We start from the raw sequence: 57,671 nt of genomic DNA, 5'->3' as shown, positions 1-57,671 counted from the left end.
TCGCACTCGACGATCGTGCGGTCGGCGGCCACCGGGTACATCCGGTGGAAGATGACGTGGTCGGGGATGAGGTTGATGAAGACCTGCGGCTTGACGGTGATCGCGTAGTAGCGGCGGTCCTGTTCCTCCGTCACCCCGGGGATGCGGTCGAGACCCTCGGAGCCGTCGACGGTGAAGCCCTGGATGTCCTCGCCGAACTCGGCGCCGTGGCCGACGTAGTACTGGGCCGCGTAGCCGTCCGCGAACTCGGGGAGCACCTCGGTGAGTTCGGGGTGGATCGTGGCGCAGTGGTAGCACTCCATGAAGTTCTCGATGATGAGCTTCCAGTTGGCCTTGACGTCGTAGACGATCCGCCTGCCGACCGAGAGGTTCTCGACGCCGTAGCGCTCGATCGACTCCACGTCGCCGAGGCGGGTGACGGCCGCGCCGATGACGTCCTCCTCGAAGGAGGGCGGGTTCTCCGCCAGACAGACCCAGACGTATCCGAGCCATTCACGGACGGCCACGCCCACCAGGCCGTACTCGGTGCGGCCGACGTCGGGCATCTTGGTGAGGTTGGGCGCGGCGACGAGCTTGCCGTTCAGGTCGTAGGTCCAGGCGTGGTACGGGCATTGGAAGGCCCGCTTGACCTCGCCGGTCTCCTCGGTGCAGAGCTTGGCTCCGCGATGCCGGCACACATTGAAGTAGGCGCGGATGGAGTTGTCCCTCGCGCGGGTGACGAGGATGCTCTCGCGGCCCACGTCGACGGTGCGGAAGGCGCCGGGCTTCGCCAGTTCCGAGGCGCGCGCGACGCAGAACCACATGGTCTCGAATATGCGCTCCTGCTCCTGGGCGAAGATCGCCGGATCCGTGTAGGAGGAGCCGGGGAGGGTGGCGATCAGGCTGTCCGGCAGACCGGTCGATGTCACGGTGCACTCCTCTGGATACGTCGTGGAGGGGTCATTCACGCGGTGAACTGCTTGCGCCAGCGGGTGAACAGCCGCGGCTGGTTCATCCCGAGCACGGCGACCGGCGTGCCGGCCCGCCGGTAGACGGCCAGGAAGCTGCGCTCGTCGGTGGCGCCTTCCTCGACCGTGACGCTGTCGGCCCCGGCGGCGTGGCCGACGAACTGGATCTTCACGCCGTACTGGTCGGACCAGAAGTACGGCGGCCGGGGCACGCCCGGTTCCGTCGCACCGTGCGCGAGCAGCGTGGCCACGGCGGCGGCGGGCCGTTCCAGCGCGCCGGTCCAGTGCTCGACCCTGCGGTGGCTTCCGGTGTGCGGGTCGTACCAGTTGGCGCAGTCGCCGACGGCGACCACCCCGGCCAGGCTGGTGCGGCCGTCGGCGCCGCACGTCACGCCGTTGTCGAGCGCGACGCCGGAACCTTCCAGCCATTCGACGCAGGGGCGGGCGCCCACGCCGACGACGACGGTGTCCGCGGGCACGCTGCGGCCGTCCTCCAGCAGGACGGCGTCCACCCGGCGCTCCCCGCTCAGCCCCTTGACGCCCACGCCGCACAGCAGCCGTACGCCGTGGTCGGCGTGCAGCGCGGAGACGATGCCGCCCATGGCCTCGCCGAGCGGACCGGCCAGCGGGGTGGGGGCCGCCTCGATCACGGTGACGTCGAGGCCGAGGGCGTACGCGGTGGAGGCGACCTCGGCGCCGATGAAGCCGCCGCCGATCACCACCAGCCGTCCGCCGCGGGCCAGTTCGTCCCGCAGGGCACGGGCGTCGTCCAGGGTGCGCAGGGTGTGGACCCCGGCGAGGCCCTCGCTCCCGGGCAGGGTGCGCGCCGCCGCTCCGGTGGCGATGACGATGCCGTCGGCCCGCAGGGTACGCCCGTCCGCGAGCCGCACCGACCGGTCGGCGCGGTCGAGCCCGGTGGCCCGGACGCCCAGCAGCCACTCGGCGCCGAGATCCTCTCCGTCCGCCTCGAGGGCGAGGTCGGCCTCGCCGACGCGGCCGGCGAGGAACTCCTTCGACAACGGCGGCCGGTCGTACGGGCGGTGCGGTTCGTCCCCGATGAGGACCAGCCGTCCGTCGTAGCCCTGCTTCCGCAGCGCTCGCGCGGCCGACAGTCCGGCCAGGGAGGCGCCCACGACGGCCACGGTCCTCACGCCGGGCCTCCGGCGCCGAGCCGGGCCGCGACACAGGGGGGCAGGTTGGGCGCGGCCTCGGAGGGCCGCACGTAGATCATGCCGTCGTCGACGACCACCTGATGGGTCCGGACGGGCAGTTTGGCCGGCGGAGCGTCGACCGCCCCGGTCCGCAGGTCGAACTTGGAGGCGTGCAGCGGACATTCGACCTCGCACCCTTCCAGCCAGCCGTCCGCGAGCGAGGCGTCCTGGTGGGTACAGGTGTCGTCGATGGCGAGGACCTCGCCATCCTCGGTGTGGAACACCGCGACAGGCGGCTCGATGTCGAGCCGATAGGCCTCGCCGCGCGGCAGATCCGCGAGTCGGCACACGGGAATCATCATGACACCTCGGTCGCGTGCGTAGCGTATAGCGAAACGGATTGCGTTTTACGCAACTCAGTCTGGAGGTGGCCCCATACCTTGTCAAGGAGTCGAACGCGGCGGCGGGGCAGGGGAAGAAGGCGGTCGCGAGCCTTGACGCGACAGGCCCGCCACCACTTCACTCTGGGGATCAAACAGTGCACTGCGTTGCGTATCGCACAACTCACCTCCCCCCGACTCCCGGAGCCGATGCCGCATGCGCGTACCTGCCCGTCCCCTCCTCGCCGTGACCGCGGCCGTCCTGTCGGTGGTCCTCACCGGCGCCACGGCCACGGCTGCCCGCACCACCGCGGTCCCACCCGTCACGGCCGCGGCCGACACCTCCGGCCGGCCCACCGTCGAGCTGGCCAACTGGCCCCAGGCCCAGGGAAAACAGCTCGGAAAGCTCATCGGCAGGTTCGAAGACCAGGGCCGCTACGCCGTCTTCGACGCCGACAACACCATCTGGCGGTACGACCTCGAGGAGTCGCTGCTGCCCTTCCTCGAAATGAAGGGCGTGCTCACACCGGACACCGTCGACCCCTCGCTGCGCCTCGTACCGTTCCGGGCGGGCGAGAGCCTCTACGGCTACTACAACCGGCTCTGCGAGATCGACGACAAGGTCTGCTACCCGTGGATCGCCCAGGTGTTCTCGGGCCTGACGCTCGGCGAGCTGAAGCGGTACGTCGACGAGCTGTACGCCTACGGCAAGCCGATCCCGGTCAGCTACGACGACGCCGGCAGGACGGTGCACAGCACCGTGAACCCGCCGCACATCTACGCGGGTCAGCGCGAGCTGATCCGCAGCCTTCGGGAACACGGCATCCGCGTCTACGTGATGACCGCCGCCCACGAGGAACTCGTGCGCATGGTCGTGTCGGACCCGAAGTACGGCCTCGGCGTCCCGCCGGAAAACGTCATCGGCGTCACGACGCTGCTCAAGGATCCCGAGACCGGCCGCCTCACCACCGCGCGCAAGCAGATCGAGCAGGGCACGTTCGGCGCGGAGTACGGCACCGAGCGCTACCGGCGGCAGGTCGTCACGCCCTATCTGTGGACCCCGGGAACCTGGTACGTCGGAAAGCTCGCCGGCATCCACGACTACATCGCGGAGTACGAACGGCCGGTCCTCGTCGCCGGCGACTCCCCCAGCGACTGGTGGATGCTCTTCTACTCCGACGCCAGGGCGGGCGGCGCCCGCCTGTGGGTCAACCGCAAGCAGGCGTACACCGACCGGCTGGAGGCGGAGAAGGAGAAGCGGTCCGCCGAGCAGAAGGCGGCGGGCGAGACCGTCGACGCGGGCCGGGAGTGGGTGACGGTCAAGCCGGCGGAGATCGGCGGCTGACGGGCGAGGCGGGTGGAGGGGGGTGGGGAGCCGCGGCTCCCCGCCCCCCTCCACCCGCGGGTTCCTAGTGGCCGCGCGCGATCCACTCGTCCAGGTGGGGCGCCTCGGCGCCGATCGTCGTCGGGTCGCCGTGTCCCGTACGCACCACCGTCGCCGCCGGCAGGCTCAGCAGCCGGTCCCGGATGGAGTCGATGATCGTCGGGAAGTGGGAGAACGACCGGCCGGTCGCGCCCGGTCCCCCGGCGAACAGCGTGTCCCCGGAGAAGAGCGTGTCAAGCCCCGGCGCGTACAGACAGACCGCTCCCGGTGCGTGTCCCGGTGTGTGCAGCACGGTGAGCTCGGTGCCCGCCACCGACAGCGCCTGGCCGTCAGCCAGTTCGCCGTCCGGCGACCGCTCGGGGTGGGTCTGCTTCCACAGCGGCAGATCGTCCGCGTGGAGCAGGATCGGCGCGCCGGTCCGGTCGGCGAGTTCGGGGGCGGCGTCGATGTGGTCGTTGTGGGCGTGGGTGCAGACGATGGCGCGCAGGGTGCGTCCGCCGAGGGCCCGGACGATCGCCTCGGCGTCGTGCGCCGCGTCGATGACGATCGCCTCGGTGTCGTCGCCGACGATCCACACGTTGTTGTCGACGTCCCAGGTGCCGCCGTCGAGGCTGAAGGTGCCGGAGGTGACGAGGCGTTCGATGCGGGCCGCCATCAGAGGACCACCACCGAGCGCAGCACGTCGCCGTGGTGCATCCGCTCGAAGGCCTTCTCGACCTCGTCCAGCGCGATGGTCTCGGTGACGAAGGCGTCCAGGTCGAGGCGGCCCTGGAGGTAGAGGTCGACGAGCATCGGGAAGTCGCGGGACGGCAGGCAGTCGCCGTACCAGGAGGACTTCAGCGAGCCGCCGCGGCCGAAGACGTCGATCAGCGGCAGCTCCAGCTTCATCTCCGGCGTGGGCACACCGACCAGGACGACCGTGCCGGCGAGGTCGCGGGCGTAGAAGGCCTGCTGGTACGTCTCGGGGCGGCCGACGGCCTCGATGACGACGTCGGCGCCGAAGCCTCCGGTGAGCTCGCGGATCGCCTCGACGGCGTCGGAGGTGCGGGAGTTGACGGTGTGGGTGGCGCCCAGCCGGCCGGCGGTCGCCAGCTTGCGGTCGTCGATGTCGACCGCGATGACCTTCGCGGCGCCCGCCAGCTTCGCCCCGGCGACCGCCGCGGCCCCGACCCCACCGCAGCCGATGACGGCGACCGAGTCGCCGCGGCCGACGTTCCCGGTGTTGATCGCGGCGCCGATGCCGGCCATCACCCCGCACCCGAGCAGGCCCACGGCGGCGGCCGACGCGGCCCGGTCGACCTTCGTGCACTGCCCGGCCGCCACCAGCGTCTTCTCCGCGAACGCGCCGATGCCCAGCGCCGGTGACAGCTCCTGCCCGGTCGAGGCGAGGGTCATCTTCTGCTTGGCGTTGTGGGTGGCGAAGCAGTACCAGGGCCGTCCCCGCAGACAGGCGCGGCACTGGCCGCACACCGCCCGCCAGTTGAGGACGACGAAGTCGCCGGGCGCGACATCGGTGACGCCCTCCCCCACCGACTCCACGACGCCCGCGGCTTCGTGACCCAGCAGGAAGGGGAAGTCGTCGTTGATGCCGCCCTCGCGATAGTGCAGGTCGGTGTGGCAGACCCCGCAGGCCTCGATCTTCACCAGCGCCTCGCCCGGGCCGGGATCCGGCACGATGATCGTCTCCAGGCTGACGGGGGCGCCCTTGCCCCGCGCGACGACAGCACGAACCTGGTGCGTCATGACCACTCCTCGGCTGATACGAGACCTGAGCAGACGTTGCTCATTACGACACGCATCTCACGTGCCGCAACAAAGCATGGTTGAGCGCCCACGGGAGGTCAAGGAGTCGACGCGCACCGCGCCATGTCGGGCGCAGAGGCACCGGCCACGCCGAACGGGTGGGGACGTACGGGACGCCTCGGCGTCGACAGGCCCTAGAGCGGCGGGGCGGGCAGCGGGGGAAGGGAGGGCTCGTGGAGCCAGGACCCGAGCAGGCCGTCCAGCGGCTCGGTCGCGTAGCGGGCCGCATGGGCGGCGAAGCTCGCGGTGGTCACGACGCCGTGGCGGTTCACGCCGGCCCAGTCGCGCAGCATGCGGAAGAACGCCCCGTCACCCAGCGCGCAGCGGATCGCGTGCACCGCGAGGCCCCCACGCTGGTACAGGCGGTCGTCGAACATCAGCTTGCGGCCGGGGTCGGCGAGGACCAGGTCCTGCGGCTGCGAGGCGAGCAACCGGTGTGCGGCGAGCGCCAGTTCCTGTGCGGTGCGGCCGCCGGAGCGCTCCGACCAGAGCCATTCGGCGTACTTCGCGAAGCCCTCGTTCAGCCAGATGTGCCGCCAGTCGGCGATGGTCACGCTGTTGCCGAACCACTGGTGAGCGAGCTCATGGGCGATGAGCCGCTCCGAACCCCGTACGCCGTCCACGTGGTTGGCGCCGAAGAGGGACAGCCCCTGGGCCTCCACCGGCACGTCCAGCTCCTCGTCGGCGACGACGACCGCGTACTCGCCCAGGGGGTAGGGGCCGAACAGTTCCTCGAAGAGCCGCATCATCGCGGGCTGCCGGGCGAAGTCCCGGGAGAAGTTCGGCAGCAGATGCGCCGGTACGTGGGCGCTCTGCGGAACACCGCCGAGTCCGGGGTCGCCGAGCAGCACGGTCTGGTACATGCCGATGGACAGGCCGACCAGGTAGCTGGAGGTCGGGGCGGTCTGCTCGTACACCCAGGTGGTCGTGGAGGCCTTGGTCGTCCGGGTGAGGAGGCGGCCGCCGGCCACCACCGCGTACGAGGAAGGGGTGTTGACCGAGAGCAGGTAGGAAGCCTTGTCGGCGGGCCGGTCGTTGCAGGGGTACCAGGAAGGCGCGCCGACCGGCTGGCTCGCGACGAGCGCGCCGTCGGTCAGTTCCTCCCAGCCGAGGCCGCCCCAGGGGCTGCGTACCGGCTTGGGGTTGCCCGACCAGTGCACCTCCACGGTGAAGGCGGCTCCCGCGGGGAGGGGCTTGGCCGGCCGGACGCGCAGTTTGCCGCCCCGGTGGCTGTAGTGGGGCGTCCGGCCGTCCACCTGGACCCGGCCGATCTTGAACTCGGCCAGGTCGAGGGCGAACTCGGTGAGCTGCGCCCGGCCGACGATCGCGCTGAGCCGGGCCGTCCCGGCCAGCCGGTTGGGGCCGGGGCGGTAGTCCAGGGTGATCTCGTACCGGTGCACGCGGTACCGGGAATCGCCGTTGGCCGGAAAGTACGGGTCCGACGCCGTTGTCCTCTGGCCGCTCACTGCCGCTTCCGCTCCCTGCCCTGTGCTCGTACGCCGCAGCCCTTCAGGCCCGCCACGCCTCGATCGGATTGCCCAGCCAGCGGGTGTCGGCGGGGACGGATTCCCCGGCCATCACGAGAGAGGCGGGTCCCAGTGTGCTGCGGGCCCCGACCGTGCTTCCGGGCAGGACGATTCCGTTCGGACCCAGGGTGGCGCCCTCGCGGAGGACCACAGTATCCGTCCTCAAGATCCGGTCGTGGAAGAGATGCGTCTGCAACACACAGCCGCGGTTCACGGTGACGGCGTCGCCAAGGGTCACCAGGTCCGTCTCGGGAAGCCAGTAGCTCTCGCACCACACGCCCCGGCCGATCCGGGCCCCCAGACCCCGCAGCCACAGCGTGTGGAGCGGGGTCCCCGGCACCGATCCGGCGAGCCAGGGCACGGCCAGGACCTCGACGAACGTGTCGGACAGTTCGTTGCGCCACACGAAGCCGCTCCACAGCGGGTGCTCCCCCGTCCGGTGCCGGCCCACAAGCAGCCATTTCGCGGCCACGGAGACCACCGCGGCGGTCGCCCCGGCGGCGAGCAGGACCGCTCCGGACAGCAGCGCGGCCCCCACGGACCCGATCCCGCTCGTCGCGATCAGGGCGCACAGCGCGGCCGCGGTCAGGACGGAGAGCGCGGCCGAGCAGAACACCGGGACGAGCCTGCACAGTTCCACCAGGCCCCGGGCCCACAACAGGTGCGCGGGCGGGTCGTAGGTACGGCTCCGGTCCGCGTCGGCCGCGGATCGCGGCAGCTTGACCGGCGGCAGGCCCAGGTAGGAGCTGCCCTTCTTGGCCTTCTTCGGAGTGGCCGACAGGACGCCGACGAGCCCGTCGTCGGGCACGCTGCGGCCCGGCGCGGTCATTCCGGAGTTGCCGAGGAACGCCCGGCGCCCGATCTCGGAGTGTCCGATGCGGACCCAGCCTCCGCCCAGTTCACAAGGAGCGGTCAGGGTGTCGTCGGCGAGGAACGCACCGTCGCCCACGGTCGTCAGGCTCGGGAGCGCGAGAACCGTGGACACCTCGGCGCCCCGGCCGATCTTCATACCGAGCAGCCGTAGCCACACGGGGGTGACCAGCCCGGCGTACAGCGGGAACAGGGTCTCCCGGGAGAGGTCCATCAACTGCGTGACGGTCCAGGCCTGCCAGCCGACCCGGCTGTGCGTCGGGTGGGTCCCGGTCCGCAGCCCGATGCTGAGCAGACGCACCGGGACGAGCAGCAGCAGCGCGTACGCGAACCCGAAGGCGAGCGCTCCCGGCACCACGGCCGTCAGCGCGCCGCGCAGGGCCTCGGCGAGCCCGGCGTCGGCGGGTACGAACCGGCTGACGACGAGCAGCGCCGGCAGGGCGGCGAGCACGGGGAGGAGGGTGAGACAGAAGCCGCTCGCTCCGTACAGGGCGCGCCAGTGGGCGGCGCGCGGCGGGCGCTCCTTGGGCCAGTTCCGCTTGGCCTTGCCGAGCTTGACGGCGGGTACTCCGGCCCAGCGCTGACCGGTCGGGATCTGCCCGGTCACGGCGGAACCGGGGGCCACCTCGGCCCGCTTGCCGACCCGCGCGCCCGGGAAGAGCACGCTGCGGGTGCCGACGACCGCGCCCGCACCGACCTTGACCGGGCCGATCTCCAGCCGGTCGCCGTCCAGCCAGTGCCCGGAGAGGTCCACCTCGGACTCCACGGCGCAGCCGCGTCCGAGCTTGAGCATGCCGGTCACGGGAGGCAGGGAGTGCAGGTCGACGTCGGGGCCGACCTTGGCTCCGAGGGCGCGTGCGTAGCTCTCCAGCCAGGAGCCGGTGAGGGAGGTCGCGCCGACGAGGTCGGCCAGTCGTTCGGCCGTCCACAGCCGCAGGTGCACGCTACCGCCGCGCGGGTGGCGTCCCGGCTCGACCCCACGCAGCAGGATGCGTGCGCCGCCGGCCGCGAGGGCCAGCCGGCCCGGCGGGCTGTGGAACAGGGCGGCGCCGGCGGCGACGAGCCACCACGAGGCGGTGGGCGCCCAGGGGTAGGCCCCGAACCGGTGCAGGACGTTGCCCAGGGCGAGGAGCGCCACCGTCCAGCGCAGTCCGACCAGGGTGAACAGCGGGAGCAGGAGCAGCGACTGCGTCACCTGGGACCGGAGCGGGACGGGAGCGACGGTCCGGGCCGCGCCGCCATCGTGTACGGACTGCTCCAGGTGGCGGGCGAGCTCGCGCAGGGTGGGTCGCTGGTAGATGTCGACCACGGCCGCGCTCGGGTAGCGGGCGCGCAGCCGGGTGGTGAGCCGGGCGGCGGCGAGGCTGTTGCCGCCGATCGCGAAGAAGTCGTCGGCGGCACCGGTGACGGCCACGCCCAGGGTCTCGCTCCACTGCTCGGCGAGCCAGGCCTCGGTGCCGTAGAGCTGCTCGACGAGGCCGGTGGATTCCAGTTCGGGCAGGGGCCAGGGCAGCGCGTCGCGGTCCACCTTCCCGGAGGTACGGGTCGGCAGCTCGTCGACCGGTGCGAGGAGCGGCACGAGGGCCGCGGGCAGTTCGGCGCGCAGCCGCTCGACCGCCGCGGGACGGTCCCATCCCTCCTGGGTGACGAGGTAGCCGACGAGGAGCTGGTTGCCGCTGCGCGCGGTGCGGACGGCGGCGGCCGCTCCGGCGACGCCGGGTAGGGCCTGGAGCGCGGCGTCCACCTCGCCCAGTTCGATGCGGCGGCCGCCGAGCTTGATCTGCTCGTCGCCGCGGCCGAGGAAGACGAGACCCTCCGGCTCCGCGCGGACGAGGTCGCCGCTGCGGTAGGCGCGCTGCCAGCCGAGGGAGGCGAGCGGGGCGTACTTCTCGGCGTCCTTCGCGGGGTCGAGGTAGCGGGCCAGGCCGACGCCGCCGATCACGAGCTGGCCGCTGCCGCCCATGGGCACCGGCTCGCCGGACTCGTCGACGACGGCCAGTTCCCATCCGTTCAGCGGGAGACCGATGCGGATCGGTTCCTCACCGGTCAGGAGCGAGGCGCAGGCGACGACGGTGGCCTCGGTGGGACCGTACGTGTTCCAGACCTCGCGGCCCTCGGTCACCAGGCGCTGGGTCAGTTCGGGCGGGCAGGCCTCCCCGCCGAAGATCAGCAACCGGACCTCGCCCAGGTCCGCGGGGTCCCAGAGCGCGGCCAGGGTCGGCACGGTGGAGACCACCGTGATCTCCTGTTCCACCAGCCAGGGACCGAGGTCGGCACCGCTGCGCACCTGGGAGCGCGGGACGGGCACGAGGCAGGCGCCGTGGCGCCAGGCCAGCCACATCTCCTCGCAGGAGGCGTCGAACGCGACCGACAGTCCGGCCATGACCCGGTCGCCGGGTCCGATCGGTTCCTCGGTGAGGAAGAGCGCGGCCTCGGCGTCCACGAAGGCGGCGGCGCTGCGGTGGCCGACGGCGACGCCCTTGGGCATGCCGGTGGAGCCGGAGGTGAAGATGATCCACGCGTCGTGCTCGGGCCCGGGGCGTGCCGCGGGGGCGTGGCCGGGCGCGGGATCCCCGGTGATCTCGACGGACCGTCCGGCGCCGAGCACCGCGCGCACCCCGGCTTCGCCGAAGACCAGCTCGGCCCGCTCGTCCGGGTCCTCGGCGTCGACCGGCACGTAGGCGGCGCCTGCGGCGAGCACGGCGAGGACGGCCACGTACAGGTCGTTGGTCCCGGAGGGCACGCGTACGCCGACCCGGTCGCCGAGCCCGACCCCGGCCGCGGCGAGGGTGCGCCGCAGCCGCTCGACCTCGGCTGCCAGCGCGCGATAGGTCAGCTGGGCGGAGCCGTCGTCGAGGGCGAGTTCGTCGGGGTACGCCAGGACGGTCGCATCGAGGATGTCGACGAGCGTACGGGGCGGGGCGGCGGGCCCGGCGGAGAACCGGGCCGCTTTGCCGGACTCTTCGTGCGTCCCCCCGTCGTCGAGCAGAGTGAGTTCACCGCGCTCAGATGTGGCTGACATCGGCCCTCGCGTCTCGCTCCCGGAACGTCCGGGTCGCCGGTGGAGCCCGGGTCTGCCCGGGTTGTTCCGATCCGGCCGCCAAACAGCCCGTCAGTCTAGTGCGCCGACCGGGATTTCCTCGTCGAATCCCTTGCGCGTTGCCGAGGAAATCCGGTAATGCGGCGGCGCGCGTCCGGTGGCCGCCGCCACAGCGTGGTGCTCCATCACGGCACGAGGGTCTTGGCACCAGCCGGCCAAGACCCTCTCGCCGATTCCCGGCACGGGCCTGCGTCAGTGCCGGGCGTCCGCGCGGGGGCGTTCCAGGGTGAAGGCGTCGACCGGGGTCAGCTCTCCGTAGGGGCCGTCGAAGGTGTAGTACGTGACGGACATCCGGGTGCGTCCGGTGCCGCGGGTGCCCGGGTCGACGTCGAAAGCGGCGAAGCCATGGGGGTGGACGCGGTCCTGGACGGCGCGCCAGGGAGCGTCTTCGGTGATGTAGACCGGCTTGCGGTGGCGGCCCTCGGGCTCCTTGCCCACGGCGACGACGACGCGGCCCTTGGGTTCCTCGAACAGGTCGTCCTGGGTGGTGGCGAAGTTGCCGCCGCCACCGATGACCATGTGCACGGTGCCCTTGGCGGTGTCGGCGACATCGGTGCTGGTGGAGACCGGGATCGGGGTGCGGGCCTCGTTCGGCAGGGTTCCGCGGAGCGGCAGCGAGCGCTCGTAGTAGTGCTCGTGGCCGCAGAGCACCAGGTCGACCCCGTACGCGTCGAAGAGCGGGCCCCACTCCTCGCGGACTCCGAGGTCGCTGCCGCCGCTGCGGTGGCTGGAGATCATCGGGTGGTGCATGAAGACGACGATCCAGTCGATGCCGGTGCTTGCTCGTGCCGCCTGCAACTCCCTTTCCAGCCAGCGGCGTTGCGCACCGCCGGAGTATCCGCGCAGATAGATTTCGCCGGTGTCCACGATCGCCACGTCGTCGTTGGCCAGACTGATGAAACGGACCGCGCCGACGGTGAAGGCGTACCACAGGCCACCGGTCTCGGGGTCGGTGGCAGTCGTCCCGCCCGGCAGATCGAAGTAGGTCTGGTAACCCGTGAGGCCCAGGGGGCCGTTGCCCTTCTCGGTCTCGCCGTTGCCGACACAGGGCATCCAGGGGCGCAGCCGCGCCGAGCGGCTGTTGCTGATGAACCAGTCGGCCCAGGTCGCGACACGGTCCTCACCGATGGCGCCGGCCACGCCCGCGTAACACAGGTCGCCGTTGATCAGGTTGAACAGCGGACCGACCCGTTCCACCGCGGCCACGATGTCGGCGGACGCCTCGGTGCCGCCCTGAGTGCTGGTGTAGAGCGGGAAAGGACCGAGGGGCGGCGGTGTCTCCTTCGTGGGCCACTTGAGGGTCCGGCGCAGATTGGGCGTGCCCTGGTCGCCGAAGCTGGTGAAGGTGAAGGCGGCACGACCGCGCGGTGCCGTGGTGAAGGACCCGGTCTCCTGCGCGGCGCCGTCGTGCCCGGCCGAGTACAGGTAGGTGGTGTCCGGCCGAAGCCCGGCGATGCGGGCGTGGTGGACGTACACCTCCTGCTGGGAGAACCCGTCACGGTAGGTACGGGTCTCGGCGTCGACCACCCGCCCGGCGCCACCGTCCGGTGACCCGAGGTGGACCCGCGGACGCCGGACGGACTGGGGGCTGATCCAGGAGACGGTCATCTCGGTGGCGGGATCGGCACCGAACTGCAGGTGCAGGCCGGCCACACCCGGAACCCCGATACGACTGGGTGTGCGTTGCAGCAACGGCGACGCCGTGGCCGCCGGCCGCCCGGCGGCTTCGGCGCTTCCCGCACTCCCTACGGCGGCGGCGGCCGCACCAGCCGTCGAACCAGCCAATAATGTTCTGCGCGGAATCGACATGAAAGGCCCTTTCTTCGAAGGAAGTCGATCGTGTGAACCCTAGGTTCGATCGACTGCCCTGACGCCTGCGAAGAACAGCCTTGAACGAAAATTTTCCGGCGGACGCCCCCCGACTGGTTGCGTTGCCCAGCGCAACTGGAGGCTGTACGGCCAGAACTTCCGCTGACCACCCCGCTCCCGGTCCTCGGTTCAGACACAGTTTTCGTGAAGCCGAATCGACGACCAGTCGTAGGGAACTACGCGCGGGCGCGCTCACGTAGTTTCCGCCCCTGGGCCATGGACTCCTCGGCACGCCGGTCCCATGTCTCCCGCTGCGCCGGGCGGAAGACGCCCACCTCTCGGCGCAGGTCCTTGAGCACGGTCTGTGCCTCGGGTTCGTCGCCGTCCCACACGAGCCAGCTCAGCCGGGCGATGCAGGCCTCGAACCAGCGGTCGGCGTACTCGGGCCGTCCGAGGTCCGTCGTGAGGCGCCTCAGGCACTCCGCCGCCCGGCGGAAGGCATGCCGTGCGACGCCGGCGCGTTCGCAGCTCGTCGCGCAGGTCGCCAGCAGGAGCAGCGTCTCGGCCCGGATCCGTTCCACGGGCTCTCCGGGATACGCCTCGGCCAGCCAACGGAGCATGCCGGCGGAGCGCTCGAGGAACAGGCTCGCCTCCCGGGGAGCGCCGTGCCGGAACAACTCCCGGCCCGCCTCGTAGTCCGCCCAGCGGCGGTCGAGCTCCTGCGCCAGCGTCTGGGGACGGACGCCCAGCGCCTCCCGCACCTCCGCCACCCAGAGCTCGATGGATTCGATCAGTGCCGTGCGCAGCAACCCGTCCGGGGAGGAACCGCGGCGCCCCGCCATGCTGCGGTCCAGATCCCGGTCGGAGATGTTCTCGTACGCCCTCAGGCCCGTCTCCAGCTCTTGTGCGGCGGAGTCGAGTTCACCGTCCGCGAGCAGGCACTGCCCGAGCAGCACCCGGGCTCTGGAGGCTGCGGCAACCAGGTCGACGCGCCCTTCGGTGATGAGCCGGTCGTAGACCTTCAGCGCCTCGCGCGCTGCGACGGCGGCGTGGTCGGCGATTCCGTAGTGGAAGCGGGCACGGGCGAGCCGGTCCATGGCGTCGGCGAGATCGGCGTCGCGCAGGAATCCGGCCCTGCCCTGACGGAAGGTCTCGGCCATGACGTCCTGAGCGATCAGCAGGGCCTGCCGGTAGCGGCCGGAGTCCGTGCAGATGCCCGACATCGTCTCCAGGACGAGGATGCGGTTCTTCGTCGCTTCCACGCCCTTCTCCGCCCTCAGCAGCTCGAGTGCTGTGGCGCATTCACGCCAGGCCTCGTCGAACCGGCCGCTGCGGCGATGCCCCACCCCCCGGGTACGGTGCAGCGCCGCTGCGATCAAACGCCCCGTGCCGTCGCGACGGAACGCGGGATCCTCGGTCACCGCGATCCCTTCCACGACCGCCTCCTCCGCCTCATCGGTGCGTCCCACGTCCTGCAGCGCGTCGGCGAGCTTGCGCAGCGCCTCGGCCAGGAAGCCCCCCGTGCGGTGAAGGCCGTCCAAGTCCGTGACCCGACGCCACATGTCCACCGCGCGCCGGGCGATGCCCACCGCACGCTCCGGGTCCTGGAGGTCTGCCACGAACCTCGATTCGTGGTCGTAAGCCCTGGCGAGGTGCCCGGTGAACTCGGCGAGTCCATCCCGCAGTACGGCTGTCTCCAGGCACTCGGACGCCAATCCGTAGGCCGCCAGGGCCCTCTGCGGCATCCCCCGCCGTTCCTCGCAGCGGCCGATGCGGAACAGCGCCCGGCCGAGGTCCCCGGAGTATTCGTGAACCCCGTGATCACGGACCAGTGGGGCGTACGCACCCACCGCCTTCCTCGCGCACGTCAGTTCGATGTCGCTTCCGGGTTCGGCCTCCGATGCCCGCTGCAGCCACATGGCGCCCCGAGCCGCCTGTACGTCGTGGTGCTCGGGAGTGGCGTGTCTCGCCAGCAGGCGGTCGGCCTCGTCCCAGAGCCGGTCGGCACGTTCCGGCGAGCCGTTGCGTGCCAGGCACCCTGCGAGGCTCGCGAGGGCCTTGGCCTCGCCCACCTCGTCCCCCGCCGAACGCATCGCGACCACGGCAGCCGCATACAGCTCCTCCGCGCCGTCCTTCCCGAACAAGGCGTTCGCCTTCGTCAGCAGCGCGTTTCCCACGGCGTTGCTGCCCGGGTACGCGTCGACCAGCTCCAGCGCCATCGCAATCGCGCGGTCCGCGACCCGTAGCGACTCTTCGACGGCCCCCTGCCTGCGCAGGAGAATGGCCAGGCTGTTCAGTGCCGGCGCCAGCCGGCCCCGGGACTCCTCCGTCGGCAGGGATTCGAGGAGACGCACACAGCCGCGATAGCGCTCGACCGCACCGCTCAAGTCACCGAGACCTGTCTGCACCTCCGCCATCGAGGCGGCACATCGGGCCCGCAGCAGCGGACTCGGAGCGGTGGTCGGACGCCACAAGACCCGCCATGCCTCGTTCAGCACATGCAGCTCCTCGAGGAGCTGAGTCCTACGGCCGCCGGTGAGCTGCGGCCGGAATCCCGTGGCCTCCGCTTCGTCGATTCCCGCCGCCGCGTAGGCAGCCCGGAGGAGTTCCCAGGGGTCCTCCCGTTCGAAGCCGATGGTCGACCGGCGGCCGTGCACCCGTTCCCGTGAGCCCCCGGTCGGCTCGCGAGGCGGTGTCTCCACCGCGAGCGGACCGCCCGTCTCGTCCTCGGCGATGTCCCGCAGGGCGGCCGCCAACTGTCGCAGGGAACTCGGCCTCGCCTCGGGATCTTCGTGGAAGCAGCGCGCCAGCAGCTCGGCCAGAGGGGGCGGTATCGCGAGCGAGCGGCCGGTCAGCCGCTGGTGCCGGGCTGATTCCAGGACCAGGGCGGCCACGGCGCCCGACGGCCAGGTCCGTTCGCCGACGAGCATCTCCAGGAGGGTCACGGCCCAGCTCCATACGTCGGCGGCCGGCCCGACCGGTCGGCCCTCGGCCTGTTCGGGTGACGCGTAGGCCTGTGTGTGCCCCGGTGCACGGGTGGTCGGCCATGGGTCGTTCTCCCCTTCCGTGAACGCGAGGGCGGTGCCGGCTCCGTTCGCCGACCGCTGTGCGACCGCCAGACCGAAGTCGGTGACCTTCGCGGCCCCCTCACCGTCGAAAAGGATGTTGCCGGGCTTGACGTCCAGGTGCAGGAGGCCGGCCGAGTGGGCGGCGTCGAGGCCGTACGCGACCTGTGCCGCAACACCGAGAGCCCGTCGGAGGGCTTCCGGGCCGCCTCCTTCGTACAGTTCTCCGGACCGGATGCGGTCCGCCAGAGAGCCGCCGGGCACGTACTCGCTGAAGACGACCAGCCGGTCCTGCACGGTCCGGGTGAAGCGGCATTCGGTGATGTAGGGGTGCGCGGGCAGCGCCATCCACCGGCGCGCCTCGCCGATCAGCAGCCCCTGCTGCAAGGGGCCGGTCTCGTGCAGTCGTTTGGCCGCGTACCGTTCACCGGAGCGGAGCGTACGGAGCAGAGCGACACTTCCGAAGCCGCCCGATCCCAGGATCCGTTCGACGGTGAACTCCTCGAGCACCGTGGTGCCGGGCTGCCATGCGTCGGTCATGACCACCTCGCTCAGGCGTCGGGCAGCGCTTCCCGCAGCGCGTCGCGGAGCCGGTCGGCGGTGTCGAAGCCCCGGGCGGGATCGTCGTCGAGTGCGTGGTCCACCACCGCGGCCAGACGCTCGGGAACGGTCGCCTCCCGTTCCGCGACGGGCACGACGGGCGCGTGCGCGACGGTCAGCCACGGGTCGCGACCGGGCGGAAAGTCGCGAGGCGTCCGGCCGGTGAGCGCGTAGTAGAGCGAAGCCGCGGCCGCCCACACGTCGACGTACGGCTTGGCGTACTTGAAGTCGACCAGCTGGGAGCGAGGTATGAACGCCGCGGTTCCCCCGAACCCTCCGGTCCGGGTGAGCCCGCTCAGGCCGGCCGTCTCGTAGGCCTTGGCCAGTCCGAAGTCGGCGATCTTGACCACCTCGGCGCCGTCCGGACCGGCCGTCAGGAGGAGGTTCTGGGGTTTGATGTCGCGGTGCACCGTACCGCCCTCGGTGTGCGCGTACGAGAGGCCGTCGAGCGCTCCCAGGAACAGCGGGACCGCCCTCGCGGCGGGCAGGGGGCCCTGCCGGCGGACCAGGTCCGCCAGGGAGCCGGCCGTGCACCGTTCCATGACCAGGTACCAGAGTCGCCCCTGCCGCCCGGAGGTTTCCATGCGCACGACGTGAGGATGGCGCAGCGCCGTGCCGATCTCGATCTCACGGTCGAATCGCGCCGCCTCCTCGGGCGAGGGATCGACCTCGCAGCGGATCACCTTCAGGGCCCGGCGCCGGCCGCTCTCCTCGTGCACGGCGGCATACACCACTCCCATGCCGCCCCGCCCCAGCTCCTGTCCCAGGATCCAGCCGCCGATCCTCCGGTGCCGTACGTCCGTGTGCAGGTCCATGGCTGTCGTCTCATCGTCCGGATTCTCCTTCCATGGTCCGTCGGGAACACCGCACGCGCAGCAGGGACGGCATGCCCGAACGCGCCGTGCAGCGCATACTGAAGTCAGGGTCGGCGTGCGGGTGGGCGTGGGGGGCCTACAGAGGGCTGGGCATGAGGGAGGGCCCATGTCAGACTTCCTCGACAGACTTCCCTTCGACTGGACCGAACCGGCCGCGCGGGAGCTGTGCGATCTCCTGAGCGAGACCTACTGGAAGATCGATTCCGTCGCCGCCCTCGCCCAGCAGGCGGGCATCCCCAGAGCGCGGATCAACTGGGGGCAGCCGGCGCATCTGGTCTGGCACGACCTCATCGAGAGCGCCCGGAACCAGAACCGGCTGCGGCAGTTGCTCGCCCGGATCGAGGCCGGCGCCGATGCGGCCGTCGCGGTCCGCCTGCGGGAACTGACGCACGGTCCGCCTGTGGTGGAGGCGCCCGAACCGCCCGCCGGGCCCGGGGAGTGGAAGGAGTTCTCCTCCCCGGACGCCCTGGAGAGGCAGATCTTCCGCGAGCACTCCCTGTTGGACGTGGCCTTCTTGCGTCGCGGCCTCGAGTTGGCCCCCGCCGTGGCACGGCTGCTGGTCACCCGCCCGACCGGACGATTCCACGGCACGGCCTTCCACATCGGCGACGATCTGCTCCTCACGAACCACCACGTGCTGTTCGACCCGGGGCCCGGGAACGCCCGGGCCACGAGGGTCGAAGCCTGGTTCGGTTACGAGAAGGACGTCCACGGACAGCACCTCGCCCACACCGTCGTCATGGGCCTGCCGGACACCATCGTGGGAGGGGAGGAGCACGACTGGGCGGTCGTCAGGGCCCGTCCCGGCCTCCCCGAGGGCACCCCGACCGTGGCACTGGACGGCGCGGCACCTGTCGCCGTCGGGGACCGGGTGTACATCATTCAGCACCCCAACGGCGGAGCCAAGAAGGTGGGTGTGCACCACAATCTGGTACGCCACGTGGACGACGAAGTGCTCCAGTACTGGACGGACACCGAGGCGGGGTCTTCCGGGTCGCCCGTCTTCGACGAGCGCTGGCGGTTGGTCGGGCTGCACCACCGCTGGGTGTGCCAGGGGGAGGGCGACACCCGCGAGTATCGGAACCAAGGCATCAGGATCGAGCGGGTGCGGGCGGACCTGACGGCGGCGGGGGTGCTGTGAGGGCGCCATGAGCATCTTGGACCTGCGACGCTTCCCCCGGGCCCACAAGGACGCCGAGGACCTCCTCGACGTCCTTGTCACCCTGTACTGGAAGGAGCCTCCGACCAGCAGCCTCGTCGAGAGGGCGGGGCTCCGACGGGCGGACTTCTCCTGGAACGCTCCGATGTCGGACGTCTGGCCCGAGATCCTCCGGCGGGCGGCCGCACAGGGGAAGCTGCGCGCCTTGGTCGAGGCGGTGGACCACGACCCCGAGAGCGCGGCCCAGGAGATCATCAAGGCGCTGCTCGCGGAGCGGGCCGACAGCGGTCGGGAATCGTTCGGCCTCAGTCTGATCGGGAAGAAGGCCCCCCAGGCCGTTTTCGACCGGGATGAGCTCCGCGGCCACCTCCGAGAGCTGTCCTCCGGGGATGCCCGCGTACTCGTCCTCACCGGCGACTCCGGGTGCGGAAAGAGCTACTCCCTGGAGTTCGTGATCTACGCGCTCGGCCGGATGGGCGTGTCGACCGGCCATGTCGACTTCCGGAAGTGGGCCGGTTCCCTGGCCACCCCGGCCGGCATCATGCGGGACCTCGCCCATCAGCTCGACTGGACGCTGCGGACCACCGTGGTCGGCGAGACCGAGGACACCCAGGCCCGCATGCTGCTGAGCTGGTTCCTCGAGAACGTGCGCGAGAGCCCGGAGGACGTATGGGTGTGCTTCGACGGCCCGCACGCGGACCGGCTCACTCCCCCGGCCCTGCGTATGGTCAAGGACATCGCCGTCGCAGCCGAACGGCGCACGGAGGTCACGGAGCTGCGCGTGGTCCTCGCGGACTTCGAGGACACGCTGCCCGATGTCGACCGCACCGTGCTCCGCGAGCGCATCAAGCCCATCGGGGTGCCTCAGCTGGAGGCCTTCTTCCGCGCGGTGGCGGCCGAGGCGGGAGAAGAGCCCGACCAGGACGCCATCGCCGTACTGATCGGCGAACTTCTGGGAAACGGCCCCCTGCCCACTCCCCTGCCGCTGCGCGAGCTGTCGCTGAGTGCCGCCGACATCGCCCTCGCGGCCTTCCCCTTGGACGTGTGACATGCCCGAGCGCAGGACCGTCACGTCCGCGGAGGTCAGGGCTCGCCTGCGAGCCCGCCGTACCGAGGACGAGCACACCCCTGCCCCTTCCTCGCCGCCGAACGCCGGATCCTCCACCGTCTACCGGGAGGCAGCCGTGCTCCTCGGCTTCTTCGACGCGGCCGACCTGGTCGGGCTCGGAGAGCCGCCGTACGACCAGGCGCTCCGCGACTTCGTGGTGCGGGACTGCGAACGCGTGAGCACACCGGTCGGCACCCGGTGGTGTCTGGCACCCCGTGTTCGGAGCGCCACTCTCGAGACGCTCCGCGGCCGCGACGAGTTGCTCGGAACCCTGGCGGCCACCCGCCCCCGAGCGGCCGACACCGGACGCGTCATGGCCGAGGCCTACCTTCGCGGTTCCGCCCGCGACGTCGAGGGGCAGAGCATGGACCAGCTGTCCGGAACCCTGCGCTTCGCCGAATGGCTCGCGGCGGCGCCCCGCACCACCGCGACACTGACGAAGCAGGGTGTCCACCTCCCCGACGTCGGCGCCGTCCGTCGCGCGATCGAGGTGACCGCGATCCTCCAGCCGCTTCGCCTCCTGGCGGACGACCATTTCGTGGGCCGACGGGCGGAGTTGGGCCTCCTCTCCGAGTACGTCGAGGACCGCACGTCCTTCCCCGGCCTGGCCGCCTGCCAACCGGTCGCCGTGTACGGCCCCGGAGGCGTCGGCAAGTCCGCCCTGGTCTCCCGCCTCCTCCTGGACCACGTGTGGACCGTGGACCACCGGAGCCTTCCGCTCTGCTACCTGACCTTCGACCGGGCCGACCTGCTCCCCCAACTGCCGCTCACGCTCCTCGCCGAGGCGGCGCACCAACTCGGTCTGCTGTCTCCGGAGGCCGCGGACGACGCACGCCGGCTGGAGAGAGCGGTGCACCGCACCCTGGCCAACGCACGCGGGGTCATCGACGAGGGGAACGCGGGCACGCTGCCCGACCACCTGCGTGACGACGAGGACGAGCTCATCCGGCGGTTCGGGCTGGTGGCCGACGCGGCCTCCGGCCGTCCGCCCGTCCCGCTGATCATGGTTCTGGACACCATGGAGCGCGCGCAGCGACACGGCCCCGACGCCATGGCGCGGCTGTGGGACTTCCTGGACCGGCTCCAGCGCGCCCACCCCCTGCTTCGCCTCGTGTTCGCCGGCCGGTCCCCGCTGGGGCCGCCCAGCCGCACGCTCGCCCTTCCCGGGCTCGAACCGGCACTCGCCGTGGAGTTCCTTCGGCACCAGCTCGGAGCGGCAGGGATCCGGGTGGACAAGGAGTTCCTGCGCAGCGTCACCGAGCGGATAGGAGAGAACCCGCTCAGCCTCCGGCTCGCCGCGGAAGTGATCCGGCGCGAGGGCGAGGAAGGGCTCCGCGCGGACGAGGACCTCCGCCGAATCCTGTCCACCCTCGAGGACGAGGAGGTCCAGGCCGTGCTGTACCGGCGGGTCCTGGACCACCTCGACGACCCGGACCTCAAAAGGATCGCCAGCCCTGGTCTCACCCTGCGCCTGATCACTCCGGACCTGATCCGGCAGGTGCTCGCCGTCCCCTGCCGGCTCGGGGAAGTGGACGACGCCCGTGCCCGGCAGCTCTTCCGGCTCTTGGCGGAGGAGGGGACGCTGATGGATCCGGTGCCCGGACGGGAGGCCCTCGTACACCGTGCCGATGTACGGCGGACGACTCTGCCCCTGCTCCGCCGGGACAGCCCCGAGGGCACGCGCGACATCCACCGCCGGGCCGTGGAATACTACGGCGCCCTCGACGGTGTGGAGGCGCGGGCGGAAGAGCTGTACCACCGGCTGGCCCTCGGGCAGGACGCCGGCATCCTCGACGCACGCTGGACGCCGGAGGCGGGTGTGCTGCTCGACGGCGCGCTCGACGAACTGCCGGCGTCCAGCCGCGTGTACCTCGCCGACCGGCTCCGCTTCGCGGTCGACCGGGACACGCTGGGGGCTGCGGACTCCACGGTCTGGGCCCGGCAGACGGTGCGCAGAGGCCGCGACCTCCTGGACGCGGGAAAGCCCGCGGAGGCCTTGTCGCTGCTCCGGGGCAGGCCGGAGGAAGGGGGACGCGCCGAGATCGCCGTCCTGGAGATCGAGGCCCTGGCCATGCTCGGACGGATGGATGAAGCGCGGCATCGTGAGGCGCTGGCCCGGAGGCAGGTTCTGCGGACGGGCGACGCGTCCGGATTCGTGGAGATAGCTCTCCTCGGGGCCAGGATCGCCGAGGATCTCGCGCAGTTCGCCGAAGCGCTCGGGATCCTGGACCTGGCACGCAGGGCGGCACGAGCACTGCCCACTCCCGTCCCGCTGCTGCGGGTCGATGTCGCACGGCTCCGGGCGTACCGCCGTTCCGGTGCGGGGCGGTCCCCGGAGGCCACCGCTCTGCGCAGGGCCGTCCTGGAGGCGGCGGACGGGCTGAGTCACCGCGAGCGCGTGTTCCACCCCACGCTCGTGCGGGATCTCGCGGCCGAGGTCGGCGAGGAGATGCCCGAGCTCGTGTCGGACACGGCCCGCCTCCTGGGCGTCGCGGTGGAAGGCTGGGCGGGAACGACCCTCGGCGATTCGCTGACCGAGGACGACGTCCAGGATTTCACCTCTGTGGCGGTGGGGCGGGAGGCCACGCTCCCGGCCGGCTGGGACGCCTTCACGAGCGGCGAACGGGGCGAGGAGATCGCCGCGTACCTGGACACGGCTCCGGAACACGGCGACGAATGGATCAGCGCGCTCGTCAAGTCCTACCGGGTCGAGACCGACAGGCCGACTTTTGAATCCCTGCGGGCCGAGGACGCCGAGCCCTCGTCCGAAGGCGATTCGCCCTGAGAGTCCGGTTTCGCATCGCCTGTACATCAGGCTCCGGGCCGCGTGAGCAGGGCATCCATGACTTGCTGGAACACCGGCCACCCCGACGGCGCTCGGCCCAGCCGGTACACGGGCCCCGTCCTGGTCCTGCGCGGGGCCGAAGACCCGTTCATCACCGAGGAACTGGTCGCCGGGGCCGTCACGCCGAGGTTCACGGCGGCCGAGTGCGTCGCGATCGCCGGCGCCGGTCACTGGGCCCACCTGGAACGGCCCGGTGCCGTGGCCGAACGCTTCGGCGCCTTCTTCACCCGGACGGTCGACCGGCACATCGGGACCGGGCCGAAGAGATGAAGACGACCGCGCGGGGTCCGGTGCCGCCCGCCCCAGGGCAGAGGCGGGGCAGGCGACACCGGCGGGAGGCCCACCTGGGACCGCACCCGGTGGATTCCCGGCTCAGTGCCCTTCTGTCTCCTTGAGCCAGTCGGGTGTGCGGAACGTACCGCCGTACATGGGCAGTTCGATGGCCGATCCGTAGCGGGCGAGCTGGCTCCAGGGGCGGTTGATGCCGGCTGAGCCGTACGTGCGGACGCGGGTGACGGCGTCCAGGTCGAGGACGTCGACGAGGACCTCCTCTCCCCCTCCCGCCTGCTGGCGGACGGTGCCCTCGGGGTCGACGATGACGCTGGTACCGACGCCGGCCGGGTCGGAGGCGTTGACGTTGACGACGTAGAGCTGGTTGGTCCAGGCGTTGGCGCGGGCGCAGACCAGCTCCATCTCCCGGTCGCGGGTGGTGGTCAGGGTGGGCTGGATGACGACCTCGGCGCCGAGCCAGGCCAGCTGGCGCATGGTCTCGGGGAAGGACCCGTCGTAACAGATGGCCAGGCCCACACGGCCGACCCCGGGAATCTCGAAGACGGTGAAGCGGTTCCCGGGCGTGGCCTGTTCGTACGGCTGCCAGGGGAAGACCTTCCGGTAGCCGGCGGCGATGTCCCCCTCGGGTGAGATCGCGAGCGCGGTGTTGTGGATCGTGCCGTCGGCCGTGCGCTCGAACACCGTGCCCGGTACGAGCCACAGTCCGGTCTCCATCGCCAATCCCGCGAGGCGGTCGGTGAGCGGCCCGGGGATGGAGACCGCGGCCTTCTCCATCCAGTTCTCGGGGTGTTCGCCGAGCAGCGGTCCCTCCGCGGCGAGGAACAGTTCGGGCACGACGACGAGTTGGACGTGCGGAAAGAGTTCGCGGACGGTCCTCACCTGGTGGGCGAACCGGGACCAGGTGGCTTCCAGGTCGTACGGCACGGGGGCGGTCTGGACGGCGGCGATGGCCAGGGTACGCATCGGCGGGATCAGCTTTCGTTCCGGGTGGATTCGGTGAGGGTCGGCGGGGCGACGGATTCTTTGCCCTCGCGGAAGAAGCGGGGGAATTCGGCACGGACGAGCAGGACGACGAGGCCCCCGAGGGCCACGGCGCCGATGCCGAGGAGGAAGACGCCGCCGATGCCGTGGAAGGAGGTGCTGCCGTAGTCGGGCGCGATCGTGTCGTAGGCGCTGCGGGCGAGCGCGGCGAGCATCATCAGGCCGCCGAGCGCCGGCAACACGCCCTTGAACAGCAGGTCGCGTACGGAGTCGCGCAGGCGGTGACGGAAGTGCCAGACGCAGGCGAAGGCGGTGGCACCGTAGTAGCAGGCGATCAGGAGACCGATGCACAGGATGGCATCGCCCAGGAAGCGCGGCGAGGCGAGCTTGAGAACCACCAGGGTCACGGCGGTGGCGATGCCGAAGGAGACGGTGCCGACGGTGGGTGTCCGGTAGCGGGGGTGGATGCGGGCGAACATCCTCGGCAGGGCCCCGTGGGTGGTCATCGACAGAAAACCGCGGCCGCTGCCGACCAGACTGGTGAGCATCGCGGACAGGGCGCTGACGCAGACGGCGAGCTGGACGACGGTCGCCAGCGCCTTTCCGAGCAGCGGCGGAGCGAGGGCCGCCAGGAAGTCCGTGGCGTTGTCGGGGTTGCCGAGGCCGATGCCGGTGGTTCCGGTTCCCGCATATCCGACGGCGGCGAACGCGGTGAACAGGTAGGTGACGAGGAGGACGAAGGTGGAGATCAGCACGGCGCGACCGGGGACGCGGTCGGCGTCGCTGCTCTCCTCGTTCACGGTGATCAGCGCGTCCCAGCCCCAGTAGATGAAGAGGCACAGCAGCACCGCCTCGGCGAACGGACCGGCGCCGTCGAAGGCGAAGGGGTTGAGCCAGGACAGCGAGGGCGTGGCGGCGCCGGGCCGGGTGAAGGCCGCGAAGCCGAGCCCGAACAGCGCCACGAGCTGCAGTCCGAGCAGCGCGTACTGGATGCCGGTGGCGATCTGCAGTCCCCGGCGGGCCAGTGCGGTCGCGCCGGCGAGCAGGAGCAGACCCGTGACGGTCACGGCGGCGTCGTTGCCGGCCAGGTCGTCGAGGCCGAGGACGGAGAGCAGGTAGGTGGCGCTGACCTGGGCGAGCGCGGTCATGGCGAAGAGGGTGGCCACGGTGGGCACCCAGCTTCCGACGAGCCAGCCCGTCCAGGGGCCGTAGGCCCGGGTGTTCCACACGAAGGTGGTGCCGCAGTCCGGCATGTCCCGGTTGAGCTCACGGAAGGCGAACGCCGTCAGCAGGATCGGCACGAAGCCGATCAGCAGCGCCGCGGGAGCGAGGTGCCCCACGGTCATCGTGACCAGACCGAGCGTGACGGCTATGGAGTAGGCCGGTGCGGTGGAGGAGAGCCCGAGGGCGACCACACCGAGCAGGCCCACGCTGCCGCTGCGCAGCCCCTTGTCGACGGGGCTGGGGGATGCGCCGGCTCTCGGTCCGGCAGCGGTGTCATTCGAGTCGAGCGTCACGGCGGAGGCTCCTCACGTGGGACGCGTTTTGTTAAAACGAGATTTAAGAACTGACCATCTCCCTCGTCAAGGCTTGGACCTCTGTAGTTAAATACAAATATGGAACGCGACCGAGTCACTGCACGAGCGCTGCACGGCTCCGATGCCACCCCTGCTCCCGGCAGACGGCGGACGCGATCCGACCGGACCACGACCGAGGGGTGAGACATGACGTCGGCGAAGCGGGGCAAGGCGAACCGGCGGGCCGAGCTCAACGCGGCCGTACAGCGGGCGCTGCTCGCACGCGGCCTGGACGGGCTGCGCCTGCGCGACGTCGCCGACGAGGCCGGGGTGACACCCGCGGCCGTGCTCTACTACGGCGACCTCGACGCCCTCGTCCACGAGACCTACCAGCAGGCGATCGAGCGCTACAGCCAGGAACGCGAACGCGCCGCGGAACAGTTCACCGACGCCCGGGACCAACTGCGCGCCTGCATCGACCGCGGCCCGGCCACCGGCCCGGACGACGCGCTGACCCGGCTGCTCTACGAGTACTGGCCCCGCTGCCTGCGCGACGCCAGGGCGGCCGCCCTCGACAGCGCGCTGACGGAACGCCAGATCTCCGTCTACCACGCCGTCCTGGTGCTGGGGCAGGCCCAGGGCCACTTCACCCTGACCGACCCGTCCCGGCTCCTCGCGGCGAACTTCGTCGCCATGGAGGACGGCTACCAGATGGAAATCCTGGCCGGCCGCCGCACACGCAACGAGGTCATCACCGCCCTGCGCTCCTACGCCCGTGCGGTGACCGGGCACGACCTGGGCTGATGCCGGCCGGCCGACGCGCGCCAAGCGGCTGATCGTGAAGGGATTCGTACGGCCGTGCTAGATGCGCGCCGGATCCATTGACCCCCACTCGCGACCGCCCCTACAGCACTTAGCACATAGGTGAAAGTGCAGGTCACCGACGAACACCTGCTGGTACGCGCCCAGCGCGCACAGGGGGACAAGGCACTGGAACCCTTGCCGCGCCCGGAGGAGTTCCCGGTCGGACGGCTGTCCCTGCACACCCCGATGCGGGCCCTGATGACCGACCCGGTACCGCAACTGACGGATACCGGGGTACCGCCCCCGTCGACGCCTTCGAGCCCAACGGCCACGGTCTCCACAACATGGCGGGCAACGTGGAGAGTGGTGCGCCGACTGGTGGACCACCGACCACGCCACCGCCCGCCCGCTCGTCGACCCCAGCGGGCCGGCCACCGGAACGGCCAAGGTCATGCGCGGCGGGTCCCACATGTGCCACCGCTCCTACTGCCACCGCTACCGCGTCGCCGCGCGCACCGCAGGCACCCCCGACGGCACCAGCGGCCACACCGGATTCCGCTGCGCGGCCGACGCCTGACCCGCAGGCGTGAGCCTGCGGGCCTGTCCGGTCCGGCCGGTCGGCCGGCATCGCTCAGTGGGCGGCCAGCACCAGTGCCAGACCGATGAGCGCCGGGACGGTCTGCACGAAGAGGATCTTCCGGCTGGCCGTGGCGGCGCCGTACGCACCGGCCACGGCCACGCACACCAGGAAGAACACCTTCGCCTGGAAGCCCACCGGGTCGGACGCCACCACGCCCCACACCAGCCCGGCGGCGAGAAAGCCGTTGTACAGCCCTTGATTGGCCGCGAGCGCCTTCGTCTCGGCGGCGAACCCGGCACTGGTCCCGAACGCGGCCCGGGCTCGCGGACCGGTCCACAGGAACATCTCCAGGACCAGGATGTACACGTGGAGAGCGGCGATGAGCAGCACCACGACGTTTGCGAAAATCGACATGGACGCCAGACTCCCACACGACACCCCGCACCAGACCGATCGGCCCCGACGGCGGGAAGGCCGGCTGGTGGGCGGGGCGGGACGCGGCCGTGGCGGGCCCGGTCGTCCGCCGGGCCCGCCACGTCGGCCCCGCCCGGAGCCGGACCGGTGTCACCTCGTCAGCGCTGCAGCGTCAGCAGACCCGGCCGGTAGGGCCACTGGCCGTAGTCGCCGCCGGAGTTGGGATCGCGTCCCTGGTAGAGGAACCGCAGGTTGCAGGGATCGACCGTGAAGGTCTGGTCGGCGCCGGTGCGGATCAGTTCGCCGTGGCTGATGTCGTTGGTCCAGGTGGCGCCGCTGTTGGCCTTTCCGGCGAAGGGGTTGCTCTCGGTCGCGGCCTGGGGCGTCCAGGAACCGTTCAGGCTGGTGGCCGTGAACGAGCGGAAGTACCGGCCCTGCGCACCGTCCGCCTCGACGATCATGAGGTAGCGGTCCTGGCCCTGGAGCTTGTAGACCTGCGGGGCTTCGAACAGGTTCTTCACCGTGTCGCTCATGACCGTCGTGTACGACGAGCCGAAACTGCCCGGGAAGTTCCCGATCGGCATGCTGGCCCGGTAGATCTTGCCGTTGTCGCCGGCGAAGAACAGGTACATGTTCGTGCCGTCGGCGATGAGCGTCTGGTCGATGGGTCCGGTTCCGGAGTCGGCGATGCTTCCGGAGAAGAGTTCCTGCTCCGCCGACCAGCCGTTCGGGTTGGTGGGGTCGGTCGACGTCCGGTAGGAGAAGGCGGTCCTGCCCCACTGGTAGGCGAGCACCCAGATGTTCTTCGGCGCGAAGTAGAAGAGCGTGGGCGCGACGGCGGAGTTCGCCATCGTGTTCTGGCCGGCCGAGGCCATCTCCGACCAGTCGGTGAACGGGGTGAAGTTCATCGAACCCCAGCCGGCTCCCGTTCCCGTGGTGCCGTGCGTCGTCGCGTAGACGAGCTGCTTGCCGTTGTAGGGGGCGACGGTGAAGTCCTTGAGCGAGGCCCATCCCGCCTTGGGCTGCGCCAGCGCGCCCGTCGACGACCAGCGGTACGTCGAGGGAAGGGCACAGGTGCCGGGGGTGCCGCCGGCGACCTTGACGAGCTGCCACTGCTGGTTGGCACCGCCCCAGTCGTCGTACTGGACGATGTTCGCGCCGTCGGCGGTGGAGGCGCCCTGTACTTCGAGGGCCTTGTCGCTGTGGCGGGCGATGAACCGCACGTAGCCGTCCGCGCTGTCGGCCAGCCGCCACTGCTGGTTGGTGCCGTTCAGGTCGGTCCACTGGACGACCGGGGCGCCGTTGGCGGTGGACCTGTTCTGGACGTCCAGGACCTTGCCGGAGTGGCGGGACTTGACGCGGTAGTAGCCGTCGCCGGAGGCGACGAACTGCCACTGCTGCTGGTTCTGGTCGTTCCTGGTCCACTGGGTGATGCGGGCGCCGTCACCGGTCGCCAGGTTGTAGACGTCCAGGGCCTTGCCGCTGCTGCGGTTGACCAGCACGTACCAGGCGTTGGTGTCGACGGTCGCCGCTGCGGCGGGCGGGGCACTGAGGAGAGTGGCTCCGAGCAGCAAGGAGGACAGGACCGCGAGGACGAGACTCAGGACCAGGGGTGGATGGCGAAATCTCATCAGGAGAGCTCCTTCGGGGGGACGGGGACGGGGACGGGATAGGGGTGGAGGAGGCCGCACATGCCGAAGAGCGGTTCCTCCGGGCGCTCCAGTCGCGACACTTCGCCGTGATCGAGGTGGGAGAGGTCCCCGCTCTTCAGCGCGTCCAGTTGGCAGCCGGTCGTGAGGGTCGCCGCCAGCGGGCCGTCGCGCCAGCGGATCCACCAGGCGTCGAGCAGCTCGCTCTTCAGGCGGTGGGCCGCGATGTGGAACTCCCGCAGCCCGCCTTCGCGCAGGGCCAGGAAGCCCTCGAGTGCCAGGTCGCGGCGGCGGCGCGCCGCCGCCGCGCGGTCGCCGGTCAGCTCGGCCACCGCCCGGTAGGCGTCAGGATCGGCCAGCACGGGGGCGGGAAAGGTGAAGACGGCGTCGCCTGCCTCGGGGAGTCCGCTGTTCTGCATGAGCACCACGAGGCGCAGGCCGCCGGCGTTGACGAGACGGTGGATCGTGCCGGGGGTGAACCACACGACGTCGCCGGGGCGCAGCGGGGTGTCGGCGAAGCCGGTGGTGGTGAGGGTCTGGACGCTGCCCTCGCCGTCGATGACGACGTACGCCTCGGAGCAGACGAGGTGCATGTGGGGCGTTCCCCCGCACAGCCCGTCGGCGGCCTCCCAGTCGTACACGGTCAGGCTGGAGACGCCCACGCTGCCGGGGAGCGGGGTCACCACGGGTGTTCCTCCACGTGGCGGGCCAGGCGCGCGGGGGTCCACGCGCCGTCGGCCACGACGATCCGGTAGCGGCGCGACAGGGTGTCGCCCGGGGGCAGCGGCAGTTCCTTGTCGAATGCCAGGGACGGGTTGACGGCGGGGATGGGCTCGCTGCGGACGAACCAGTGACAGGGGGCTTCCGGATCATCGAGGAACAGCAGCGTGGAGGAGCGGTCGACCTCGTCGTGCGTGCCGATGAAGGCCAGCCAGTCACCCTGCTCACCCATCGCGGGGCCGATCGCCTCGCCGCCGGTGAAGTCGCGCGGGCCGCGCCAGAAGAGGCCGGAGTATCCGGCGAGTTCCCTGCCCTGGGTGCCGGGGCTCCCGAACATCAGGGGGGTGTCGAGGACGTTGGTGAGCGCGGTGGTGACCTCCAGCGTCCAGGAGTCGGTCTCGACGTCGCGGGCGGTCAGCGTGCGGCGTTCGTCGATCCAGTGCTCCCCCGCCATCGTGTGCCAGGCGAGGTCCTCGGTGACGACGGCGCGGTCGTGGTCCGTTTCGGCGGACACGGCGAGGCTGCGCATCGTGCCGAGGTTCGGCAGGTCGACGTAGCCCCGGTCGCGCAGGTAGGTGCCGCCGCCCCAGAAGTTCTGGCCCGACACCCATGACGCCGTGAACTGGATGCCCTTGTGCCAGCGGTGGTCGTGCGGCCGGTATCCGGTGACCACGTCGCCGGCGAGCGTGCGCACCGGATGCAGGTAGGGCTTCGGTGCCTCGAAGGGGTTCATGACCGGCCGGTGCACATAGCGGAAGAGGTCGACGTCGCGGGCCCGGACGGTCAGCGAGTCCTCGTTCTCGTGGAGTTCGAACGTCATCGGAACACCTCCGGGCGTCCCCCGTGGAGTGAGCCGTAGAAGGGGTCGGCCGCGTCGATCTCTCCGCGCCGGACCGGCAGGCCGGTGATCGCGGCCTTGTACAAGGCGGTGACGAGTTCCATGGTGGTTCTGCCGAGGTCGGGCCGGACCCCCGTCTCGTAGTCGTCCAGGAAGGCCGCGAGCTGGGCGGTGTGCGAGCTGGGCAGGTCGTCCGGCGGCTCCCACTTCGCGTGGGGTGACCCGGCGGTGAACGTCCAGTCCGCGTTGGAGTAGCCGTACAGGTGCCGCAGCTCGACCGTGGCGTCGGTGAGGTCGAAGCGCAGGTAGCTCTCCTCGCGTGGGGAGAGGACGCTGTTGACGACCGTCGCGATGGCTCCGTTCTCGAACCGGACCAGGGCCGCGGACACGTCCTCGGTCTGGACGGCGCGGTCGAGGCGGCCGGCCATCGCGCGTACCTCGGCCCACGGGCCGAGCACGTCGAGCATGAGGTCCATCTGGTGGATGCCGTGGCCCAGCGTCGGGCCACCACCCTCGCTCCGCCAGGTGCCGCGCCAGGGCACTTCGTAGTAGGAGTCGTCGCGGTACCACGCCGTGACGCACTGCGCGACCAGCGGACGGCCCAGGGTCCCGGCCGCGATCCGGTCGCGCAGGTACCGGGCCCCCGAGCCGTACCTGTGCTGGAACACCGCGCCCGCGACGGCGGTCCCTTCGGCGGCCTGAATCCGGTCGAGCTCGGCCAGCGACAGGGCCACCGGCTTCTCGCACCACACCCACGCGCCCGACTCCAGGCAGGTCACGGCCTGTTCGGCGTGCAGGAACGGCGGCGTACACAGGTGCACGATGTCCGGGCGCTGTTCGTCGAGCATCGTGCGCAGATCGGTGTGGACCGCGGGGATGCCGTGCTCGGCCGCGAACGCCTCGGCGCGCGCGATGTCCACGTCGACGGCCGCCACGATCTCCGCCCGGTGCGCCTGTGCCCGGAGGGCGGGGACGTGGCAGATGCCCGCGATCCCGCCCGTCCCGACGATCGCCGTCCTGATCATCCGCCGAGCACCTTCCTGATCGCGTGGTAGGCGGGCTTGGGCCGGAGGTTCTCGTCGTAGGGCAGTGCGGCGCCCTCCTCGGGGAAGACTCCGGGGATCCACGAGTACTTGTCCGTGTAGTCCCAGATGGTGACGCCGACGCACTTCTCGACCGCCAGGCAGGCCTTGACGTAGTCGGCGTACCAGGTGGCCTGGGTGGCGAGCTTCTCGGGAGTCGCCGGGAGCTGCATCCGGATGTCGAGCTCGGTGACCGCGACGTCGACCCCGAGGTCGGCGAAGCGCTGGATGTTCTCCTGGACGCCGGCGGGGAAGCCGTACTGGAGTGCCAGGTGGCCCTGGAGGCCGAAGCCCTCCACCGGGACGCCGTCGGCCTTCAGCTGCTTGATGAGCTTGTAGTAGGCGTCGCTCTTGGCGTTGATGCCGTCGACGTTGTAGTCGTTCAGGTACAGCTTGGCGTGCGGGTCGATCTCGTGGGCCCAGCGCAGGGCGTCGGCGATGTAGCCGGGGCCGAGCGTCTTGTAGAAGAGCGACTCGCGGTAGGTGCCGTCCTCGTTGAAGGCCTCGTTGACGACGTCCCAGTGGATCACCCGGCCCTTGAAGTGCCGGACCTCCGTCTGGATGTGGTTCTTGAGGACGGCGCGCAGTTCGTCGGCGGTCCAGCTGCGCCCGGTGAGCCAGGCGGGGAGCTGGTTGTGCCAGACGAGGGTGTGGCCGCGGACCTTCTGGTGGTGGTCCTTGGCGAAGGCCATGACCTCTTCGGCGGCGGTGAAGTCGAAGACGCCGCGCCTGGGTTCCGTGGTCTCCCACTTCATGGCGTTGCCGGGGGTGGTCTGCCCGAACTCGCTGCCGAGGAGCTTCAGGTAGGCGGCGTCGGTGAACTCGGGGTTGTCGGTGGCCGAGCCGAGGTACTTGTGGTGCTTCTTGGCCAGTTCGGCGAGCGTCCTGGGGCGGGGCTCGGCGGTCGCGGGCGCGGCGGCGAGGCCGGCCGCCAGGCAGACGGCGGCGGACAGGGCGATGAGATGCCGGGACACGGGCATGGGTGACTCCTCGGGTGCTTGACGGTTCAGTCGAGGACGATCGTGGTCAGCGCGCGCGGGGCGAGCGTGGCCGTGAGGGTCGTGCCGTGCGTGGAGACGACATCGGCCGGGGTGATCGAGCGGGTCTCGTCGGTGACGTAGGCGTCGGGGTGCCGGTCGTGTCCGCCGCGGAGGGCGAACTCGGCGGACTTCTGGGTGGTCGCGGTGTTGAGGATCTCGATGACGCGACGGCCGTCGGTGTTGCGGAAGGCCGTGACGCGCAGGGCCGGGTCGGCGTCGGTGACCGGCACGCGGACGGCGCCGGGGCGGATGAACCGGCTGAAGGCGGCCAGTGCCCAGTACCGCTTGGACACCCGGTAGCCGTCGCCGGGGTTGGCGAGCTGGATGAGCCCCCGGGTCGCGCCGAGGGACGCGCCGGTCCAGTAGACGTAGGCGTTGGCGTTGCCGACGGTCAGGGTGTTCTGGATGTCGGCGGCGACGGTGAGACCGTCGTAGCCGCTGCCGTCGTCCCAGTGCTCGTTCCAGGTGGTGCCGTCCGGCGACCACTCGGACATCCACACGTGTTTGTCGGTCGGCTGCGGGACCGTGGTCGGACCGCTGTAGCGGTGGCCGGTGACGGTCCGGACGGCCTTGTCGGCCTCCGGGTCCGCCTCGATGGCCTCGGTGAAGGCGACCTGGCGGTCCCAGCCCGCGGCGTCGCAGCAGACGACGCCGGTCTTCAGTCCCGAGGCGCGGACGGTCGGTCCGAGCACCTTGAGGAAGTCGACGGCCTGTCGGGGCGTGAAGCGCATCGAGGCGTAGGTCGCCGTCCAGTCGGGTTCGTTGGTGAACCCGAGGTCGGTGATGTCGATGCCTTCCCGCTCGTAGAACTTGGCGTACTGGACGAGGTAGTTCGCGTACGACTGGCGCCAGGCGGGAAGCAGCTCGCCGCCGTTGTTCTCGTCGCCGTTGGTCTTCATGAAGGCCGGCGCGCTCCAGGCGTCGGCGTAGAACCTCTTGACGCCGTACGCCTTGGCCTCCTTCGCGAGCCAGACCTGGCCGCCGTCCCAGCCGTCCCAGACGTACTTCGGTGTGGCGTCCGGCCCGCCGGGATCGGCTGGCAGGATCGTCGGCATGTGGTCGTAGACCCGGTCGGTCGACGATCCGATGCCCAGGCGCAGGATCGACAGGCCGGCGCCCTTCTCCTTGCTGAGCAGCAGGTCGAGCACCTCGCGCCGCTTGGCGGGGCTGAGGCCGCGCGCGCCGTGCAGCAGGTCGGCCCGCTGGAAGGCCATGGAGAAGCCGAATCCGTCGATGGGCTGGAGGTCGGCCCGGAAGTCGATGGCGGGGCTGGCGGGGGCCGCGGCCTGCGGCACGGGGTCGGCTGCGGCAACCTGAGTTGTTAGCGCTAACAATATGGCGGCCGCCATGACGGTCAAGCGTTTCACGGAGTCTCCTCGGGGAGGCAGGGAGAGCGAGCGGTACGGATCAGCCCTTGGTGGCGCCGGCGGTGAGGCCGCCGATCAGCTGGCGCTCGGCGACGGCGTAGAAGGCGAGGGCGGGGACCATGGCGAGCACGATGTAGGCGAGGACGAGCGCGTAGTCGGTCGAGTACTGGCCCTGGAACTGTTGGACGCCGACCGGGATCGTCTGCCATTTCGGGTCGTTGAACACCAGCAGCGGCAGGAAGAAGTTGTTCCAGCTCGCGACGACCGCGAGGACGGAGACCGTGCCGAGCGCCGGACGCGCCATCGGCAGCAGGATCTGCCAGAAGAAGCGGAACTTGCCGCAGCCGTCCATGGTCGCGGCCTCCTCGATCTCCGCCGGGACGGTCCGGAAGAAACCGCGCAGGATCACGATCGTCATGGGGAGCCCGAAAGCCGCCTGCGGGAGGATCACTCCGAGCGGATTGTCGAGCAGGCCGAAGGTGCGCAGCATCAGGAAGAGCGGCAGGACGGCCACGGCGAACGGGAACATCAGCCCGATGGTGAAGAGCGTATAGAACAACTCCCTTCCCCGGAAGGCATAGCGCGCGAGAACGAAGGCCGCCATGGCCGAGGCCACGACCGTCACGACCGTCGTGCCGATGGCGATGCCCGCGCTGTTGGCGATCTGCCGCCAGAACATGCCGTCGCCGAGAATTCCGAGGTAATTGCCGATCTTCCAATGCTCCGGAAGTCCGAACGGGTTGTTCGTCAGTTCCGCCGTGCTCTTGAAACCGGAGATCACGGCGTAGAGCAGAGGCACGGCGACGAACGCGGCGATCAGCCAGACCACGGCGTGCAGCGAGAGGCCGCGTACGGTCCTGCGGGCGTTCATCGGTCACCTCCCGAGGTGACGGCGCCGCTCAGGTCACGGCGGAGCACGTACCGCTGGTAGAAGAGGGAGAAGACGAGGCTGATCATGAACAGCACGACGCTGATCGCGCTGGCGTAGCCGACCTGGTACCGCTTGAACCCGAACTGGAACATCGCGATGGCCATCGTCTCGGAGGAGTGGTTGGGCCCGCCGGCGGTCATGACCCAGACGAGGTCGAAGAGCTGGATGGACCCGATGATCGACAGGAAGACGCTGATCCGGATCGTCGGTCCGAGCAGCGGCAGCGTGATGTACCGGAAGCGCTGCCAGGCGCCGGCGCCGTCGATGGAGGCGGCTTCGAGGATCTCGGACGGGATGCTCTGCAGCCCGGCGAGGAACAGCATCATGTGGAAGCCGAAGTACTTCCAGATCATCACGAGGAACAGGGTCGGCAGGACCGTCGAGGGGTCGGCGAGCCACTTGCCCTGCAGGTCCTCGAGCCCGAAGAAGCCGGCCATGTGATCGGCCATGCCCGCGCCGGGCAGGAAGATCATCGTGAACAGAACCGCCGTGACGACCTCGGAGAGGATGTACGGCGCGAAGAACAGCATCCGGTAGACGGCCCGGCCGCGGAGCTTCTGGTTCAGTAGAACCGCGGTGAACAGGGCGAACGGCAGCTGCACCAGGACCGACATGAGGATCAGGTACAGCCCGCGCCACAGGTCCCCGATGAAGACCTCGTCGTCGAACAGCTTGGTGTAGTTCGCGAGTCCGACGAAATTGTCCATGGGGCCGATGCCGCCCCACTTGAAGAAGCCTGTCCAGACGGCGACGACCATCGGGGCGACGACGAAGACGAGGAAGAGCACCAGGGCCGGGACGAGGAACCAGGCGACCGAGGCCCAGGAGCCCCACCGGCTCAGGAGCGAACGGGCCGGAGGCGGCGTGGGCGTCGCCACGGACTCCTCCGTCCGTTCCTTGGTCAGGGTGGACACGGAGCTAGGCACTCTTCGCAGCCTCGGTGATCGACTCGGTGACCTGCTCGGGGGTCTTCTTGCCCGCTATGAGGTCGGCGACGCTGTCGTTGACCTCCTGGCCGACCGCCGGCGGGTAGGCCTGGTCCAGGAAGAGCTGGAAGCCGGTGGCCTTGACCAGACTCTCGGCCACGACCTTCTTGTTGGCGTCCTTGAGCTGGCTCTCCGCACCCTTGACCACCGGCAGGTAGCCGTTGGAGGCGAGGAGCTTGGGCTCGTTGTCCACGGCGAAGAACTTCAGGAAGTCCAGGGCCTCCTTCGGGGCGCCCTTGCGGAGCGCGAAGCCGCTGCCGCCGCCGAACACCTCGGTGGCCTGCCCCACTCCGCCCTCGACGGTCGGGAAGGCGAAGAAGCCCAGGTCCGCTCCGAGGTCGGCACCCGCATCCTTCTCCACGGACGGTGCCCACTGGCCCATGAGCTCCATGGCGGCCTTGCCGTTGCCCATGGTCGCGGCCTGGCCGCCGGGGGTGGAGTAGCCGGCACCGAGGAAGCCCGGCTGGAACGGCTGGAGGTCGACGAGCTCCTTGAGAAGGGCGCCCGCCTTGACGAAGCCGGGGTCGGTGAAGTCCTTGGTGGCCGCGACCTTCTGCAGGGCGGGGAGGCCGGCGACGCGCATCGCGAGGTAGGCCCAGTAGTAGTGGCCGGGCCACTTCTCCTTGCCGGCAAGGGCGATCGGGGTGATGCCCGCGGCCTTGAGCTTCTTCACGGAGGCGAGGTACTCGGCCCAGGTGGCCGGCGGCGTGGTGATCCCGGCCTTCGCGAAGAGCTTCTTGTTGTACCAGAAGCCGACCATGCCGATGTCGTACGGGATGGCGTAGAGGCGGCCCTCGATCTGGTAGGCCGAGAGCGAGACCGGGGTGAACTGCGACGACCAGTCCGCGAGGTCGGTGATGTCCTCGACGAGGCCCGCGTCGACCTGCTGCTGGAGCACGCCGCCGCCCCAGGTCTGGTAGACGTCGGGGAGCTTGCCCGAGGAGGTGGTGGCGGTCAGCTTGGACTTGAACGCCTCGTTCTCCAGCGAGGTCGTGTTGATCGCGATCTTCGGGTGCGCCTTCGTGAACGCCGTGGAGATCTCCGGGAAGAGGGACTTGCCCGGCTCCGTGGTGGCGATGTTCCACCAGTCGAACGTCACCTTGCCGTCGGTCGCCGCCCCGCCGCCCGATCCGCCGGACCCGCAGGCCGCCGTCAGGGGGACGGACAGTGCGGTCAAGCCCGCGAGCGCCAGGAAGCTGCGTCGGCTCGGGGTGGTGCTGGCCATGGGACCTCCGTGAGGGGGATACGCTCGAAAACTTTTCGAAACTCTCTCGAATTACGTGGTGCCACAACCTAGGAACGACAGACACCACGGTCAAGACTTCTCACCGATTTATCTCGGAAACCTGGCCGCAATACAGGTCTTGACAAGTCGTCACGCCGCCCAGAAACTCTTCGAAAGTTTGCGAAACATGTCGTCGACCGACGGCGTCGAAAAGGAGAGAAGTTGAGCGAGCAGCGTGCGACTCTGGCCGTCATCGCCGCGGAGGCGGGGGTCTCCCAGGCCACCGTCTCCAAGGTGATCAACGGCCGCTCCGACGTCGCGCCCTCGACCCGCGAGCGGATCGAGGGCCTGCTTCGGTCGCACAACTACCTCCAGCCCGGCCGGCAGAACCGGGCCCGCAGATCGGGCCTCGTCGACCTGATCATCGGCGGCCTGGACAGCGCCTGGGCGGTCGAGATCCTGCGCGGCGTCGAGGCCGAGTGCGCCCAGCGGGGCGTCGGCACCGTCGTGTCGCTCGTCCCGCCCGGCGAGGCCACCCCGTCGAGCTGGTCCGCGCTGCCGGTCCAGCACCACAGCGACGGCGTCATCCTCGTCACCGCCTCGGTCACCGAGGCGCAGCGCGCCCAGGTCGAGCGGGGCGGGGTGGCGCTGGTCGTCATCGACCCGATCGACCTGCCGGACAACGGTGTCCCGAGCATCGGCGCGACCAACTGGGCCGGCGGCCTCGCCGCCACCGAACACCTGCTGGAGCTGGGGCATCGCCGTATCGCCGCGATCGGCGGGCGCAAGGAGATGCTCTGCAGCCAGGCCCGCATCGACGGCTACCGGGCCGCCCTGGAGCGGGCCGGGATCGAGGTCGACCGCGACCTCATCCGCTTCGGCGACTTCCAGCACGAGGGCGGATTCCGGTGCGCGCAGGAGCTCCTCGCCCTGCCCGAGCCGCCGACCGCCATCTTCGCGGGCAGCGACCAACAGGCGATGGGTGTCTACGAGGCCGCCCGGCAGAGCGGACTGAGCATCCCGCGGGACCTCAGCGTGGTCGGCTTCGACGACCTGCCGATGTGCGATTGGCTGTCACCGCCGCTGACGACGGTGCGTCAGCCGCTGGAGGAGATGGGCCGGCTCGCCGCCCGCGCCCTGTTCCAGCTTCTGGAGGACCAGCCCCTGGTCAGCCCCCGGATGGAGCTCTCGACCGAACTGAAGGTCCGCGTCTCCACCGCCCCGCCCCGTCTCTAGGAGAAGAAGAACCCCGTGAGTGAGCCCTGGCGTGACCCCCTCCTGCCCGCTTCCGTGCGCGTCGCCGATCTGCTGAGTCGGATGACGCTGGAGGAGAAGGCGGGACAACTCGCCGGCTTCTGGGCCCTGCCCTCCGATCCCGGTGCGCCCGTGGCGCCCATGGAGGACGACTCCGGCGAGCCGGCGCCGGGTCTCGACGACATCGTCGGGCACGGTCTCGGCCAGCTCACCCGGGTGTACGGCACCGCGCCGATCGCCGCGGAGGCCGGGATGGAGCGGCTCGCCGCGCTCCAGCGGCAGGTGACGGAGGCCGGCCGGTTCGGCATCCCGGCGCTGGCCCACGAGGAGTGCCTGACCGGGTTCATGACGCTCGGCGCCACCGTCTTCCCCGGGCCGCTCGCCTGGGGCGCGTCCTTCGACCCCGAACTCGTACGGCGGATGGCCGCGGCCATCGGCGACGGGATGCGGCGGGTCGGCGTCCACCAGGGCCTCGCTCCGGTGCTCGACGTGGTCCGCGACCACCGGTGGGGCAGGACCGAGGAGTGCATGGGCGAGGACCCCTACCTCGTCGGCGCGATGGGGACCGCTTACGTCCAGGGCCTGGAAGGCGCGGGCGTCGTGGCGACGCTCAAGCACTTCGCCGGGTACTCGTCCTCGCGCGGCGGCCGGAACATGGCTCCGGTCGCCGTGGGGCCGCGCGAGTTCGCCGACGTGCTGGTCGAGCCCTTCGTCCGGGCGCTGCGCGAGGGCGGCGCCCGGTCGGTGATGAACAGTTACACCGACGTGGACGGCGTCCCCGTCGCCGCCGACGAACGCCTCCTCACCGGACTGCTCAGGGACGAGCTCGGCTTCGACGGCACCGTCGTCGCCGACTACTACTCGGTCTCCTTCCTGGAGTCCCGGCACGGCGTCGCCGGATCGCGTGGCGCGGCCGGCGCGCTGGCGCTGACCGCCGGAATCGACGTCGAACTGCCCACGGCCCGCTGCTACGGCGAGCCGCTGACCGCACTCGTACGGTCGGGAGACGTGTCCGAGGAACTCGTCGACCGGGCGGCGGAACGGGTGCTCCTGCAGAAGGCCGAACTCGGCCTGCTCGACCCCGGATGGGAACCCCTCAAGCCCGGGCCGATCGACCTCGATCCGCCGGAGAACCGGGACCTCGCCCGACTCATCGCCGAACGGTCCACCGTCCTGCTCGCCAACGACGGCATCCTGCCGCTGCGGCCGTGCCGGGTCTCGGTCACCGGGCCGTACGTGGACGACCCCCACTCCTTCCTCGGCTGCTACTCCTTCCCCAACCACATCGCGCTGCCCGGCGATCCCGGCGTGGAGATCCCGACGCTCGGCGAGGCGCTCACCGCCGCCGGGTTCACGGTCACCGACGACGCACCGGACGTGAACGTGCTCGTCCTCGGCGACCGGGCCGGCATGTTCGGCCGGGGCACCTCGGGAGAGGGCTGCGACGCCGCGACCCTCGACCTGCCCGGCGACCAGGCCGCGATCGCCGCCGCGGCCCTCGACTCCGGGGTGCCGACCGTCCTGGTCCTCGTCTCCGGACGGCCGTACGCCCTCGGCTCGCTCGCCGAGCGCGCGGCGGCCGTCGTCCAGGCCTTCTTCCCCGGCGAGGAGGGCGGGACGGCGCTGGCCCGGATCATCAGCGGGGCCGCGGAGCCGGGCGGCCGGCTCCCCGTCTCCCTCCCCCGCCAGGTCGGCGGACAGCCCGGCACCTACCTGCACTCCACGCTGGGCGGCCGCACCGACTGGAGCTCGGTGGACCCGACGCCGCTGTTCCCGTTCGGACACGGGCTGACCTGGACCAGCTTCGCGTACACGGATCTGACCGTGGACCCCTCCGCCCCGACGGACGGATCCGTGTCCGTCGGGGTGACCGTGCGCAACGTCGGCGAGGTGGCCGGGACCGAGGTGGTGCAGCTGTACCTCTCCGACCCCGAGGCGTCCGTCGTCCGGCCGCTGCGGTGGCTCGCCGGATTCGGCAGGGTCGAGCTGCAGCCGGGCGCGGCCGCCCGGGTCACCTTCTCCGTCCATGCCGACCGGACCTCGTTCACCGGGCTCGACCTGCGCAGAAGAGTGGAACCCGGGGAGATCGGCGTGGCCGTCGGACGGTCCAGCGGCGATCTTCCGCTCCAGGGCTCCTTCACCCTGCACGGCCCCGTACGCCACCCGGCGGCCGACCGGGTGCTGTCCGTGCCGGTCGAGATCGGCCCGGTGATCTCATGAGCACGCCGTTCGGTGATCCCGTACTGCCCGGGTTCCGGCCCGACCCGTCCGTCTGCCGGGTGGGGGCGGACTACTACCTGGTGACGTCCAGCTTCGAGTGGTTCCCGGGCCTTCCGGTGTTCCACAGCCGCGATCTCGTGAACTGGCGGCGCCTCGGCTCCGCGCTCGACCGGCCGTCCCAGCTCGACCTCGACGGGTGCGAGCCCTCACGCGGCCTGTTCGCACCGACGATCCGGCACCATGACGGGGTCTTCCACCTCGTCTGCACGCTGATGGACGGCCCCGGCCACTTCGTCGTCACGGCGACCGACCCGGCGGGACCGTGGTCGGAGCCGCACTGGCTGGAGGGCGAGGGCTTCGACCCGTCGCTCTTCTTCGACGACGGGCCGGACGGCGACGGCCGGGCCTGGTTCACCGCCTCCCGTGTGGTGGACGAGGCCGCCGGCCACACCGAGATCTGGATGCGCGCATACCTTCCCCACGAGCTACGGCTCACAGGACCCGAGTACGTCCTGTGGTCGGGAAGCCGGCCGGGCGCCCGCTGGTCCGAGGCCCCGCACCTCTACAAGATCGACGGTACCTATCTCCTGCTCACCGCCGAGGGCGGCACCGCCGAGGACCACAGCGTGGTCGCCGCCCGCGCCGACCGTGTGACCGGCCCCTACGAGGGCGTCCCCGGCAACCCGGCTCTGCCTCCCGCCCCGAAGGGCCCGGTCACCTGCACCGGACACGCCGACCTCGTGCAGACGCCGTACGGAGACTGGCGGGCCGTCCTCCTGGGCGTCCGACCAGGTTCCGCCCTGGGCCGTGAGACCTTCCTCAGCCGAGTCACCTGGCACGACGACCTGCCGGCCTTCTCCCCCATCGCCCACGCCGGTCTCTCCCGCCCCCTCCACGACGACTTCGCCACCCTCTCCGCCGACTGGAGCACCCTGCGCACCCCACGCGCACCGTTCTGGACCACCGGCGACGGGCTCCGCCTCCAGCTCCGCCCCGAACGCCTCGGCGAGCGCGCCACCCCGTCCCTCCTGGTCCGCCCCCAGGAACAGCCCGACTGCGACGTCTCCACCGAACTGCACTTCGTCCCCGCCGCACCGGACGAACAGGCCGGCCTCGCCGTCGTCATCGACGACGACACCCATGTCCTCCTCCTTCGCACCACGGACGGCCTCAGCCTCCGCCGCGGGCCTGACGTCCTGGCCCGCGTTTCCGTCCCCCCGGGCCCCGTTCGCCTGGGGGTCCGCATCCGCGGCTTCAGCCACACGTTCTCCTACGCGGCACCCGACGGCGCCTGGCAGGACCTGAGCACCGTCGAAGCCACCTTCCTCACCCCGCTGTTCACCAGCGTCCAGCTCGGCCTCTACGCCACCTCCCACGGCCGCGCGTCCACGAACCAGGCCCATTTCCCGTGGTTCGCCCTCACGTATCCGCACCAGCCCTCCGGGGCGAACGAAATCGACGATCCGGAAAGGTGACCCGAGGCATTTATTCGTTGACGAGGTGAGCGGTCCCTGTCGAAACACTTTCGACAGGGACCGCTTTTCCGTCACGTCGGCGGAATTCCGTGGTTCCGAAACATCTTCGAAACCATTGACATGGTCACGCCCTTTTTCCAGACTGATGGACGAGGCGCCACCGCCCCTTTACCTGTGTGCCGCGGAACCTGCCTCGCATCATTTTCACCCTGCTGATCCGCATCCCTTTTCCATGGACGCGGACATCGTCGTCGCGGTTTCCCTCCGCCACGCTCTCACCCATCCGTGATTTCCGTCCTGGAGGTCCATTCATGCGTTCACACGCCATTCCCCCGCCCACCGTCCGCCGGAAAATCGGCGGCCTCTGGGCGGCGCTGATCGTCGGCGTCCTCGGCTCCGCCACCGTGCTGGTGGCGCCGTCGGCCTCGCACGCCGCCGAGAGCACGCTCGGCAGCGCGGCGGCGCAGAGCGGTCGGTACTTCGGCACCGCCATCGCCTCGGGGAGGCTGGGCGACTCGGCGTACACGACGATCGCGGCCCGCGAGTTCAACTCGGTGACGCCCGAGAACGAGATGAAGATCGACGCCACCGAACCCCAGCAGGGCCAGTTCAACTTCACCGCCGGCGACCGCGTCTACAACTGGGCGGTGCAGAACGGCAAGCAGGTACGCGGGCACACCCTGGCCTGGCACTCCCAGCAGCCCGGCTGGATGCAGAGCCTCAGCGGCAGCACGCTGCGCCAGGCGATGATCAGCCACATCAACGGCGTGATGGCCCACTACAAGGGCAAGATCGCCCAGTGGGACGTCGTGAACGAGGCCTTCGCCGACGGCACCTCGGGCGCCCGGCGCGACTCGAACCTGCAGCGCACCGGCAACGACTGGATCGAGGTCGCCTTCCGCACCGCGCGGGCCGCCGACCCCGCCGCCAAGCTCTGCTACAACGACTACAACGTCGAGAACTGGACCTGGGCCAAGACCCAGGCCGTGTACGCCATGGTCAAGGACTTCAAGCAGCGCGGCGTGCCGATCGACTGCGTCGGCTTCCAGTCGCACTTCAACAGCGACAGCCCGTACAACAGCAACTTCCGCACCACCCTGCAGAGCTTCGCCGCCCTCGGCGTCGACGTGGCCGTCACCGAACTCGACATCCAGGGCGCCTCGGCCACGACCTACGCCAACGTGACGAACGACTGCCTGGCCGTCCCGCGCTGCCTCGGCATCACCGTGTGGGGCGTGCGCGACACCGACTCCTGGCGATCCGGGGACACGCCGCTGCTGTTCAACGGCGACGGCAGCAAGAAGCCCGCCTACACCTCCGTCCTGGGCGCCCTCAACGGCGCCTCCCCCACCCCCACTCCGACCCCCTCCCCCGGCTCCGGACAGATCAAGGGCGTCGCTTCGGGCCGCTGCCTGGACGTGCCCGGCGCCGTCACGACCGACGGCACCCAGGTCCAGCTGTGGGACTGCAACAACCGCACCAACCAGCAGTGGACCTACACCGCCGCAGGTGAGCTCAGGGTCTACGGCGACAAGTGCCTGGACGCCGCCGGCACCGGCAACGGCGCCAAGGTGCAGATCTACAGCTGCTGGGGCGGCGACAACCAGAAGTGGCGCCTCGACTCCGACGGATCCATCGTCGGCGTCCAGTCCGGCCTCTGCCTCGACGCCGCCGCCAACGGCACCGCGAACGGCACGCTGATCCAGCTCTACTCGTGCTGGAACGGCAGCAACCAGCACTGGACCCGGACCTGACCTGCCTGCAGTGACACCCGCACCACGGAGGGGAGCCAGGACGATCCTGGCTCCCCTCCTCGGCTCCTCGGCGCGGTCAGGCAGAGGGAGGGTTGCCGTAGTAGGCGTCGGGGCCGTGCTTGCGTGTGAAGTGGCGGTCCAGGACGTGCTGCGGGGGTTCGACCGTGCCCAGGGCGATGGTGTGCAGGGCCATCTCGGCCACCGCCTCGCAGATGATGGCGTGCTCCAGGGACGCGGTGGCGTCGACGCCCCAGGTGAAGGGGCCGTGGTGGGCGACCAGGGCGCCGGGGACCTCCCGGGCCCGGGTGTCGTCACGGTCGAGGAGGTCCACGATGACCTGACCGGTGTTGTACTCGTAGTCCGTGGCGCACTGCTGGGGGGTGAGGGCCGCGGTGACGGGTACGGGACCGTTGAACGTGTCCGCGTGGGTCGTGCCGAGCACCGGTATGGGACGACGGGCCTGGGCGAAGGCGACGGCGTGGGTGGAGTGCGTGTGGGTCACGCCGCCGATGGAGGGGAAGGCCAGATAGAGACTGCGGTGCGTCTCCGTGTCGGTGGACGGGCGCAGGTGGCCGTCCACGACGCTCCCGTCGGCCAGGGAGACGACAACCAGGTCCTCCTCGCTCAGCACGTCGTAGGCCACGCCCGAAGGCTTGATGACGAAGACGCCGGCTTCTCGGTCCACACCGCTCACGTTGCCCCAGGTGAGGGTGGCGAGGCCGGCTCGGGGGATGCGGAGGTTGGCCTCCAGCACCTCTCGGCGCAGCTCCTTGGAAACGGTCGTGCTCACGGAGGACTCCGTCCTGGTGGAGGCGGTGGCGGCGGGGGTGTTCACAGGCTCTGGGCCAGACGGTGGTAGGCCTGGTTCCAGCGCAGCTCGCGCGTGAAGCGCCGGATGGTGGTGTCCTCGTCGATGACGGCGAGTTCGGTCCGGAGCATCTCGGCGAGGTCTTCGAGCTCCTCGCCGCCGAGAGCGGTGGTCAGGACGGTGTGGTGCGGTGCTCCGGCCGTCAGCCAGGCCTCGGTCGAGGTACGGAGGTCGGGGCGGGGGCGCCAGACGGCGCGGGCGACGGGGAGCCGGGGAAGCGGCTCGGGCGGGGCGACGACGTCGATGTGGTTGGCGACGAGGCGGAACCGGTCTCCCATGTCGGCGAGACCGACGACGACGGCCGGACCGGGGTCCGCGTCGAAGACGAGGCGGACCGGGTCTTCGCGTCCGCCGATGCCGAGCGGGTGGATCTCGCAGGCGGGCGTCGCCGTCGTGAGCGAGGGGCAGACCTCGAGCATGTGGGCGCCGAGGATGAGTTCCTGACCGGGCGTGAGGTCGTAGGTGTAGTCCTCCATGAAGGAGGTGCCGCCGGGCAGGCCGTGGGCCATCGCCTTCAGTGTGCGCAGCAGGGTGGAGGTCTTCCAGTCTCCTTCGCCGCCGAAGCCGTAACCGTCCGCCATCAGGCGCTGCACGGCGAGGCCGGGCAGCTGGCGCAGGCCGCCGAGGTCCTCGAAGTTGGTGGTGAAGGCGCGGAACCCGCCTTCGGTGAGGAAGGTGCGCAGGCCGGCTTCGATGCGGGCGGCGTAGCGCAGGGATTCGTGGCGCTCGCCGCCGGGCCGCAGCTCGGGCGCGAGGGCGTAGAGGTCCTGGTACTCCTTGACGAGGGCGTTGACGGTGTCGTCGGGGGTGGCGTCGACCGCGGCGACGAGGTCGTTGACGCCGTACGTGTTGACCGAGACCCCGAACCGCAGCTGTGCCTCGACCTTGTCGCCTTCGGTGACGGCGACGTCGCGCATGTTGTCGCCGAACCGGGCGAGTTTGAGGGTGGTGAGTTCGGATCGGCCGACGGCCGCGCGGGCCCATCCGGCGATGCGGTCGACGACGTCGGGGGTGGAGACGTGGCCGGCCACGGTCTTGCGCGGGACGCCGAGGCGGGTCTGGACGAAGCCGAACTCGCGGTCGCCGTGGGCGGCCTGGTTCAGGTTCATGAAGTCCATGTCGATGGTGGACCAGGGCAGTTGGCGGTTGGCCTGGGTGTGCAGGTGCAGCAAGGGCTTGCTCAGGGCGTCGAGGCCGGCGATCCACATCTTGGCCGGCGAGAAGGTGTGCATCCAGGCGATCAGGCCGATGCAGCGGTCGTCGGCGTTGGCCTCCAGGCAGACCGCGCGGATGGCGGCCGCGTCGGTGAGGACCGGCTTCCACACCAGGCGGACGGTCATCTGGGGCTGGCCGGCGAGGGTGTCGCAGATGGCGCGGGACTGGTCGGCGACCTGGGCCAGGGTGTCGTCGCCGTAGAGGGACTGACTGCCGGTGAGAAACCAGATCTCGCGGTCGGGCTGGGCGAGCGTCATGTCGGGTGTGCTCCTCGGAGGTGCTCGGGCGGAGAGGTCGGGCCGATGGGGAGGCTGGGGGCGGGGAGGCGCCCTGGTCAGTCGGTGGCGGCAACCCGCGCGGTGTTGCGGATCCGTCGCAGGCGGTGCAGGAGGAGGTCCGCGCCGGTGCCGAAGTGCTCGTGCAGGGCGCGGTACTCGCCGAACAGCGCGTCGTAGGCGTCCGCCCGTGCCGGGTCGGGCACGTACGCCTGGCGCTGGACGCTTCCCATGACGGAGGCGGCGGATCGGACGTCGGGGTAGGCGCCCGCGGCGACGGCGGCGTGAATGGCCGAGCCGAGCGCCGGCCCCTGTTCGGAGGTGCCGAGGGAGACGGGGCGGCGGAGCACGTCGGCGTAGATCTGCATGAGCAGCGCGTTCTTCTTCAGGCCTCCGGTGACGATGAACTCCTCGACGGGGATCCCGCCCTCCTCGAAGGCCTCGACGATCAGCCGGGTGCCGTAGGCGGTGGATTCGAGCAGGGCCCGGTAGACGTCTTCGGGCCGGGTGTCGAGGGTGAGGCCGGCGATGACTCCGGAGAGGTGGTGGTCGACCAGGGGGGAACGGTTGCCGTTCATCCAGTCCAGGGCGACCAGGCCGTGCGCGCCGACCGGCTGGTCGGCGGCCTTGCGGGTCAGGAGCTGGTGGAGGTCCTCGCCCGAGACCCGCGCCTCGGTGCGATAGCCCTCCGGTACGCCCTGCCGGAGCCACCAGGCGAAGATGTCACCGACCGCGCTCTGGCCGGCTTCGTAGCCGTAGGCGCCCTCGACGATGCCTCCGTCCACGACCCCGCAGATGCCGGGGACTTCGGCGAGGGCGGCGCCGTTGAGGACGTGGCAGGTGGAGGTGCCCATGATGGCGAGCATCCGCCCGTTCTCGACGGCGCCCGCCGCGGGCGCGGCCACGTGGGCGTCGACGTTGCCGACGGCGACGGCGATGCCCTCGGGGAGGCCGGTCCAGTGAGCGGCCTGGGAGCTCAGCCCACCGGCCCGGGAGCCCAGGGGGGAAAGCGGGTGTTCCAGGCGCGTGGCGGGGAAGTCGGCGAAGTCCGGGTGGAGCCCCGCCAGAAAGTCGGGCGAGGGGTAGGCACCGTCCTGGTGGATGCCCTTGTAGCCGGCGGTGCAGGTGTTGCGGGACTCGGTGCCGGTCAGCTGCCAGACGATCCAGTCGGCGGCCTCGATCCAGCGGGCGCAGGCGTCGTAGACGGCGGGGTCCTCCTCCAGGACCTGCAGGGCCTTCGCGTACTGCCACTCGGCGGAGATCTTGCCGCCGTACCGTGCGATCCACTTCTCGCCGCGGGCGTGGGCGAGGGCGTTGATGCGGTCGGCCTGCTCCTGGGCCGCGTGGTGCTTCCACAGTTTGGGCCAGGCGTGCGGGCGGTCGGCCCACTCGGGCATCAGGGCGAGCGGGGTGCCGTCCGGGGTCGTCGGCAGGACCGTGCAGGCGGTGAAGTCGGTGGCGATGCCGATGACGCGGGCGGGGTCGACCCCGGCGTCGGCGACCGCCGCCGGAACGGCGGTACGCAGGACGTCGCGCCAGTCCTCGGGGTGCTGCAGGGCCCAGTCGGGGCGCAGGGGGGCGCCGGTGGAGGGGAGGCGGTCCTCGATGACGGCGTGGCGGTACTCGTGGACCGCCGAACCGAGTTCGGCGCCGTCCCGGACCCTGACCACGACGGCGCGCCCGGAGAGGGTGCCGAAGTCGACTCCGATGGTGCAGGCCTCGGGATGGTGACGGGCTGCGGGGTCGGAAAGGGCGTGTGTGGTCACTATGCGGTCTCTCTCGTCATGAGCAGGGCCAGAGGAGCACCCTGATTGTTAACGCTCACAATTGGGTTGGACAAGAGTGGCGGGTAGTTCTGTCGAACATTCGGCAAGAAATCAAGCTCCTGAAGTGAGCGCTCACCTACACGCCGCGCAGCCCCCGGAGCCGCGACCGGTCCGGCATGAGGTGGGACGGTCGCGGAGAGGGGCATGGCGACCGGCGGGGTGGAGCGGTCGGCCGGCCGGTGTCCGGCGCGGCGCACCGACACGCGTGCGCCGCCGGACACCAGACACCAGACACCAGACACCAGCCGGCTACCGGCTACCGGCTACCGGCCACCGGCCACCGGCCACCGGCCACCGGCCGACACCAGCCCACCGACGGCCGACAGGGGGCCCGCCACCGGCGGTCGGAAGGCGGGGGCGAGAGCCGCCCCGCCCGTCAGGCTTCGCTCGGAGGGCGCGTGCTCGCCCGCATGATGAGCTGCGGCTCCACCAGGAGGTGCTCGGCCTTCCGGGCGCGACCCTCGATGTGGTCCACCAGGAGCCCGATGCTCCGGCGCCCGATGGCGGCGAAGTCCTGGCGGACCGTCGTCAGCGGCGGAGGGAAGAACTCGGCCTCCGGGATGTCGTCGAAGCCGGCGACGGCCACCTGCGCGGGGGTGCGGATCCCGCCCTCGCGCAGCGCCCGCAGGACGCCGAGCGCCATCTGGTCGTTGGCGACGAAGACCGCCGTGACCGGTGTCGCCCCGCGGCGGGCCAGGGCGAGCCCCGCGAGTTCCTGTCCCGCCCGGTACCCGGACAGCGGGCTCCAGTCCCCCGTCAGTACGCGCGGGGGCCGGATGCCGCTCTCCTCCAGGACGGCGCGCCATCCCGCCGTGCGGGCCTCGCTCTCCAGCCAGTCGTCGGGACCCGCCACGTGCCAGACGTTGCTGTGCCCGGCGGCGAGCAGGTGCTCGGTGACCATGCGGGCGCCGAGTTCCTGGTCGAGGGAGACGCCGGGCAGGTCGAGCTGATGACCGCCCTCCACGGTGACCACGGGGAAGGGTGCGTCCAGTTCGGCGAGCGCCTGCACGTGCGAGCGCTGCGGGGTGATGGCGACGACGCCCTCCACGCCCCAGGCCGCGAGGTGGTCGATGGCGTCCTTGAGGCCCTGGCCCGATCCGGTGCGCAGGCTGACGGTCGAGACGAGGTAGCCCTCCTCCCGGGCCGCCTCCTCCAGGCCGGTCAGGGTGCTGGCAGGGCCGTACAGGGCGGTGTTGACGGCGATGACGCCCAGCGTCCTCGTACGGCGCGTCACCAGGGCGCGTGCGGCGGAGTTGCGGCGGTAGCCGAGCCGCTCGATGGCCAGGGTGACCTGCTCGCGGGTGGCCGCGCGCACGTTGGGGTGACCGCTCAGCACCCGGGAGACGGTCTGATGGGAGACCCCCGCCTCTCGTGCGACGTCGGCCATCGTCGGCGGGCGGACGTCTTCCGCGGGATGCGCCACGTTCGCCTCCCTTCTCCCTGCTTACGGCTGTGTATCGATACGAGAAAAACCTTAGCGCCTCTTGTATCACGCCGTTGTGAGCGCTAACAATCTAGCTCGACCGGGGCGCCGACGCCCTGGTCACCCAGCCGGAACGGTGCCGTCCCGGTGGTGCGAGGACACGCGCCGCCGTCGAGCCCGTCCCCGGTCGGAGCCGCCCTCGATGACGGGATTGCCAGGTAACGCCCATGAAGAAGTTCCGATCCGTATCCGCCCTCCTGGCCGTGACCACCGGCTGCGCCCTGCTCCTGACCGCCTGCGGGCAGAACAGCGAGGGCGGCAGCCAGGAGTCGAAGGACAAGAAGGACCTCACCATCGGCATCGCCATGCCCACCAAGTCCTCCGAGAGGTGGATCGCCGACGGCCGGAACATGACCGCGAGCCTGAAGAAGGCCGGCTTCTCCACGACCCTGCAGTACGGGGAGGACAACGCCGACCAGCAGGTCGCCCAGATCGAGAACATGATCACCCAAGGTGTCGACGCCCTGGTCGTGGCCCCGATCAACGGCGAGGCGCTGTCCAACGTCCTCCAGCAGGCGGCGGACGCCCACATCCCGGTGATCTCCTACGACCGGCTCATCCTGGGCGCCCCGCACGTCGACTACTACGCCTCCTTCGACAACGAGAAGGTCGGCGAGCTCCAGGCCACGTACATCGTCGAGAAGCTGGGACTCAAGGCCGGCTCGAAGAAGGGCCCCTTCAACATCGAGCTGTTCGCCGGGTCGAACGACGACAACAACACCAAGTACTTCTTCGACGGCGCCATGAAGGTGCTGAAGCCCTACCTCGACAAGAAGCAGCTGGTCGTGCGCTCCGGTCAGACCCGGCTCAACCAGGTCACCACGCTGCGCTGGGACGGCGGAACGGCGCAGAAGCGCATGGACGACCTGCTGACCTCCTCGTACTCCACCGCCCGGGTCGACGCCGTGCTGTCCCCCTACGACGGCATCTCCATCGGCATCCTCTCCGCCCTGAAGTCCGACGACTACGGCAGCGCCGCCAAGCCGCTGCCGGTCGTCACCGGCCAGGACGCGGAGGTCGCCTCCGTGAAGTCGATCATCGCGGGCCAGCAGACGCAGACCGTCTACAAGGACACCCGCGCACTCGCGCAGGTCGCCGCCGACATGGTGACCGCCGTCCTCGCCGGCAAGAAGCCCGAGATCAACGACGACACCACCTACGACAACGGCAAGAAGGTCGTCCCGGCCTTCCTGCTCGACCCGGTGAGCGTCGACAAGTCCAACTACAAGAAGGTCCTGGTCGACTCCGGCTACATCGACGCCGGGGAACTGCGATGACGCCCATCCTCCAGATGCGGTCCATCGTCAAGACCTTCCCCGGAGTCAGGGCGCTGTCCGAGGTGACCCTGTCCGTGGAGCGCGGCGAGGTGCACGCCCTGTGCGGGGAGAACGGTGCCGGCAAGTCGACGCTCATGAAGGTCCTGTCCGGCGTCCACCCGCACGGGACCTACGAGGGCGAGATCCTCTTCGACGGCGAGCCGTGCCGGTTCAAGGACATCAGGGCCAGTGAGCAGCGCGGCATCGTCATCATCCACCAGGAGCTCGCGCTCGTTCCCTACCTGTCGATCGCCGAGAACATCTTCCTCGGCAACGAGCCCTCCCGGCGGGGGATCATCGACTGGCACGAGGCGCTGCGCCGTGCTTCCGAACTGCTCAGGCGGGTCGGGCTCGACGAGCACCCCGAGACCCGGGTCGCCGACATCGGTGTCGGCAAGCAGCAGCTCGTGGAGATCGCGAAGGCGCTGGCGAAGGACGTCCGCCTGCTGATCCTCGACGAGCCCACCGCGGCGCTCAACGACGAGGACAGCGCGAAGCTGCTGCGGCTGATGCGGGAGCTGAAGAGCCAGGGCATCACCTCGATCATCATCTCGCACAAGCTGAACGAGATCGCCGGGATCGCCGACTCCGTCACCATCCTGCGCGACGGGCGCTCCATCGAGACCCTCGACGTCAGGGACCCCGCCACCACCGAGGAACGCATCATCCGCGGCATGGTGGGCCGGGACCTCGACAGCCGTTTCCCCGACCGCACGCCGTACGAGGGCCCGGTCGGCGCCGAACCCGTCCTGGAGGTCCGGGACTGGACCGTACGTCACCCGCTGGACCGCGGCCGCAAGGTCGTCGACGGCGTCTCGCTCCGGGTCCGCCGCGGGGAGATCGTCGGCGTGGCGGGACTCATGGGGGCCGGCCGGACCGAACTCGCCATGAGCGTCTTCGGCCGTTCCTACGGCCACTACGAGCGGGGCACGGTGCTCAGGGACGGCCGTGAGGTACGGACCCGTACGGTTCCCGAGGCGGTCGCCCACGGCATCGCGTACGTCACCGAGGACCGCAAGCACTACGGTCTCGACCTCGGGGACTCCGTGAGCCGGAACATCTCGCTCGCGTCCCTCGGCGCCCTCGCCCGCCGCGGGATCGTCGACGGGCACGAGGAACGCAAGGTGGCCGAACGGTACCGGCGGACCATGAACATCAAGGCGCCGAACGTCCTCGAACCGGTCGGCCGCCTTTCCGGCGGCAACCAGCAGAAGGTCGTCCTCAGCAAGTGGATCCTCGCCGGACCGGACGTCCTCATCCTCGACGAGCCCACCCGCGGAGTCGACGTGGGAGCCAAGTTCGAGATCTACACCGTGATCGACCGGCTCGCCGCCGAGGGCAAGGCGATCCTCTTCATCTCCTCCGAGCTGCCCGAACTGCTCGGCATGTGCGACCGCATCTACACCATGGCCGCCGGACGGCTGACCGGCGAAGTCACCCGCGAGGACGCCACCCAGGAAGTGCTGATGCGGCACATGACGCAGGACTCCCCCGCACCGACGGCGGTCACCGCAGGCGCCGCCTCCACTGAAGGACACCAGGCATGAGCACCGACGTCAGCACGAAAACGACCGTCCCGGCGCCCCCGGGCAGCGGGTCCCCGTCCGCCGGGGCATCGGTGGCCCGGGTGCTCCTGGACGGCGTCCGGCGGAACATGCGCCAGTACGGGATGCTCTTCGCGCTCGGCCTGATCGTGCTCCTGTTCCAGGTCTGGACGGGCGGCGACCTCCTGCTGCCGCGCAACGTCTCCAACCTGGTGCTGCAGAACAGCTACATCCTCATCCTGGCCATCGGCATGATGATCGTCATCATCTCCGGGCACATCGACCTGTCGGTGGGCTCGCTGGCGGCCCTGGTGGGTGGCATCGGGGCGGTGCTCATGGTCGAGCACCACGTCTCCTGGCCCGTCGCGGTGCTCCTCGCCCTGCTCCTCGGAGCCGTCGCCGGCGCGCTGCAGGGCTTCTTCGTCGCGTACGTCGGCATACCGTCGTTCATCGTGACCCTCGCCGGCATGCTGCTGTTCCGCGGGCTCACGGAGATCTTCCTCAAGGGGCAGACGCTCGGCCCGTTCCCGAACGGGCTACAGAAGGTCGCCAACGGCTTCCTGCCGGAGATGGGACCGCAGACCAACTACCACAACCTGACCCTGCTCCTCGGCCTGGGACTGATCGCCTACGTGGTCTTCCAGGAGGTGCGGGACCGCCGCCGTCAGCGCGAGTTCGCCCTGGAGACGCTCCCCACCGGCCTGTTCGCGCTGAAGGTGACGGCGCTGGTCGCCGCCGTCCTGGTCACGACCCTGCTGCTCGCCAGCTACAAGGGCGCCCCCGTGGTCCTCCTGATCCTGGCCGCGCTGCTGGTCGGCTTCGGCTACGTGATGCGCAACGCGGTCATCGGCCGCCACGTGTACGCGATCGGGGGGAACCTGCCCGCCGCGAAGCTGTCCGGGGTCAAGGACAAGAAGGTCACCTTCGCGGTGTTCCTCAACATGGGAATGCTCGCGGCGCTCGCCGGGCTCGTCTTCGCGGCGCGCTTCAACGCGGCCTCGCCGAAGGCGGGCGTGAACTTCGAACTGGAGGCCATCGCCGCCGCGTTCATCGGCGGGGCGTCGATGAGCGGTGGCGTCGGGACCGTCCTGGGCGCGATCATCGGCGGCCTGGTCCTCGGCGTGCTCAACAACGGCATGAACCTCGTCGGGGTGGGCACCGACTGGCAGCAGGTCATCAAGGGCCTGGTGCTGCTCGCGGCGGTCGGCTTCGACGTCTGGAACAAGCGCAGGGCGGGCGCCTGACAGCCGCCCTGGACATGGCTGGCCCCGCCGGTACCTCCCCACCGGCGGGCACAGCCATGTCGTGTGTACGGGGCAAGGGTTCAGGCGCTGGTACGGAACCGCAGGACCGTCCTCGACCGGTACTCCTCACCGGGGAGCAGCACCGTCGACGGGTCGTCGGGGCGGTTCGGGGAGTCGGGGAAGTGCTGGGTCTCCAGGGCGATCCCGGCGCCCGCGCGGTACGGCGTACCGCTCTTGCCGAGGACCGTGCCGTCGAACTGCCCCGCGCTGTAGACCTGGATGCCGGGCTCCGTGGTGAGCACCTCCATGCGGCGGCCGGTGGCCGGCGCGTGGAGGACGGCGGCGCGGCGGAGGGCGCCGTCGGCGCGCGGGCTCAGGACGAAGTTGTGGTCGTACCCGCCGTCCGCGCCGGGCCGTGCGAGGGCCTCGGCGATCCCGAGCGGTCGGCGGAGGTCGAACGCGGTTCCGGCGACGGGGAGATGGTCGCCGGAGGGGATGAGATCCGCGTCGACCGGGGTGTAGTGGGAGGCGTCGACGGCCAGTTCGTGGCCGAGGATGTCGCCGGAGCCCTCTCCCTCCAGGTTGAAGTAGGCGTGGTTGGTGAGGTTGACCGGGGTGGGAGCGTCGGTGACCGCCGCGTACGAGAAGGCGAGTTCGTCCTCGCGGCCGACGAGACAGCTGACGGTGACGTCGAGGTTGCCCGGGAAGCCCTGGTCGCCGTCGGGGCTGCGCAGGTGCAGGAGCACGCCGGTCCACTCGGGGGTGTGCACGCTCTCGGCTTCCCAGAGCCGGGTGTCGAAGCCGTCCGTGCCGCCGTGCAGGCTGTGGCCGCCCTCCTGCGTGGTCAGCTGGTACGTCTCCGTCCCCAGGGAGAAGCGGCCGTGCGCGATGCGGTTGGCGTAGCGGCCGACGGTGGAGCCGAAGTACCGGGCGGTGGTGGCCGTGAGGGCCGGGTCGCGGGGAGAGAGGACGACGTCGGCCGGGGTGCCGTGGCGGTCGGGCACCCACAGTGCGTGGAGGCGGGCGCCGCGGGTGTGCACCTCCGCCGTGAGTCCGCCGGGGAAGCCGAAGGTCCAGCGCTCCCCCGCGTCCGGGCAGAGTTCGCGGACCGGCGGTCCTCCGGTGAAGGCGGGCGCTGCGGAGGCGGGCGATGCGGGTGCGGGCGTTGACGGGTTCATGGGAGTTCCTTGTCCGGAATGGGGTGCAGCCCGGAACGGGGGCAGGGAGTCCCTGCCCCCGTTCCGGGCGCGGTCGATGGGTGGCCGGGGCGGGTCATTCCGCCGTACGGGCTCCGCCGAAGAGGCGCTGAAGGAGGATGAAGACGAACAGCAGGCCGCCGATGACGATGCGCGTCCACCACGAGCTGAGCGTGCCCTGGAAGCTGATGATGGTCTGGATCAGGCCGAGGACGGTCACGCCCAGCGCGGTGCCCAGGACGAAGCCGGACCCTCCGGTGAGCAGCGTCCCGCCGATGACGACGGCGGCGATGGCGTCGAGTTCCATGCCGACGGCGTGCAGGGCGTAGCCGGACAGCATGTAGAAGGTGAGCAGCAGGCCGCCGAGGGCGGAGCACAGACCGCTCACGGCGTAGACCGCGATCTTGGTGCGTCCGACGGGCAGGCCCATGAGGCGGGTCGAGGACTCGTTGCCGCCCAGGGCGTAGACGGTGCGGCCGAAGCGGGTGTGGTGCAGGACGACGAAGGCGACGGCCAGGACCACCAGGGCGATGACCACGGCGGGCGAGACGAACAGGCCGCCGGGCAGGAGCACCCGGGTCTGCGCGATCCGCGTGGTCGTCGGGTCCGTGATGGAGATGGACTCGGTGCTGATCATGTAGCAGAGGCCGCGGGCGAGGAACATGCCCGCGAGGGTGACGATGAACGGCTGGATCTCGAAGGCGTGGATGACCCAGCCCATGAGGGCGCCGCCGCCGGCGCCGACGAGCAGGACCACGGGCACCGCGAGGGCGAGCGGCAGGCCGTTCTGTTCGACGAGCCAGGCCGTCAGCATGGTGGAGAGGGCCACCATGGAGCCGACGGACAGGTCGATGCCGCCGGTGAGGATGACGAAGGTCATGCCGATCGCCACGACGAGCAGGAAGCCGTTGTCGATCAGTACGTTGAGCAGGACCTGCGCGGAGAAGAAGCCTTCGTAGTTCAGGGAGCCGACCGAGAACATCGCGACCAGCAGGGTGGCCGTCACGATGAGCGGGAGGCGGGTGGCGTGCCGTACCGAGAACCGCTGGAGCGGCTTGGTGAGGGAGCTGAGGGTGGTGCTCACGGGTGGACCTCCTGCCGGCGGGCCGTCACGTCGGCGGCGGTGGGGGCCGGCACCGGTGCGACCGGTCCGCGCCTGCCGCGCTTGCGGGAGAGCCGCGCGCGGAACGCGGGCGACTGGACGAGACAGACGACGATGACGACCAGCGCCTTGAACACGAGGGTGGTCTCCGGCGGTACGCCGAGGGTGTAGATCGTGGTCGAGAGGGTCTGGATGATCAGCGCGCCGAGGACCGTGCCGCCGAGGGAGAAGCGGCCGCCGGTGAGGGCGGTGCCGCCGACGACGACGGCGAGGATCGCGTCGAGTTCGATCCAGAGGCCCGCGTTGTTGCCGTCGGCGCTGGACACGTTGGAGCTGATCATCAGGCCGGCCACCGCGGCACACAGGGCGCTGACCACGTACACGGTGACGAGGAGTCCGGACGCCCGGATGCCGACGAGACGGCTCGCCACCGGGTTGCCGCCCACCGATTCGATGAGCATGCCGAGCGCGGTCCGCCGGGTGACGAGGGAGGTCACGGCGACGAGCGCGGCGGCGAGCAGGACGGCGAAGGGGAGGGTGAGCCAGTAGCCGCCGCCGATCATCTTGTAGGCGGGGCTGGACACGCTGATGATCTGACCGTCGGTGATGAGCTGGGCCACGCCCCGCCCGGCGACCATGAGCACCAGCGTGGCGACGATGGGCTGGACGCCGAGGCGGGCGACGAGGAAGCCGTTGAGCAGGCCGATCGCGGCGGCGACGCCGAGCGCGATCACGATCGCGGTGAACACGGTGGAGAGGCTGCCGGGATCGGCCGCCGAGGCGATGTGCTCGCACGCGAGGGCTCCGGCGATGGCGACCGTCGAGCCGACCGAGAGGTCGATGCCCCGGGTCGCGATGACCAGCGTCATGCCGAGCGAGACGAGGATCAGCGGGGCGCCGAACTGGAGGATGTCGACGAGGCTGCCGTACAGGTGCCCGTTCTGGACGCGGACGGCGAGGAAGTCGTGGGTGAGCGCGACGTTTCCGAGCAACAGGGCGGCGAGGACGGCGGCGGGCCAGAACAGGGGGTGTCCGGTGAGCCGCCGGGTGCCGGGCGCCCGGGCCGGGCGCGTACCGGCGCCGGTGTCGTCAGGTGGGGTCATGAGGTGGCTCCGGTGGCGATGGTGCCCAGGATGCGGTCGGGCGTCAGGGTCGTGTCGTTGGGGAGGGTGGCGACGAGGCGGTGGTCGCGCAGGACGCCGACCCGGTGGCTCAGCCGCAGGACTTCCTCCAGCTCGGCGGAGATGTAGAGGACCGCCGTGCCCTCCGCGGCGAGTCGGGTCACCAGGCGCTGGATCTCCGTCTTCGCGCCGATGTCGATGCCCCGGGTGGGTTCGTCCAGGATGAGCAGCTCGGGATCGGTGAGCAGCCACCGGGCGAGGAGCACCTTCTGCTGGTTGCCGCCGCTGAGGTTGCGGACCTGGGCCTCGGGGGCGGCCGGGCGGATGTCGAGGACCTCGATCCACCGGGCGGCGATCTCGTCCTGCCGGGCGCGGGAGAGGGGTTTGGTCCAGCCGCGCGCGGCCTGGAGGGCGAGCACGATGTTCTCGCGGACGGTGAGTTCGCCGATGAGGCCCTCGGCCTTGCGGTTCTCGGAACAGAAGGCGATCTTGTGGGCGATGGCGGTGCGCGGGGAGCGCAGCGCGGTGGGTTCGCCGTGGATCCGCAGCTCGCCCTCGTCGGCGTGGTCGGCGCCGAAGAGGAGCCGGGCCGCCTCCGTGCGTCCCGAGCCGAGGAGTCCGGCGAGGCCGATGACCTCGCCGCGGTGGATGTCGAGGTCGTACGGCTGGATGGACCCGGCCCTGCCGAGTCCGGCGGCGCTCAGGAAGGGGACGTCCGTCCGGTCGCCGGT

Annotated in this window: 43 protein-coding genes and 1 pseudogene (2 of these 44 only partly in view); 14 read left to right on the top strand and 30 right to left on the bottom strand. The window is 70.8% G+C overall.

Annotated features, from left to right (window positions below; all coding sequences use genetic code 11):
* The 3 genes in view from SVTN_RS36975 to SVTN_RS36965 are tightly spaced (at most 35 nt apart) and all read right to left on the bottom strand, a layout consistent with a single transcriptional unit that may run on beyond the window.
* Window positions 1–908 carry the 5' portion of an aromatic ring-hydroxylating oxygenase subunit alpha gene (locus tag SVTN_RS36975; protein WP_041132984.1) on the bottom strand. 223 nt of this gene lie to the left of the window's left edge, so 908 of the gene's 1,131 nt are visible here — the first part of the coding sequence; it begins with the start codon at window positions 906–908; its stop codon lies beyond the left edge, outside the window.
* A 35-nt stretch (window positions 909–943) separates the two neighbouring features.
* Complete coding sequence (locus SVTN_RS36970) at window positions 944–2,098, bottom strand: NAD(P)/FAD-dependent oxidoreductase (protein ID WP_041132983.1); 1,155 nt, start codon at window positions 2,096–2,098, stop codon at window positions 944–946.
* The gene (locus SVTN_RS36965) at window positions 2,095–2,460 is read right to left on the bottom strand and encodes a bifunctional 3-phenylpropionate/cinnamic acid dioxygenase ferredoxin subunit (protein ID WP_041132982.1); all 366 of its coding nucleotides are present in this window, start codon (window positions 2,458–2,460) and stop codon (window positions 2,095–2,097) included. The genes SVTN_RS36970 and SVTN_RS36965 overlap by 4 nt, the downstream gene beginning before the upstream one ends.
* A gap of 235 nt (window positions 2,461–2,695) precedes the next feature.
* Between SVTN_RS36965 and SVTN_RS36960 the strand changes: the two genes are divergently transcribed.
* On the top strand, window positions 2,696–3,823 hold the full coding sequence (locus tag SVTN_RS36960; RefSeq protein WP_052499526.1) for an HAD family hydrolase: 1,128 nt from the start codon (window positions 2,696–2,698) through the stop codon (window positions 3,821–3,823).
* Window positions 3,824–3,887: 64 nt separating this feature from the next.
* Here SVTN_RS36960 and SVTN_RS36955 read toward each other — a convergent pair whose 3' ends face one another.
* The 7 genes from SVTN_RS36955 to SVTN_RS36925 all read right to left on the bottom strand — a co-directional run bounded on the left by SVTN_RS36955 (window position 3,888) and on the right by SVTN_RS36925 (window position 17,450).
* Complete coding sequence (locus SVTN_RS36955) at window positions 3,888–4,517, bottom strand: MBL fold metallo-hydrolase (protein WP_041132981.1); 630 nt, start codon at window positions 4,515–4,517, stop codon at window positions 3,888–3,890.
* Window positions 4,517–5,605 carry an S-(hydroxymethyl)mycothiol dehydrogenase gene (locus SVTN_RS36950; RefSeq protein ID WP_041132980.1) on the bottom strand — a complete coding sequence of 363 codons (1,089 nt, stop codon included), beginning with the start codon at window positions 5,603–5,605 and terminating at the stop codon, window positions 4,517–4,519. The genes SVTN_RS36955 and SVTN_RS36950 overlap by 1 nt, the downstream gene beginning before the upstream one ends.
* Window positions 5,606–5,799: 194 nt before the next feature.
* Window positions 5,800–7,131 (bottom strand): M1 family metallopeptidase, encoded by a 1,332-nt coding sequence (locus SVTN_RS36945; RefSeq protein ID WP_041132979.1) that lies wholly within the window; start codon window positions 7,129–7,131, stop codon window positions 5,800–5,802.
* Between the two features lie 43 nt (window positions 7,132–7,174).
* Entirely contained in the window at window positions 7,175–11,083 is a 3,909-nt protein-coding gene (locus tag SVTN_RS36940) for a Pls/PosA family non-ribosomal peptide synthetase (RefSeq protein ID WP_041132978.1), read from the bottom strand.
* A gap of 270 nt (window positions 11,084–11,353) precedes the next feature.
* A complete protein-coding gene (locus SVTN_RS46285) occupies window positions 11,354–12,814 on the bottom strand; it encodes a purple acid phosphatase family protein (RefSeq protein ID WP_281192650.1) in 1,461 nt (486 codons plus the stop codon).
* A 392-nt stretch (window positions 12,815–13,206) separates the two neighbouring features.
* Window positions 13,207–16,575: a serine/threonine-protein kinase gene (locus tag SVTN_RS36930; RefSeq protein ID WP_041132976.1), complete on the bottom strand. Its 3,369-nt coding sequence runs from the start codon at window positions 16,573–16,575 to the stop codon at window positions 13,207–13,209.
* An 11-nt stretch (window positions 16,576–16,586) separates the two neighbouring features.
* A complete protein-coding gene (locus SVTN_RS36925) occupies window positions 16,587–17,450 on the bottom strand; it encodes a serine/threonine-protein kinase (protein ID WP_052499525.1) in 864 nt (287 codons plus the stop codon).
* 166 nt (window positions 17,451–17,616) lie between these two features.
* Between SVTN_RS36925 and SVTN_RS36920 the strand changes: the two genes are divergently transcribed.
* The 4 genes from SVTN_RS36920 to SVTN_RS36905 are packed head-to-tail and all read left to right on the top strand — an operon-like array spanning window position 17,617 to window position 22,892.
* Window positions 17,617–18,651, top strand: coding sequence for a trypsin-like peptidase domain-containing protein (locus SVTN_RS36920; RefSeq protein WP_041132975.1), 1,035 nt, complete (start codon window positions 17,617–17,619; stop codon window positions 18,649–18,651).
* Between the two features lie 7 nt (window positions 18,652–18,658).
* Window positions 18,659–19,717: an ATP-binding protein gene (locus tag SVTN_RS36915; protein WP_041132974.1), complete on the top strand. Its 1,059-nt coding sequence runs from the start codon at window positions 18,659–18,661 to the stop codon at window positions 19,715–19,717.
* Between the two features lies 1 nt (window position 19,718).
* A complete protein-coding gene (locus tag SVTN_RS36910; RefSeq protein WP_041132973.1) occupies window positions 19,719–22,562 on the top strand; it encodes an AAA family ATPase in 2,844 nt (947 codons plus the stop codon).
* Window positions 22,563–22,619: 57 nt separating this feature from the next.
* The gene (locus tag SVTN_RS36905) at window positions 22,620–22,892 is read left to right on the top strand and encodes a hypothetical protein (protein ID WP_041132972.1); all 273 of its coding nucleotides are present in this window, start codon (window positions 22,620–22,622) and stop codon (window positions 22,890–22,892) included.
* 102 nt (window positions 22,893–22,994) lie between these two features.
* Here the strand turns inward: SVTN_RS36905 and SVTN_RS36900 are convergent, their stop codons facing one another.
* Window positions 22,995–23,876 (bottom strand): carbon-nitrogen hydrolase family protein, encoded by an 882-nt coding sequence (locus SVTN_RS36900; protein ID WP_041132971.1) that lies wholly within the window; start codon window positions 23,874–23,876, stop codon window positions 22,995–22,997.
* An 8-nt stretch (window positions 23,877–23,884) separates the two neighbouring features.
* The gene (locus tag SVTN_RS36895; protein WP_052499524.1) at window positions 23,885–25,411 is read right to left on the bottom strand and encodes an APC family permease; all 1,527 of its coding nucleotides are present in this window, start codon (window positions 25,409–25,411) and stop codon (window positions 23,885–23,887) included.
* A 207-nt stretch (window positions 25,412–25,618) separates the two neighbouring features.
* Between SVTN_RS36895 and SVTN_RS36890 the strand changes: the two genes are divergently transcribed.
* A complete protein-coding gene (locus SVTN_RS36890; protein ID WP_041132970.1) occupies window positions 25,619–26,215 on the top strand; it encodes a TetR/AcrR family transcriptional regulator in 597 nt (198 codons plus the stop codon).
* 272 nt (window positions 26,216–26,487) lie between these two features.
* Window positions 26,488–26,792: pseudogene (locus SVTN_RS42720) on the top strand (formylglycine-generating enzyme family protein); the annotation flags it as partial.
* A gap of 54 nt (window positions 26,793–26,846) precedes the next feature.
* Here SVTN_RS42720 and SVTN_RS36885 read toward each other — a convergent pair.
* The 10 genes from SVTN_RS36885 to SVTN_RS36840 all read right to left on the bottom strand — a co-directional run bounded on the left by SVTN_RS36885 (window position 26,847) and on the right by SVTN_RS36840 (window position 37,047).
* Window positions 26,847–27,209 (bottom strand): DUF1304 domain-containing protein, encoded by a 363-nt coding sequence (locus SVTN_RS36885; protein WP_041132969.1) that lies wholly within the window; start codon window positions 27,207–27,209, stop codon window positions 26,847–26,849.
* A 158-nt stretch (window positions 27,210–27,367) separates the two neighbouring features.
* Window positions 27,368–28,840: a non-reducing end alpha-L-arabinofuranosidase family hydrolase gene (locus SVTN_RS36880; protein WP_041132968.1), complete on the bottom strand. Its 1,473-nt coding sequence runs from the start codon at window positions 28,838–28,840 to the stop codon at window positions 27,368–27,370.
* Window positions 28,840–29,541: a cupin domain-containing protein gene (locus SVTN_RS36875; RefSeq protein WP_052499784.1), complete on the bottom strand. Its 702-nt coding sequence runs from the start codon at window positions 29,539–29,541 to the stop codon at window positions 28,840–28,842. The genes SVTN_RS36880 and SVTN_RS36875 overlap by 1 nt, the downstream gene beginning before the upstream one ends.
* The gene (locus SVTN_RS36870; protein WP_041132967.1) at window positions 29,538–30,398 is read right to left on the bottom strand and encodes a DUF6807 domain-containing protein; all 861 of its coding nucleotides are present in this window, start codon (window positions 30,396–30,398) and stop codon (window positions 29,538–29,540) included. The genes SVTN_RS36875 and SVTN_RS36870 overlap by 4 nt, the downstream gene beginning before the upstream one ends.
* Window positions 30,395–31,441 carry a Gfo/Idh/MocA family protein gene (locus SVTN_RS36865; RefSeq protein WP_041132966.1) on the bottom strand — a complete coding sequence of 349 codons (1,047 nt, stop codon included), beginning with the start codon at window positions 31,439–31,441 and terminating at the stop codon, window positions 30,395–30,397. The genes SVTN_RS36870 and SVTN_RS36865 overlap by 4 nt, the downstream gene beginning before the upstream one ends.
* Complete coding sequence (locus tag SVTN_RS36860) at window positions 31,438–32,478, bottom strand: endo-1,4-beta-xylanase (RefSeq protein ID WP_041132965.1); 1,041 nt, start codon at window positions 32,476–32,478, stop codon at window positions 31,438–31,440. Before SVTN_RS36860 ends, SVTN_RS36865 begins: the two co-directional genes overlap by 4 nt.
* 26 nt (window positions 32,479–32,504) lie before the next feature.
* Window positions 32,505–33,833 (bottom strand): glycoside hydrolase family 30 protein, encoded by a 1,329-nt coding sequence (locus SVTN_RS36855; protein WP_245727778.1) that lies wholly within the window; start codon window positions 33,831–33,833, stop codon window positions 32,505–32,507.
* A gap of 112 nt (window positions 33,834–33,945) precedes the next feature.
* Window positions 33,946–34,776, bottom strand: coding sequence for a carbohydrate ABC transporter permease (locus tag SVTN_RS36850; RefSeq protein WP_041132963.1), 831 nt, complete (start codon window positions 34,774–34,776; stop codon window positions 33,946–33,948).
* The gene (locus SVTN_RS36845; protein ID WP_041132962.1) at window positions 34,773–35,762 is read right to left on the bottom strand and encodes a carbohydrate ABC transporter permease; all 990 of its coding nucleotides are present in this window, start codon (window positions 35,760–35,762) and stop codon (window positions 34,773–34,775) included. The genes SVTN_RS36850 and SVTN_RS36845 overlap by 4 nt, the downstream gene beginning before the upstream one ends.
* Window positions 35,755–37,047, bottom strand: a complete 1,293-nt coding sequence (locus SVTN_RS36840) for an extracellular solute-binding protein (RefSeq protein ID WP_041132961.1) — start codon at window positions 37,045–37,047, stop codon at window positions 35,755–35,757. The genes SVTN_RS36845 and SVTN_RS36840 overlap by 8 nt, the downstream gene beginning before the upstream one ends.
* Window positions 37,048–37,269: 222 nt before the next feature.
* Here SVTN_RS36840 and SVTN_RS36835 point away from each other — a divergent pair, with 222 nt between their 5' ends.
* From SVTN_RS36835 to SVTN_RS36820, 4 genes are all read left to right on the top strand, one after another.
* Window positions 37,270–38,283 carry a LacI family DNA-binding transcriptional regulator gene (locus SVTN_RS36835; protein ID WP_041132960.1) on the top strand — a complete coding sequence of 338 codons (1,014 nt, stop codon included), beginning with the start codon at window positions 37,270–37,272 and terminating at the stop codon, window positions 38,281–38,283.
* A gap of 15 nt (window positions 38,284–38,298) precedes the next feature.
* Window positions 38,299–40,521, top strand: coding sequence for a beta-glucosidase (locus SVTN_RS36830; RefSeq protein WP_041132959.1), 2,223 nt, complete (start codon window positions 38,299–38,301; stop codon window positions 40,519–40,521).
* Complete coding sequence (locus SVTN_RS36825; protein WP_041132958.1) at window positions 40,518–41,996, top strand: glycoside hydrolase family 43 protein; 1,479 nt, start codon at window positions 40,518–40,520, stop codon at window positions 41,994–41,996. The genes SVTN_RS36830 and SVTN_RS36825 overlap by 4 nt, the downstream gene beginning before the upstream one ends.
* Before the next feature lie 311 nt (window positions 41,997–42,307).
* Window positions 42,308–43,750 carry an endo-1,4-beta-xylanase gene (locus tag SVTN_RS36820; RefSeq protein WP_041132957.1) on the top strand — a complete coding sequence of 481 codons (1,443 nt, stop codon included), beginning with the start codon at window positions 42,308–42,310 and terminating at the stop codon, window positions 43,748–43,750.
* Window positions 43,751–43,826: 76 nt separating this feature from the next.
* Here the strand turns inward: SVTN_RS36820 and araD are convergent, their stop codons facing one another.
* The 4 genes from araD to SVTN_RS36800 all read right to left on the bottom strand — a co-directional run bounded on the left by araD (window position 43,827) and on the right by SVTN_RS36800 (window position 49,357).
* Window positions 43,827–44,540, bottom strand: a complete 714-nt coding sequence (araD, locus tag SVTN_RS36815; RefSeq protein ID WP_041134659.1) for an L-ribulose-5-phosphate 4-epimerase AraD — start codon at window positions 44,538–44,540, stop codon at window positions 43,827–43,829.
* 41 nt (window positions 44,541–44,581) lie between these two features.
* Window positions 44,582–46,090, bottom strand: coding sequence for an L-arabinose isomerase (gene araA / locus SVTN_RS36810; protein ID WP_041132956.1), 1,509 nt, complete (start codon window positions 46,088–46,090; stop codon window positions 44,582–44,584).
* 77 nt (window positions 46,091–46,167) lie between these two features.
* Window positions 46,168–47,874, bottom strand: coding sequence for a ribulokinase (gene araB, locus SVTN_RS36805; protein WP_041132955.1), 1,707 nt, complete (start codon window positions 47,872–47,874; stop codon window positions 46,168–46,170).
* 436 nt (window positions 47,875–48,310) lie between these two features.
* Complete coding sequence (locus SVTN_RS36800; protein WP_041132954.1) at window positions 48,311–49,357, bottom strand: LacI family DNA-binding transcriptional regulator; 1,047 nt, start codon at window positions 49,355–49,357, stop codon at window positions 48,311–48,313.
* Between the two features lie 227 nt (window positions 49,358–49,584).
* Between SVTN_RS36800 and chvE the strand changes: the two genes are divergently transcribed.
* From chvE to mmsB, 3 genes are read left to right on the top strand one after another with little or no spacing between them, the layout of a single operon-like run.
* Window positions 49,585–50,694 carry a multiple monosaccharide ABC transporter substrate-binding protein gene (gene chvE / locus SVTN_RS36795; protein WP_041132953.1) on the top strand — a complete coding sequence of 370 codons (1,110 nt, stop codon included), beginning with the start codon at window positions 49,585–49,587 and terminating at the stop codon, window positions 50,692–50,694.
* Entirely contained in the window at window positions 50,691–52,280 is a 1,590-nt protein-coding gene (mmsA, locus tag SVTN_RS36790; RefSeq protein ID WP_041132952.1) for a multiple monosaccharide ABC transporter ATP-binding protein, read from the top strand. Before chvE ends, mmsA begins: the two co-directional genes overlap by 4 nt.
* The gene (gene mmsB, locus SVTN_RS36785; RefSeq protein WP_041132951.1) at window positions 52,277–53,521 is read left to right on the top strand and encodes a multiple monosaccharide ABC transporter permease; all 1,245 of its coding nucleotides are present in this window, start codon (window positions 52,277–52,279) and stop codon (window positions 53,519–53,521) included. The genes mmsA and mmsB overlap by 4 nt, the downstream gene beginning before the upstream one ends.
* Before the next feature lie 80 nt (window positions 53,522–53,601).
* Here the strand turns inward: mmsB and SVTN_RS36780 are convergent, their stop codons facing one another.
* The 4 genes from SVTN_RS36780 to SVTN_RS36765 all read right to left on the bottom strand — a co-directional run.
* Entirely contained in the window at window positions 53,602–54,699 is a 1,098-nt protein-coding gene (locus SVTN_RS36780) for an aldose epimerase family protein (protein ID WP_078908654.1), read from the bottom strand.
* 94 nt (window positions 54,700–54,793) lie between these two features.
* Window positions 54,794–55,801 carry a galactofuranose ABC transporter, permease protein YjfF gene (gene yjfF, locus SVTN_RS36775; protein ID WP_052499523.1) on the bottom strand — a complete coding sequence of 336 codons (1,008 nt, stop codon included), beginning with the start codon at window positions 55,799–55,801 and terminating at the stop codon, window positions 54,794–54,796.
* Complete coding sequence (locus SVTN_RS36770) at window positions 55,798–56,922, bottom strand: ABC transporter permease (protein ID WP_041132950.1); 1,125 nt, start codon at window positions 56,920–56,922, stop codon at window positions 55,798–55,800. The genes yjfF and SVTN_RS36770 overlap by 4 nt, the downstream gene beginning before the upstream one ends.
* A protein-coding gene (locus tag SVTN_RS36765) for a sugar ABC transporter ATP-binding protein (RefSeq protein ID WP_078908653.1) crosses the window boundary here: on the bottom strand, window positions 56,919–57,671 show its 3' end. Its footprint extends 825 nt past the window's final position; the window shows 753 of its 1,578 coding nt (coding positions 826–1,578); the start codon falls outside the window, past its right edge; its stop codon occupies window positions 56,919–56,921. Before SVTN_RS36765 ends, SVTN_RS36770 begins: the two co-directional genes overlap by 4 nt.

This window comes from Streptomyces vietnamensis, assembly GCF_000830005.1.
Lineage (GTDB): Bacteria > Actinomycetota > Actinomycetes > Streptomycetales > Streptomycetaceae > Streptomyces > Streptomyces vietnamensis.
Note: the sequence above shows the minus strand (reverse complement) of the source record. Positions and strands in the feature narration are given on the sequence as shown.

What these genes read in the sequence shown, in the direction of transcription:
- SVTN_RS36940 (WP_041132978.1), bottom strand. Translation starts at nt 11,083, where the DNA reads ATGTCAGCCACATCTGAGCGCGGTGAACTCACTCTGCTCGACGACGGG.
- SVTN_RS36910 (WP_041132973.1), top strand. Translation starts at nt 19,719, where the DNA reads ATGCCCGAGCGCAGGACCGTCACGTCCGCGGAGGTCAGGGCTCGCCTG.
- mmsA (WP_041132952.1), top strand. Translation starts at nt 50,691, where the DNA reads ATGACGCCCATCCTCCAGATGCGGTCCATCGTCAAGACCTTCCCCGGA.
- SVTN_RS36840 (WP_041132961.1), bottom strand. Translation starts at nt 37,047, where the DNA reads ATGGCCAGCACCACCCCGAGCCGACGCAGCTTCCTGGCGCTCGCGGGC.
- chvE (WP_041132953.1), top strand. Translation starts at nt 49,585, where the DNA reads ATGAAGAAGTTCCGATCCGTATCCGCCCTCCTGGCCGTGACCACCGGC.
- araA (WP_041132956.1), bottom strand. Translation starts at nt 46,090, where the DNA reads ATGACGCTCGCCCAGCCCGACCGCGAGATCTGGTTTCTCACCGGCAGT.
- SVTN_RS36890 (WP_041132970.1), top strand. Translation starts at nt 25,619, where the DNA reads ATGACGTCGGCGAAGCGGGGCAAGGCGAACCGGCGGGCCGAGCTCAAC.
- SVTN_RS36905 (WP_041132972.1), top strand. Translation starts at nt 22,620, where the DNA reads ATGACTTGCTGGAACACCGGCCACCCCGACGGCGCTCGGCCCAGCCGG.
- SVTN_RS36865 (WP_041132966.1), bottom strand. Translation starts at nt 31,441, where the DNA reads ATGATCAGGACGGCGATCGTCGGGACGGGCGGGATCGCGGGCATCTGC.
- mmsB (WP_041132951.1), top strand. Translation starts at nt 52,277, where the DNA reads ATGAGCACCGACGTCAGCACGAAAACGACCGTCCCGGCGCCCCCGGGC.
- SVTN_RS36950 (WP_041132980.1), bottom strand. Translation starts at nt 5,605, where the DNA reads ATGACGCACCAGGTTCGTGCTGTCGTCGCGCGGGGCAAGGGCGCCCCC.
- SVTN_RS36915 (WP_041132974.1), top strand. Translation starts at nt 18,659, where the DNA reads ATGAGCATCTTGGACCTGCGACGCTTCCCCCGGGCCCACAAGGACGCC.
- SVTN_RS36960 (WP_052499526.1), top strand. Translation starts at nt 2,696, where the DNA reads ATGCGCGTACCTGCCCGTCCCCTCCTCGCCGTGACCGCGGCCGTCCTG.
- SVTN_RS36850 (WP_041132963.1), bottom strand. Translation starts at nt 34,776, where the DNA reads ATGAACGCCCGCAGGACCGTACGCGGCCTCTCGCTGCACGCCGTGGTC.
- SVTN_RS36880 (WP_041132968.1), bottom strand. Translation starts at nt 28,840, where the DNA reads ATGAGATTTCGCCATCCACCCCTGGTCCTGAGTCTCGTCCTCGCGGTC.
- SVTN_RS36930 (WP_041132976.1), bottom strand. Translation starts at nt 16,575, where the DNA reads ATGACCGACGCATGGCAGCCCGGCACCACGGTGCTCGAGGAGTTCACC.
- SVTN_RS36900 (WP_041132971.1), bottom strand. Translation starts at nt 23,876, where the DNA reads ATGCGTACCCTGGCCATCGCCGCCGTCCAGACCGCCCCCGTGCCGTAC.
- SVTN_RS36770 (WP_041132950.1), bottom strand. Translation starts at nt 56,922, where the DNA reads ATGACCCCACCTGACGACACCGGCGCCGGTACGCGCCCGGCCCGGGCG.
- SVTN_RS36955 (WP_041132981.1), bottom strand. Translation starts at nt 4,517, where the DNA reads ATGGCGGCCCGCATCGAACGCCTCGTCACCTCCGGCACCTTCAGCCTC.
- SVTN_RS36965 (WP_041132982.1), bottom strand. Translation starts at nt 2,460, where the DNA reads ATGATGATTCCCGTGTGCCGACTCGCGGATCTGCCGCGCGGCGAGGCC.
- SVTN_RS36920 (WP_041132975.1), top strand. Translation starts at nt 17,617, where the DNA reads ATGTCAGACTTCCTCGACAGACTTCCCTTCGACTGGACCGAACCGGCC.
- SVTN_RS36825 (WP_041132958.1), top strand. Translation starts at nt 40,518, where the DNA reads ATGAGCACGCCGTTCGGTGATCCCGTACTGCCCGGGTTCCGGCCCGAC.
- SVTN_RS36885 (WP_041132969.1), bottom strand. Translation starts at nt 27,209, where the DNA reads ATGTCGATTTTCGCAAACGTCGTGGTGCTGCTCATCGCCGCTCTCCAC.
- SVTN_RS36925 (WP_052499525.1), bottom strand. Translation starts at nt 17,450, where the DNA reads ATGGACCTGCACACGGACGTACGGCACCGGAGGATCGGCGGCTGGATC.
- SVTN_RS36860 (WP_041132965.1), bottom strand. Translation starts at nt 32,478, where the DNA reads ATGCCCGTGTCCCGGCATCTCATCGCCCTGTCCGCCGCCGTCTGCCTG.
- SVTN_RS36820 (WP_041132957.1), top strand. Translation starts at nt 42,308, where the DNA reads ATGCGTTCACACGCCATTCCCCCGCCCACCGTCCGCCGGAAAATCGGC.
- SVTN_RS36780 (WP_078908654.1), bottom strand. Translation starts at nt 54,699, where the DNA reads ATGAACCCGTCAACGCCCGCACCCGCATCGCCCGCCTCCGCAGCGCCC.
- SVTN_RS36870 (WP_041132967.1), bottom strand. Translation starts at nt 30,398, where the DNA reads ATGACGTTCGAACTCCACGAGAACGAGGACTCGCTGACCGTCCGGGCC.